The following is a 57,671-nucleotide window of genomic DNA, read 5'->3' as shown; positions in this document are numbered from 1 at the left end:
AGCTGACGAACAAGCTGGCCCGCTCGGCGGTCGAGGGCGTGCTCGCGGGCGAGGGCGAACCGGCTGAGGTCGTGGAGAAGCGCAACCTCAAGGTGGTGTCGGACGAGTCGGCGCTGACCGCCGCGGTCGACGAGGCACTCGCCGCGCAGCCGGACGTGCTCGAGAAGATCCGCAGCGGCAAGGTCGCCGCGGCGGGCGCGATCGTCGGTGCGGTGATGAAGGCGACCAAGGGCCAGGCCGACGCCAAGCGCGTCCGGGAACTGATTCTGGAACGCGCCAACGCCTGACCCAGGTGAACAGACAGATGTGCGGGCCACCCCCCGACAGGTGGCCCGCACGTTCTTTTCCCCGTCAGTCGGCCAGTGCCGGGACCGGCTTGGCCGCACCGTCCTCAGTGGACGACGAGGCGACGGTGAAGTCCCGCAGCGGCTCGGACTTCACGAACCACGAGACCACGAAGCCGATGGCGATGAACACCGTGGCGACCACGAAGATGCTCTGGATCCCGGAGACCATGCCGCCGAGGTAGGCGTCCCGCACCGGCGCGGGCAGTCCCTCGATCATGTCCGGGCTCAGTTGCCCGCCCGCGCTGGTCAGCCGCGATCCCGCGGAGCCGAGCGCGCCGGTCATCGAGTCGGTGATCCGGCTGGTGAAGATCGAGCCGAGCACCGCGACACCCAGCGAACCGCCGATGTTCCGGGCGAACGTCGCCGTGCTCGTCGCGACGCCCAGGTCACGCAGTTCGACGCTGTTCTGCGCGATCAGGTTCGTCGTGCCCATGAGCAGACCGAGGCCCGCGCCGATCACGATGATGTACATGCTCGACGTGAACGAGCTCGTGGTCAGGTCGAGCTGGGTCAGCAACAGCGTTCCGACCGCCATCACGCCCATGCCGATGATCGGGAACGTCCGGTAGTGCCCGGTGCGGCTGGTCAGCTGGCCCGCCAGGGTCGAGCACACCAGCAGGCCCGCCATCATCGGCAGCAGCAACAGTCCGCTGTTCGTCGCCGACGCGCCCTGCACGATCTGCTGGTACTGCGGCAGGAAGCTGACCGCGCCGAACATCGCGAAGCCGGACACGAACGCCAGCGCCGACGCCAGGCTGAAGTTGCGGATCCGGAACAGCCGCAGCGGCAGGATCGGCTCCGCGACGCGGTTCTCCACCCAGGCGAACGCCGCGAGCGCGGTGACCGTCAGCACACCGAGACCGATGATCTGCCACGAATCCCAGGCGTACTCCGTGCCGCCCCAGGTCGCGAGCAGCACGAGCGAGCTGATGCCGACCGTCAGCAGCCCCGCGCCCCAGTAGTCGATCACGGCCTTGCGGGTGCGCTTCGGCATGTGCAGCGTGGCGCCGACGACGAGCAGGGCGGCGATGCCGAGCGGCAGGTTGACGTAGAACGCCCATCGCCAGTCCAGGTAGTCGGTGATGAAGCCGCCGAGGAACGGCCCGCCGACCATGGCGACCGGCATGATGGCCGCGAACATGCCCTGCACCTTGCCGCGTTCCCTGGGCGGGACCATCTCGGCCATGATCGCCATCGCGCCGACCATCAGGCCGCCCGCGCCGAGGCCCTGCACGGCCCGGTACACGATCAGTTCGGTCATCGACCCGGAGGTCCCGGCCAGCGCCGAGCCGATCAGGAACAGCACGATCGACGCCATGAACATGCTTTTGCGGCCGTAGAGGTCGCTCAGCTTGCCCCAGATCGGCGTGGAGACCGCGGAGGCGAGGGTGTACGCGGTGACCACCCAGGCGAAGTGGTTCAGGCCACCCAGGTCCCCGACGATCGTCGGCAGGGCGGTGCCGAGGATCATGTTGTCGAGCATGGCCAGCAGGATGCCGATCATCAGTCCGGCGAAGACTGTGTACTGCTTGCGCTTCGTCAGAGGCGCTGTGGTCGTCGAAGGTGCGCTCATGGTCCCGTCCCAGCTATGCTTACTTGCCGTCCGGCTAGCTACTTGCTAGCCGTACGGTAAGCTAATGGCTAGCCGGTCGTCAAGTAAGTTGGAGTCGAGATGGGCGCACGCTCGGATACGAAGGAAAAAATCCAGGACGTAGCCCTCGAGCTCTTCGGCGAACAGGGCTACGACAAGACGTCACTGCGGGAGATCGCCGAACGCCTCGGTGTGACCAAGGCGGCGCTGTACTACCACTTCAAGACCAAGGAAGAGATCATCACCAGCCTGCTGCAGGCAGCGGGCGAGCGGCTCGACGTGGTCTCCGAGTGGCTGGCCGGCAAGGAACCGACCCCGGAGAACCGCCGCGAACTGCTGGAACGCTACGCCGCCGCGATCAACGAAGGCGGCAGGCACTTCAAACTGATGCGCCTGATGCAGGAGAACCAGCCCGCCCTGCGCGAGCTGGCGGCGGGCATGAAGGGCCACGAACGGATGCAGGCCTTCGTGGACTTCCTGACCGGGCCCGGCGCCTCACTGGCCGACCAGCTCAAGGCCCGCCTCTCGATCATCGTCCTGCACATGGGTCAGTTCACCCTGCAGGAAACGGACTCGACGCCCGAGGAACGCCAGGCGGCGGCCCTGGAAGTCAGCCTGGAACTGAACGGCTGAAGGTCAGTCCTTGCCGCCACCGGCCGCGGAGGACACGATCGCGATCAGCACGGCCCGGTCGTCGCTGGACACCGGCGTGCCGCCGGACTTGTTGACCGTCCCGGCCAGCGCGAAGCTCGGATTCAGCACGGCCATCGCGCCCAGCCGCCCGAAGCCGTCCTTGTCCTGCATGGACGGGGTCGGCTTGGCGGTGATCACGCCTTCCGGGTTCAGCGGCAGGTTCTGCATGTTCCCGGCCACCGACGTCGCGACCATCAGCAGCGCCGGGGTCACCACGCAGCCCGCGACCCCCGGCTTGTCCGGCCAGGTCCACACCGGGTTGCCGAGCGGCTTGCCGGGCTCCACGCGGTAGATCGCGTCCCGCTGGGCCGAGCGGTCGGTCACCCACGGGCGGCTGTCCACGCCGACGCAGATTCCGCCTGGCGTGTGGAAACCGGCTGCGATGATCGCCGAGCTCGGGTCCGGGTTGTCCTTCGCCGGTTTGCCCGCCGTGTCGATCCGCAGCAGCTTGCCCGCCAGCGACTTCGGGTCGGCGGCCAGCGCCGGGTTGCCCGCGTCACCGGTCGCCACGAGCAGGTTGCCGGTGCGGTCGCGCATCATCGCGCCGCGGTTGCCGGACGTGCCCCGTGGGATGCCGGTCAGGACGGGCTTCGGTACGTCGCCTGCGGTGAAACGCACAACGCGGTTGTCGGTCGGCGTCGTGATGTACGCGTAGACGAGCTGGTCTTCGGTGTACGTCGGCGACAGGGCGAGCCCGGTCAGGCCGCCGTCGGTGGTCCCGTCGACGGGCAGCGTGATCACGGCGCGCGGGTCGGTGCCCTGCTGTACCTGCATCACGCGACCGGACTTGCGTTCACCCGCGAGACCGGCGGGCGGGTCGCTGTTGGCGAACGGCGCCACCGCGTCGATCGTGTCCATGCACGTCCCGATCACGGCCGGGTGGAAGTCCTTGCAGCCCTGCGGCGGCGGAACGGGCGTGTTGGGCACGTTGTCGCCACCACCGCCCCCGCCCTGGCCACCGCCGCCGCCACCGGAGCCGCCGCCGTCCGAGCCGGGGCCACTCTCCGGCGCCAGCTGCGGCTGGGTGGTCCAACTGGTCGGCGGGGGTTGCTCGGCGAACGACACGCAGCCGCTGAGCGCGAGGCCAGCGGCGACGCAGCACGCGGCAAGCCGCCATCCGGAACGTGACACGTCACCCAGGCTAGGTGCGCAGCCGTGAACCGTAGGTAAGCGCAGGCGGGATCAACGCGTCGATCGGGTCCCGGCTCGGCGGGCGCGCCAGCTCACGGGCCCGCTCCACCGCGGCGGCACGGCGCATCAGCATCCGCAGCTCGTCGACCACCACGTCCGGTGCTTCCAACGGGAGGAAATGGCTGGTCGGGACGATCCGCACACGTGCCTGCGGCAGCATCGAAACGGGTTTCGACGCCCGCTCCGGTGAGGTCAGGATGTCGTACTGCCCGGCGAGCACGGTGATCGGGCACGTCAGCCCGTGCAGCTCGCGTTGCGGCACGGAACTGATCGCGAGCGCGAGCGTGAAGTACCAACGCCAGTCGTGCTGCACGAACCGCCGCAGCACGTGCACGACGGCCTGCGTGTCCGCGCCCGGCAGCATCAGGCCGCTGTGCTGGGCCAGTGTGGCGGTGAACGTGTTCACCGGAATCCGGTGCAGCACCGCGTCGACCAACGGCGAGATCGCCCGCAGCGCGTGTGTCCCGCCCAGTGCCACCGCGCGACGGACCACCGCCGGGACGCCGAACGAGCCGAACATCGCGCCGAAGAGGTCACCGGGCACGCCCGCGGTGAACATCAGGCCGGACACCCGGTCCGGATGCCTGCGTGCCAGCTCGGCGGCCACCATCACGCCCACTGACCAGCCCATGACCACACAGCGCCGCACTCCGGCCGCGTCCAGCACGGCCAGCGCGTCGGCGACGTGGTCGGCCAGTTCGATCCGGCTCTCGTCCACCGGCCGGTCCGATCCCATCGTGCCGCGGTGGTACCAGGACAGCACCCGTACGCCCGCGTCCGGCAGCAACAACGCCGGCCACACGTCCGGCGGGGTGCCCAGCCCCGGGCACAGCAACACCGGCGGGCCCGGGTTGTCGGTGCGCCAGCCGCGAATCCTCGTCCCGTCCGGCGAGGTCACGTCGTGTTCGTGCATCGACGCAGAGTCTGCCCTAGGCGACCGGACGATTTGATGACGCCTACTGTTGTTCTCGTGCCGATCACTGTCCTGGTGCCTGACGATCACGGAATGTCCGTACTGGCCGGGCTGGACGGTGTGCGAGCCGTCCGGTTCGAGGTCGGCGAGCCCCTGCCACCCGGCGCCGAGCAGGCCGAAGTGCTGATCCCGGGCTTCCAGGCCGGTCGCCGGGCGCTCGGTTACGTGCCCGATCTGCCGAACCTCAAGCTCGTGCAGTTGCTGTCGGCGGGCGCGGAGAGCTGGATCGGCAAGCTGCCCGACGGGATCATGCTGGCCAACTGCCGTGGTGCGCACGGCGGCAGCACGGCCGAGTGGGTCATGGCGGCGCTGCTGACGATCTACCGCGAGATGCGGGAGTTCGCCGACGCACAGCGGGAACGCCGGTGGGACCTGCACAAGACCGACACGCTGCAAGGCAAACGTGTGCTCACGATCGGCGCGGGTGATCTCGGCAGACAGCTCAGGCGCAGGCTGGAGGCGTTCGACGCGCACGTCACGCTGGTCGGAACGACCGCGCGGGAGGGCGTACGCGGGGTGGACGAACTTCCCCGGCTGCTCGGCGACTACGACGCCGTGGTCCTGATGGTGCCGGTCACCGCGAAAACCGTGGGAATGGTCGACGCGGATTTCCTGTCCCGGATGGCGGACGGTGCCGTGCTGGTCAACGCGGCACGCGGTTCGGTGGTGGTGACCGACGCCCTGGTCGCGGAACTGCGGTCGGGCCGGTTGCGGGCCGCGCTCGACGTCACCGAGCCCGAGCCGCTGCCGTCGGATCATCCTTTGTGGACCGCCCCTGGCCTGCTGCTGACCCCGCACGTGGCCGGGACGTGCGAGGGCAACTTCGAGCGCGCGTATGCGGTGGCGGCAAGTCAGATCGCGATGTTCGCGGCGGGCGGGAAACCGTCGAATCTTGTCCGCGGGGAGTATTGAGAATGACTTCGTAGAGCGTTTCGGCGCGGTTTCCCGTACCCTGCCCGCCGTGAGTACCGACGATGACCGCTCGACCTCCGCGGGCGGCTACCCAGGGATGTATTCCACGGGCGGCGAGGACTATTCCGGTGGTGGTGCCCATCGGATGGCTGAGCCGTCGGACGAGGATTACGGCCGGTACGACGATTCCGGCTACAGCAGCTCGTCCACCACCACTGTGCTGTCCAAACCAGGTGCGGAGGAGGAACGCCGCAAGCCGGGCTACGCCTGGCACGGCGGGCTTGATTTCGGCTTGCTGGTGCTGCGTCTCGTGCTCGGCGGCACGTTCGTCGCCCACGGCCTGCAGAAGCTGTTCAGCCTGTTCAACGGGCCGGGCATCGACGGGTTCGCACAGTTCCTCGGCACGCAGGGCTTCAGCCAGACCACGCTGCTGGCCTGGGTGACCGGGGTGTCCGAGCTGGTCGGCGGCGTTCTGCTGGTGCTCGGCCTGTTCACCCCGGTCGGCGCGGCCGCCGTGCTCGGGGTGATGGCCAACGTGATCTTCCTCAAGTGGAGCGGCGGGTTCTTCAGCCCGCGCGGCTTCGAGTGGGAGCTCGCGCTGGGCGCGGCGGCGTTCACGCTGCTGTTCACCGGCCCCGGGCGGATCTCGCTGGACCGGCCGACCCCGTGGGGACGGCGCCCGGTGCCGCTCGGCCTGTTCATGCTGATCGTCGCGGCCGGCCTGTCCGTCGTCACGCTTGTCGTGTTCAGGTAAGGACTTCCGGGTTGACCAAGGCCCGGGGGCGGTGCCCGGCGATGCCGTCGAGCAGGTTACGCACGGCGAACAGCCCCATCGCCGCCCGGGTCTGGACGGTCGCGCTGCCCAGGTGCGGTGCGAGCGTCACGTTGTCCAGGTCGAGCAACGCCGCCTCGACCTGTGGCTCCCGTTCGAACACGTCCAGCCCTGCCGCGAAGATCTCGCCGGCGCGCAACGCTTTCGCCAGCGCCGCCTCGTCCACGAGCGGTCCCCGTGCGGTATTCACCAGGACGGCGGTGGGTTTCATCCGGCGGAATGTGTCCGCGTCGAACAAATGCCGGGTCTCCGGCGTGAGCGGGGCGTGAATCGAGATCACGTCCGACTCGGCGACCAGGGAATCGAACGAAACCCCACCGGACCGTGAATTGTGGATGACGCGCATGCCGAATCCCTCGGCCCGCCGCGCGGTCGCCTTCCCGATCCGGCCGTAGCCGACAATTCCCAGTGTCCTGCCGTACAGATCGTGGCCGAGCATCATCCGCGGTCCCCAGACCCACGGCTTTCCGGTACGCAGGAAGCGATCCGCCTCGGCGATCCGGCGGACACTGGCCAGGATCAACGCCCACGCGAGATCCGCGGTCGACTCGGTCAGCACGTCCGGCGTGTTGGCGACCAGCACACCCCGCCGCGTGCACTCCTCGACGTCGATGTTGTCGTAGCCGACCGCGTGGTTGGCGACGATCTTGAGCCGCGGCCCGGCCGCGTCGAGCAGCTCGGCGTCCACGCGCTCGGACAGCATGGTCAGCAGGCCGTCCTTGTCCTGGGCGCGCTTGAGGAACTCCGCGCGCGGCATGGCCTCCGGCGGGCCGGTGTACAGATCGACCTCGCAGTGGCCGGTCAACGCCTGCATCGCTTCGTCGACCATCTCTCGGGTGACTAGAACCTGGGGCACCCGCCGACGATAGCGCCGCTGATCACCCGGTCAGGCCGGCGCGTACCGCTTTTGTCGCGTCGATGCTCGCGCCGAGGAACCGCGCGATGACTTCCTTGTCCCGGTCGGCGAACTCGTCCCACGCCCTGGTCAGCGCTTCGTTGAGCGGGACGAAGAACGCGCGGCCCAGCTCCAGCGCGCTGTCGTTGACGTGCAGTTCGACCTTGCGGCGGTCGTGGGCGCTGCGTGTGCGGTGGACGTGCCCGGACGCCTCCAGCCGGTCGAGCACGGCGGTGGTGGCGGACGGGCTCATGTGCAGGGCCTCGGCGAGCCTGCCTGGCGACATCGGCTCGCCGGTCCACCGGGCGTCCATGATCAGCGCGAGCGCGTTCAGGTCGGTGCGGTGCATCCGCTGCTTCTCGCCGAAGATCTCGGCGAACCGATCGGTCTCGATCGTGAGTTGCCGCAGCAACCTGACCAAGATCGAGTTGTCGACCATGCGCCCTCCGGTTAGAGTTTCGCCAATCGAATTATTCGACTGTCGAACTATATCGGTGTCGGAGGACATTCTCCCGTGAACGCGACCAGATCACGCATCCGCTGGCTGCTGCCCGCCGTCGTCGCGGTCGCGTGGCTCGCGCTCGGCGGCTTCGCCGGGCCGTTCGCAGGCAAGCTCAGCCAGGTCTCGGTCAACGACAACACCGCGTTCCTGCCCGCTTCGGCAGAGGCCACCGAGGTCGCCGGCCGGCTGCGGGCGTTCGGCGGCGAGCGCGGCCTGCCCGCCGTCGTGGTGGCCGAACGCGCGTCCGGTCTGACGCAGGCCGACCGTGACTGGCTGGGCAGCCGGGACCTGCCGGGCGAGGCGTCCCCGGTCATCCCGTCGCCGCGGGACGACCAAGCGGCCCAGGTCGTCGTGGCGGTCCAGGCCGACGACCCGGCGGCAGGAGTGGAGGAGATCCGGGCCAAGCTCTCCTCGCCGCCCGACGGGCTCACGGTGCTGGTCGCCGGGCCCGCCGCGCAGGTCGCGGACCTCAAGGAGGCGTTCGGCGGTATCGACGGCCTGCTGCTCCTGGTCGCGGGCGCGGTCGTGGCGGTGATCCTGGTGCTGGTCTACCGCAGCCCGCTGCTGCCGTTCGTCGTGTTGTTGTCCGGTGTCTTCGCGCTGGGAGTGGCGAGCCTGGCGGTCTACCTGCTGGCCGACGCGGGCGTGCTCGACCTCAACGGCCAGAGCCAGGGCATCCTGTTCATCCTCGTCTTCGGCGCGGCGACGGACTACGCCCTGCTGCTGGTCTCCCGGTTCCGTGAGGAGTTACGCGACACCGAGGACCGCTACCAGGCCATGCGAGCGGCGTGGCGGGCCACGATCGAGCCCATCGCCGCGTCCGCGGGCACGGTCGTGCTCGGCGTGCTGTGCCTGCTGTTCAGCGACCTGAACTCCAACAAGGGCCTCGGGCCGGTCGCCGCGATCGGTGTGGCGGCGGCGTTCCTGGCCTCGGTGACGTTCCTGCCCGCCATGCTGGCGATGCTCGGCCGGTCCGCGTTCTGGCCGGTACGCCCGAAACTCGGTTCACCACATCCGGAGTCGAGCGGCGTGTGGGCACGTGTCGCGCGCCTGGTCGACTCCCGGCCGCGTGCGACCTGGGTGCTCACCACCTTGGTCCTGCTGGTCGGCGTGGCTTTCGTGCCACAGCTCAAGGCTTCCGGAACCGCGCAGTCCGACGTGTTCCTGACCGATGTGAACTCCGTTGCCGGTCAGGAGGTGTTGTCCCGGCACTTCCCCAGCGGCAGCGGAGCCCCGGCCGTCGTGCTGGCCAACGCCACGCAGGCCGAAGCCGTCACGCGGGCGGCGGCCGTGAACGGAGTCGTGGAGGTCCGGCCTTCGGGACAGGCACAGGGCCTGGTCAAGCTGGACGCGGTGCTCGCCGACCCGGTCGACTCCGACGCGGCACTGGCGACCGTCGAGCGGCTGCGGGAGGCGGTACGGGCCGTGCCGGGTGCCGACGCCAAGGTCGGCGGGCCCACCGCCACGCAACTGGACACGCGGGAAACGTCCGAACGCGACCGCCTGGTGATCATCCCGATCGTCCTGGTGGTGATCTTCCTCGTGCTCGCCTTGCTGTTGCGGGCGTTGCTGGTACCGCTGCTGCTGATCGCGACGGTGGTGTTGTCGTTCGCGGCGACCATGGGCGTGTCGGCGCTGGTGTTCAACGACGTGTTCGGATTCCCGGGTGCCGACCCCGTCGTGCCGCTGTTCGGGTTCGTGTTCCTCGTGGCGCTGGGCATCGACTACAACATCTTCCTGATGACGCGAGTCCGGGAGGAAGCGGCACAACTCGGTACGCGCCAAGGCGTTCTCCGCGGTCTGACGGTGACCGGCGGCGTCATCACCTCCGCCGGAGTGGTGCTCGCCGCGACGTTCTCGGCACTGGCCGTCCTGCCGATCCTGTTCCTCGCGCAGATCGCGTTCATCGTCGCGTTCGGCGTGCTGCTGGACACGTTCGTGGTGCGCTCGCTGCTGGTTCCCGCGCTCTCGGTGGACGTCGGCAAGCGCATCTGGTGGCCGTCACGCCTTTCCCGCGGCTAGCAGACGTACATGCGTGAGCCGGCGCACCTGGGTGCGCCGGCTCACCGTGGACACAGCCGAATTCCGGGCCAGGTCAGGAAGGAATGCGGCGCACGGCCCCGGTCGACGCGTCGGTGGCCATGTGCGCGTACGCCCGCAAAGCCGCGGTGACCGGGCGATCCCGGTCCACGGGCTGCCAAGGCCGTTCCCGTGACTCCATCTTCGCCCGCCGCTCGGCCAGGACCTCGTCCGGCACAAGCAGTTCCAGCGTGCGGGTGGTGACGTCGATCAGGATCTGGTCGCCGTTCTCCACCAGGCCGATCGTCCCGGCGCCCGCGGCTTCGGGGGAGATGTGCCCGACCGACAGGCCCGACGAGCCGCCGGAGAACCGGCCGTCGGTGATCAGCGCGCACTTCTTGCCGAGCCCGGCACCCTTCAGGAAAGCCGTGGGGTGCAACATCTCCTGCATCCCCGGGCCGCCCGCCGGGCCCTCGTAGCGCACGACGAGCACGTCACCCGGCTGGATTTCCTTGTTCAGGATCACCGACACCGCCTGCTCCTGGCTTTCCACGACCCGGGCGGGCCCCTGGAACCGGAACAGCGACGGATCGATCCCGGCGGACTTGATGACGGCGCCGTTCTCGGCGAGGTTGCCCCGCAGCACGGCCAGACCACCGTCGGCGGTGTACGCGTGCTCCTTGTCGCGGATGCAACCCTCGGCCGCGTCGGTGTCCAGAGAGGACCAGCGGTTGGTCGTGGAGAACGCCTCCGTGGTGCGGACGCCGCCCGGCGCCGCGTGGAAGAGCTCGATCGCCGCGTCGGACGCCGTTCCGGACCGGATGTCCCATTCGGACAGCCACGCCGCCAGCGACGGGCTGTGCACCGAGTGCACGTCGCGGTTGAGCAGGCCGGCACGGTCCAGTTCACCGAGGATCGCCGGGATTCCGCCGGCCCGGTGCACGTCCTCCATGTGGTAGTCGGAGTTCGGCGAGACCTTCGACAGGCACGGCACCCGGCGGCTGATCGCGTCGATGTCGGCCAGCGTGAAGCCGACCTCGCCCTCCTGCGCCGCGGCCAGGATGTGCAGCACGGTGTTGGTGGAGCCGCCCATCGCCATGTCCAGCGCCATGGCGTTCTCGAACGCCTTGCGGGACGCGATCGACCGCGGCAGAACGGCAGCGTCGTCCTCGCCGTACCAACGCTTGCACAGTTCGACGACGGTCGTCCCGGCCCGGGAGAACAGCGCGCGCCGGGCCGCGTGCGTGGCCAGCGTGGAACCGTTGCCCGGCAACGCCAGCCCGAGCGCCTCGGTCAGGCAGTTCATCGAGTTCGCGGTGAACATGCCGGAACACGAGCCGCACGTGGGGCACGCCGAGCGTTCGACGATCGACAGCCCGTCCTCGTCGACGGCTGGGTTCGCGGACGCCGCGATCGCCGTGATCAGGTCGGTCGGCGCCTGCGCGACACCGTCGACGATCACCGCCTTGCCCGCCTCCATCGGCCCGCCCGACACGAACACCGTGGGGATGTTCAGCCGCATGGCCGCGTTCAGCATGCCGGGGGTGATCTTGTCGCAGTTGGAGATGCACACCAGCGCGTCCGCCTGGTGCGCGTTGACCATGTACTCCACCGAGTCCGCGATGATCTCGCGGGACGGCAACGAGTACAGCATTCCGCCGTGTCCCATCGCGATTCCGTCGTCCACCGCGATGGTGTGGAACTCCCGTGCGACACCGCCCGCCTCGCGCACCGCTTCGGCGACGATGTCACCGAGGTCGCGGAGGTGGACGTGGCCCGGCACGAACTGCGTGTAGGAGTTCGCGATCGCCACGATCGGCTTGCCGAAGTCGGAATCCGTCATACCGGTCGCCCGCCAGAGCGCGCGGGCTCCCGCCGCGTTGCGGCCGTGAGTGGTCGTGCGGGAACGCAACTGGGGCATCGCCCCTCCAAGAATCAGCTGAGCAGGTGGAATCAGCAGCGAGGTTACTCCGCCGAGGTGTCCGGTGTGGCCGGGCTTTCCTCGTCGGCGGTGGCAGCGGGGTCGGGGATACGGCCGCCGCTGACCTGGGAGAGCAGTGACACGTGTCGCAACCGGACACCCGGCAACCGGGTCACGGTGCCGTCGGTGCCGACCGCGGACACGTGGCCACGATCGATCTTCAGCGAGGCCAGGTCATCCCAGGCCATGGTCCTGCTGGTGAACATGTCGCGTGCGGTGACGCCGTCGGTGTCAGCGGTCGTGCGATGGCGGCCCACCCAGATGATCATCAAGATCGGGAGCAGGTAGATCACGAAGAAGCCTGGCTCGGCGAAGGCGAACGGCGTCGCGGCGACGGCGAGCAACAGCGCACCCAGGTGTGCGGTCGGTGGAGTCCGGAAGACGACCTTGCTGACGGCGGTCACAAGAAGATGGTGCACGTTTGCCCGCGTGACCCGGCCATCGGGTCCCCCGATCGGGTCCACTATCCGGGATCGGCGTCTCGCAGATTTGACGCGTGCGCACGACGCGCACTACCGTCGCGGTATGTTCAACCCGATTGGTCTCGTACTTCCCAAGCGCGTCGACGCTTAGGGCTACAGACTCGTCGACGCGCGACCCTCGTGCGACCCATCCGGTCGACGGGGGTTTTTTCGTGTCCGGACCCCATAACCCGACCAACTGACTCACGAGGCAGAACCGATGACGAGCGCTACATCGCGACCCGCCGCGAAGCCCGGGGCGCCGAAACCGGGAGCCGAAGCCAAAACAGGTGACGGCTCCGCCCCGGCCAACCGTCCGAAACCAGCGCCTCCCTCGGGCGCGCCGGTGCGTGTCACCGGCGCCCAGTCGCTGGTCCGTTCGCTCGAGGCAGTCGGTTGCGAGGTGGTCTTCGGTATTCCCGGAGGGACCATCCTCCCGGCGTACGACCCGCTGCTCGACTCCACCAAGGTGCGGCACGTCCTGGTCCGGCACGAGCAGGGCGCCGGGCACGCCGCCACCGGCTACGCGCAGGCCACCGGCAAGGTCGGGGTCTGCATGGCGACCTCCGGTCCCGGCGCGACCAACCTGGTCACCCCGCTGGCGGACGCCAACATGGACTCCGTCCCGGTCGTGGCCATCACCGGCCAGCAGACCAGGGCGCTGATCGGCACCGACGCCTTCCAGGAGGCGGACATCTGCGGCATCACGCTGCCGATCACCAAGCACAACTTCCTCGTCACCGATCCGGCGGAGATCCCGCGGACCATCGCCGAGGCGTTCCACCTGGCATCGACGGGCCGACCCGGCCCCGTGCTGGTGGACATCCCCAAGGACGTCCTTCAGGAGACCACATCCTTCTCCTGGCCGCCCGAAATACACCTGCCCGGCTACCGGCCGACGACCCGGCCGCACGGCAAGCAGGTGCGTGAGGCCGCGAAGCTGATCGCCTCGGCGCGGCGCCCGGTGCTCTACGTCGGCGGCGGCGTGATCAAGGCGCAGGCCGCCGCGGAGCTGCGCAAGCTCGCCGAGCTGACCAACATCCCGGTGGTCACCACGCTGATGGCGCGGGGCGCGTTCCCCGACTCGCACCCGCAGCACCTCGGGATGCCCGGCATGCACGGATCGGTGGCGGCGGTGGGCTGCCTCCAGCGGTCCGACCTGATCATCGCGCTGGGTGCCCGGTTCGACGACCGGGTGACCGGCAAGCTCTCCTCGTTCGCGCCGGACGCACAGGTCGTGCACGCGGACATCGACCCGGCGGAGATCTCCAAGAACCGCAAGGCCGACGTGCCGATCGTGGGCGACTGCAAGGAGATCATCACCGAGCTGATCACCGCGGTGCAGGCCGAGCACGAGCGCGGCGGCGCCAACGGCGGGGCCGACCTCACCGCGTGGTGGGCGCAGATCAACAGCTGGCGTGAGACGTTCCCGGCCGGGTACGAGTGGCCGTCGGACGGCACGCTGTCGCCGCAGTACGTGATCGAGCGGATCGGCCAGCTCGTCGGCCCGGACGCGATCTACACGGCGGGCGTCGGCCAGCACCAGATGTGGGCGGCGCAGTTCGTCAAGTACGAGAAGCCGATGACGTGGATCAACTCCGGCGGCCTCGGCACGATGGGCTTCGCCGTGCCCGCCGCGATGGGCGCCAAGTTCGGCATGCCGGACAAGCAGGTCTGGGCGATCGACGGCGACGGCTGCTTCCAGATGACCAACCAGGAGCTGGCCACGTGCGCCATCGAGGGCGCGCCGATCAAGGTCGCCGTGATCAACAACGGCAACCTGGGCATGGTCCGCCAGTGGCAGAACCTCTTCTACTCCGAGCGCTACTCCAACACCGATCTCGGCACGCACAAGCACCGGATCCCGGACTTCACGCTGCTGGCCGAGGCACTGGGCTGCGCGGGCCTGCGGTGTGAGACCCGCGACCAGGTCGACACCGTGATCAAGCGGGCGCTGGAGATCAACGACCGGCCGGTCGTGATCGACTTCGTGGTCGGCAAGGACGCGCAGGTGTGGCCGATGGTCGCGGCGGGCACCGGCAACGACGAGATCATGGCGGCCCGGGGAATCCGGCCGTTGTTCGACGAGGATGAGATCTGATGTCCACCCACACACTGAGCGTCCTTGTCGAGAACAAGCCAGGTGTGCTTGCTCGCGTCGCCGGACTGTTCTCCCGGCGCGGCTTTAACATCGAGTCGCTCGCCGTCGGACCGACCGAGCACCCGGACGTGTCCAGGATGACCATCGTGGTCGCGGTTGACGAACTGCCACTCGAACAGGTGACAAAACAGCTGAACAAGCTGGTGAACGTGATCAAGATCGTCGAGCTCGAACCGAGCTCGGCGGTCCAGCGCGAACTGCTTCTGGTGAAGGTGCGGGCCGACGCCACCGTGCGCAGCCAGGTGCTGGAGACCGTCCAGCTCTTCCGTGCCAAGGTGGTGGACGTCTCGCCGGAGGCGCTGACCATCGAGGCCACCGGGACGGCCGACAAGATCGAGGCGCTGCGCCGGATGCTCGAGCCGTACGGGGTCCGTGAGATGGTGCAGTCCGGAATGGTCGCCATCGGCCGCGGTCCCCGCTCCATCACCGCGACGGCTGTTCGCTAGCCGACGCACCCCAGATTTCCCACAGGTCGACTAAGGAAACAACTAGATGAGTGTCGAGATCTTTTACGACGATGACGCCGACCTCGGCGTACTGAGCGGCAAGAAGGTCGCGGTCATCGGCTACGGCAGCCAGGGCCACGCGCACGCGCTGAGCCTGCGTGACTCGGGCGTCGACGTGCGGATCGGCCTGCAGCCGGGCTCGAAGTCCCGCGCCAAGGCCGAGGAGCAGGGCCTGCGCGTGCTGACCCCGGCGGAGGCGTCGGCCGAGGCGGACATCGTGATGCTGCTGGCGCCGGACACCAAGCAGAAGAAGATCTACGACGAGGAGATCGCGCCGAACCTGCAGCCGGGCAACGCGATCGCGTTCGGGCACGGCTTCAACATCCGCTACGGCCTGATCCAGCCGTCGAAGGACATCGACGTCTTCATGATCGCGCCGAAGGGCCCCGGCCACCTGGTCCGCCGCCAGTTCGTCGACGGCAAGGGCGTGCCCTGCCTGATCGCGATCGAGCAGGACGCCTCCGGCAACGCGCAGGCGCTCGCGCTCGCGTACGCCAAGGGCATCGGCGGCAGCCGGGCCGGCGTCATCAAGACGACCTTCAAGGAAGAGACCGAGACGGACCTCTTCGGCGAGCAGGCCGTGCTGTGCGGTGGCACGGCCGCGCTGGTGCAGACCGGTTTCGAGGTGCTCACCGAGGCGGGTTACGCCCCGGAGATCGCCTACTTCGAGGTTCTGCACGAGCTCAAGCTGATCGTCGACCTGATGTACGAGGGCGGCATCGCCCGGATGCGTTACTCGATCTCCGACACCGCCGAGTACGGCGACGTCACCCGGGGCCCGCGCGTGGTCAACGCCGCGGTCAAGGAGGAGATGCGCAAGATCCTGGGCGAGATCCAGGACGGCTCGTTCGCCCAGGAGTGGGTGGCCGAGGACGCCGCCGGCCGGCCCAACTTCCAGAAGCTGCGCCAGGAGGGCGAACAGCACCCGATCGAGGAGGTCGGCCGCAAGCTGCGTGGCCTGATGTCCTGGGTCGACCGCCCGATCACCGAGACCGCCTGACGCGAAACCCCAGGTAAACCCTCGTGAGTGTTTGGCCGGGTTAGAACCCGGATAAACACTCACGAGGGTTTTTGCTATACCTAGCGCTTATGACTGGTGACAGCGCGCCGATCTATGACGACAAGGCGCACGTTCGCGGGAATCTCGACCTAACGAAAGCAGAGTGGCAGCGCGCCGCGGAACCGGGTGCCGATCCCGACGGGGAGTACGTTGAGATCGCGTTCGTTGAGCACACCGACGGAGTCACCTACACGGCGATGCGCAACTCGAAGTACCCGGATGGCACGATTCTGGTCTTCACTCCCAGTGAGTGGGACGCGTTCGTCCAAGGTGTTCGCGCTGGTGAATTCGACGAGCCGTGGTAGTGCTGGATAACTCACTCGTAACCTGGCTGTGAGGCTTTAGACTTCTGTCCGTCCGGGCCCGGCGTCGTTCCCGGCCTGTCTCCCACATCATGAAATGATCAATTGGAGTGCGTTGCCGTGACTGCAACCAGCCGACCTGTCGTTCTGATCGCCGAGAAGCTGGCGCCGTCCGTGCTGGACGTGTTCGGCGAGGAGGTCGAGGTCCGTCACGTCGACGGCACTGACCGGCCCGCGCTGCTCACCGAGGTCGCCAACGCCGACGCGTTGCTTGTCCGTTCGGCGACCAAAGTGGACGCGGAGGTCCTCGGCGCCACCTCGCGGCTGAAGGTCGTCGCGCGGGCCGGGGTTGGACTGGACAACGTGGAGGTCCCGGCCGCGACCGAGCGCGGTGTGCTCGTGGTGAACGCGCCGACCTCGAACATCGTCTCGGCCGCCGAGCACGCCGTCGGCCTGCTGCTCGCGGTCGCCCGCCGGATCCCGGCCGCCGACCAGAGCCTGCAGGGCGGCGCGTGGAAGCGCAGCGCGTACTCCGGCGTCGAGATCAACGGCAAGACCGTCGGGGTCGTCGGCCTCGGCAAGATCGGTCAGCTGTTCGCCGCCCGCCTGGCCGCGTTCGGCACCACTCTGATCGCGTACGACCCGTACGTGTCGCCCGCGCGCGCCGCGCAGCTGGGCATCGAGCTCGTCGAGCTGGACGAGCTGCTGGCCAGGGCCGACTTCATCTCGGTGCACCTGCCCAAGACCCCGGAGACCAAGGGCCTGATCGGCGCCGACCAGCTGGCCAAGACCAAGAAGGGCGTGCTGATCGTCAACGCCGCCCGCGGTGGCCTGATCGACGAGCAGGCACTGGCCGACGCCATCAGCTCGGGCCAGGTCGGCGGCGCGGGCATCGACGTGTTCGCGACCGAGCCCACCACCGAGAGCCCGCTGTTCGGCCTGCCGAACGTCGTGGTCACCCCGCACCTGGGCGCGTCGACCGCGGAGGCGCAGGACCGCGCCGGGACGGACGTGGCCAGGAGCGTGCTGCTGGCGCTGCGCGGCGACTTCGTACCCGATGGTGTGAACGTCGCAGGCGGCGCGGTCGGCGAGGAGGTCCGGCCGTACCTGTCGCTGACCCAGAAGCTCGGCCTCGTCCTCGCGGCGACCGGCAACGGCACGCCGACGTCGATCAGCGTCGAGGTCCGCGGCGAGCTGTCCAATGAGGACGTCTCGATCCTGCCGCTGGCCGCGCTGCGCGGTGCCTTCCACGGCGTCGTCGAGTCCCAGGTGACGTTCGTGAACGCGCCTCGGCTGGCCGAGGAGCTCGGCGTCGAGGTCGACATCGTCAAGGAGCCGGAGAGCGCCGCCCACCGCAGCCTGGTGACCCTGCGCGCGGTCTACGCGGACGGCGCGACGATCACGGTGTCGGGCACGGTCTCCGGCCTCGCCCAGGTCGAGAAGCTGGTCGGGTTCAACGGCCGCAGCTTCGACCTGCGCGCCGAGGGAACGGTGCTGCTGGCCGCGTACCCGGACCGCCCCGGCGTGATGGGAACGGTCGGCACCCTGCTGGGTGAGGCGGGCATCAACATCGAGGCCGCCCAGATCAGCCAGACCAAGACCGGCAACGACGCGATCATGATCCTGCGTGTCGACCGGCAGGTGGACGCCTCGGTGCTCGACTCGATCGGCCTGAGCATCTCGGCCACGAACATCCGGGCGGTCCAGTTCGACGGCTGAGTCAGTCACGAACACACAGCGTGAGGGCCACTTTCAGGGCGTTCTATGCCCTGAAGGTGGCCTTCATGGCACAACGCGGCCGAATGTCCTAGGCGATGCATTCGTCCCCGGTTAGGTTGCTTTCCGGCACCGAGTATGCGCGGAGAGTGAGGCGTTCCAGTGGCCCGTCCGACCGGGTGGAAACGACGTTCGATGATCGCCATGGTGATGTTCGCGCTGGTCGCGAGCGTGACCAGCGCGGGAACCGCGATCAGTGAGCCGCGTGACTTCCCGCTCGCGATGAGCGTGCCGGTCAGACAGTTGCCCGAGTCCGTCACCGACGAGGTGGCCGCACCCCTCCTCGACGACGAAGGCCCGGTGACGGCGTTCGTCGCGCTGGACCGGCGGCCGGCCGTGGACGTCTACAACGAACTGTCCAACCGGGCCGGCGCGAACCGGGAAGAGGCCGCGCAGGCGGCCCGTGACGCGGCCGAGGACACCACTCGTACCGCGGATGTGCTGGCCGAGACGTTGCGGGCGCGTGACGCGACCGCCGAGTTCCTCTACACCACGGTCAACGCCGTCGCGGGCATGGTCGTCAACGCGGACGCGTCGGCGATTCGCGACCTGGCGGCACGGCCCGAGGTCCAGTCCGTTCGCCGGGTCGTGCCGAAGTCCCGTACGAACTCCAGCGCCGTGCAGGTCACCAAGACGCTCAACGCCTGGCAGAACACCGGGAAACTCGGCGACGGAATCCGGATCGGCATCATCGACGACGGCGTCGACTACACCCACGCCACGTTCGGCGGTCCCGGCACGCCGGAGGCGTACACGGCGATCGACCGGACCACAGTGGATCCGTCGTTCTTCCCGACCGCCAAGGTCGTCGGCGGCGCGGATCTGGCGGGCGACCAGTACGACTCGTCGGGCCGCCACGGGTCCAAGACGCCGACGCCGGACCCGAACCCCATCGCCTGCGGCCAGCACGGCACGCACGTCGCCGGGACGGCCGCCGGGTTCGGCGTGAACGCCGACGGCACGACCTTCCGCGGCGACTACACCAAGCTCACCCCGCAGCAGGCCGACGACATGCTGATCGGCCCCGGCACCGCGCCGAAGGCGGTGGTTTACGCGATCAAGATCTTCGGCTGCAAGGGGTCGACGGACCTGACCGCGCAGGCTCTCGACCGGGCACTGGACCCGAACGGCGACGGCGACTTCACCGACCGCCTCGACCTGGTGAACATGTCGCTGGGCAGCGACTTCGGCGCGCCGGACGACCCGGACAGCCTGTTCGTCCGCAAGCTGGCCCGCAACAACGTGTTGTCGGTGGTCGCCGGCGGCAACGGCGGCGACGTCTACGACATCGGCGGCGCGCCGGGCAACACCCCTGAGGCGCTGACGGTCGCCAGCACGCGTGATCCGTACGTGCTGCGGGACGCGGTCGAGGTGACCGCGCCCGCGGACGTGGCCGGGCAGGCGGGCGGCCAGTACGGCTTGGCGTACACCGGTTTCGACCAGTTGGACCTGACCAAACCGGTCGCCGCCGTGTCCGATTCGTCCAATGCGGACGGTTGTGATCCGTTCTCCGAGCAGGACAAGGCGGCGGTGGCGGGCAAGTTCGTCTGGCTGGAGTGGGACGACTCCGATGCGCGGCGCTGTGGCTCGGCTCCCCGGGCGGCCAACGCGAAGGACGCCGGTGCGGCCGGGGTGCTGCTGCCGTCGGGCACCGACGTGTTCCAGGCGGCCATCGCCGGGCTGGACAGCCTGCCGATGTTCCAGTTCACCGCGACCGCGACCGAACCGCTGCGGCCCGCGCTGCGGGCCGGCACGTTGAGCGTCCGGATGCTCGGTTCGAAACGGGCGTCGCTGAAGACCAAGCTGCCGCGGATCAACGACACGCCAAGCGATTTCACCTCCCGCGGGGTGCGCAGCCCGGTGGTGAAGCCGGATGTCGCCGCGCCCGGTGACACGATCGCGTCGGCACTGACCGGCAGCGGCAACCGGACCCTGATGATCAGCGGGACCTCGATGGCCGCGCCGCACGTCGCCGGGATCGCCGCACTGGTCAGGCAGACGCGCCCGGACTGGACCCCCGAGGAGATCAAGGCCGCGGTGATGAACACCGCGGGCGACGACGTGCGCACCGAGCCCGGCGGGACTGTGCTCGCGCCGCAACGGGTCGGCGTGGGCCGGGTGAACGCGCAGTCCGCTGTGGACAATCAGGTGCTGGCGATGGTGGTCGAGGCACAAGGTGCGGTGAGCGTCTCCTTCGGCACGGTGGAGGCTGTCACCCGGACTTCGGTGTCGCGGACGGTGAAGCTGGTCAACAAGAGCGACGCGCCGGCCGAGTTCGACGTCGCCTACCAGGAGGCGACCAAGGTTCCCGGTGTCCGGTACGACCTGTCGCGCGGCGCGGTCCGGGTCCCCGCGCGTGGTGCGGAGGTCGTGCGGGTCACGCTGCGCATCGACGATCCGCTGGCGTTGCGCAAGACGATCGATCCGACCGTCGCACCGTTGCAGAGCAAGCTGGCCCGTCAGTTCGTCGCCGACGCCTCCGGCAGGCTCGTGCTCACCCCGAAGAGCGGTTCGGCGCTGCGGGTGCCGGTGTACGCGGCGCCGCGGCCGGTCGCCAAGCTCAGCACCGAGCCACAGGTCAAGTTCGACACCGGCAACCAGGGGATACTGCCGCTGCACGGCAAAGGGCTCGACCAAGGTGAGGGCCGGGAGGCGTACCGGTCGTTGATCAGCGTGCTGCAGTTGCAGTCGAGTTCACCGCAGCTGCCGTCCTGTCGTCGCAACCGGACGACGGGGTGCACCGTCAACGACACCGCCAAGGGCGGGGACATCCGGTACGTCGGCGTTGCGTCCACCGCACCGCATGCGGTCGCACAGGGTGAACCCGAGAAAGCGGTCGTCGCGTTCGGCATAGCCACCTGGGGCAACTGGTACAACCTCGGCAGCAACACGGTTCCGGTCGTGGGGATCGACACGGACGGGGACACCAAACCCGACTTCGAGGCGTCCGTGAGAAAACTCACCCGTACGGATGTCTGGGTGGTGAACACAGTGGACCTGACCAAACCGAACAAGCCGTCAGTGGCCCGCATGCCGCTGAACGGCCAGCTCGGCGACGTGGACACCGGTGTGTTCGACACGAACGTCGCCGTGCTGCCGGTCCCGCTCAAGGCGCTGGGCATCGACCCGGCCAAGGAATCGGCACGGTTCAGCTACACAGTCGGAGTGGCGGGCTTCTACAGTGCGCCTGGTGACGGGACCAGCTTGATCGACAGCGTCGGGTCGATGACGTTCGACCCGCTCAACCCGGATGTGCGGGTGACCGGGCAAGGCGAGGACGCACTCGTGTTCTTCGCCAAGCCCGGCACGGCGCTGTCCGTCATCCGGGACAAGGCGGTGCACGCGACGGAGCGGACCACCGGGCTGCTGGTCCTGAACCACCACAATGCGACTGGTGATCGTGCCGCGGTGGTGCGGATTCCCGCACGCTGAGATTTCGTGATCCGAAAGGGGGACCCCGTAAGCGTGGTCGAGGTACGGATGAGCGGGTGGGTGCGGGTAGCCTTCCCTGAACTGTGTGGCCCGGACGCTGGGCCTGTATCCACGGAGGTGTCTGCATGCGGCTCGCGGTGATCCCCGGTGACGGGATCGGGCCGGAAGTGATCGCCGAGGCCCTCAAGGTGCTCGGCGAGGTCGTTCCGAGTGCTGAGATCACCCGGTACGACCTGGGGGCCGCTCGATGGCACGCGACGGGGGAGTTGCTGCCAGAGTCGGTTCTCGGCGAACTCCGGGAACATGACGCGATATTGCTCGGCGCGGTGGGTGATCCGTCGGTGCCGAGCGGCATTCTCGAACGCGGCCTGCTGCTGCGGCTGCGGTTCGAGCTCGACCACCACGTCAACCTGCGCCCGGCGCGGCTCTACCCGGGCGTGCGCAGCCCGATCGCCGATCCGGGTGACATCGACATGATCGTCGTCCGGGAGGGCACGGAAGGCCTCTACGCCGGCAACGGCGGCCTGTTGCGCAAGGACACGCCGCACGAGATCGCGACCGAGGTCAGCGTCAACACGTCGTTCGGCGTGGAGCGCGTGGTCCGGGACGCGTTCGCCCGTGCTTCGTCCCGTCCGCGCAAGCACCTGACCCTCGTGCACAAGACCAACGTGCTCGCGCACGCCGGGTCCCTGTGGTCACGGGTGGTCGAAGAGGTGTCGTTGCAGCACCCGGACGTGACCGTGGCGTACCAGCATGTGGACGCGACGACCATTCACATGGTCACCGATCCCGGCCGGTTCGACGTGATCGTCACCGACAACCTGTTCGGCGACATCCTCACGGACCTGGCGGCCGCGGTGACCGGAGGCATCGGCCTGGCGGCGTCCGGAAACCTCGACATCACCCGCCGCAACCCGAGCATGTTCGAACCGGTGCACGGCAGCGCCCCGGACATCGCGGGTCAGGGTGTGGCCGACCCGACGGCCGCCGTGCTGTCGGTGGCGCTGCTGCTCGACCACCTGGGTGAGCGGGAGGCGGCCCGCCGGATCGAGGCCTCGGTGGCCTTCGACCTGGCGACCCGCGACCACTCCTCGCCCGGTGGCACGTACGCGATCGGCGACCGTCTCGCCGCGTTGGTCTCGTCCAACTCCTCGCGCACGACTGCTTAGGACTTCCGGCCGTCGTGAGGGTGCCGGCCCGGCACCCTCACGACGGCCGTTGGTTTTCCTTTGTGGATCGAGCGACTGTGGATCGAGCGACGCCGTTGGCAGCCGCGGTGGCCAGCACGCTGGCGGCGACCTGGGGCAGCGCCAGGACGGCCGCGGACACCAGGCCCGGTGTGAGGGTGCGCCGACGTAGCCAGGCCCGGTAGACGAACTCGTACGGCACCACCGAATCACGCTCCGCTCGGCGCAGCATTCCCAGTACTACCTCGACCATCTCGTCGAGGACCCTTGCCGACATTCCACGGCCCACAGGCAGCATCCGGGTGAGGGTGGTGATGACCGTGTCCTTGGCCGCGCCGGTCATCGCGTCGAGCGGCGGCTGGGTGTGGATTTCGATGATGTCGGTCCACCGGATCGGTCCGGTGCTGTCGATCCCGATCGCCCGTGCGCTGAAGCGGACCGCGCCGAACCCGTCGAGTTTCCCGGCCAGCCAACGGGTTCCGGGTGGCAGTCGCGGCTTGAGCAGGGCGGCGGCGGAGAAGTCCCACAGCTCGGTCGCGGGTATGTCCGGCATCGGCATCCGCTCCAACGCGGCGGTCAGCCACGCCGGCGTCTGGTCAGTAGCTGACACGGCGGTTCCACATCGGGAGCCTGGCGGCCTCCAGCCATGACTTGGCGGCCAGCACCGCACCGAGGAGCTTGGCCAGGTCGAACTCGAACCACCAGCCGCCCTGGTAGATCACGAACGGCGAGACCAGGCAGACAAGCGCGGCGGTGACAGCCGTCCACTGCCTGCGGTAGCAGAGCGCGATCAGGCCGACCAGCGGCGCGACCTCGTCGCCGACCGCCCACATCACCACGACCGCAAGCCACAGCTGGATCGTCATGATCCGTGCGGCGGCCGGTTCGTCGACGCCGATCTCCTCGTCGGGATACCGCGCCTGCCAGTACCGGTGGTTGAACCTGGTCAGCATCGGCGGGTAGGCGGCGATCCACACGACGAACGAGGCCAGCCCGAGCAGTGGCAGCAGGGGGATCTCTTTCTCGTTGCGCTGTCCCAGGCCCAGGAAGAACGCGGGGAACATCGCTGCCACACCGGTCAGCAACACGATGATCGTCGGCACGCGCATCACCCCGAAGTAGCGGGTGAGCGCCGCGAACAGCAGGGGAACGCCGACCATCAGCGACCCGCTCACCGGGTCGTACGGGATGAGGAGCAGTGACATGAAGACCGTGGCGGGCCAGAAGAACCACGGGATGAGTTTCTTGGCCGCGCCACTGTTGATGAACTCGGGCACGTAGTCGATCAGTTTGCGCAGGAACTCCAACACCGGACCCCCTCTGTGCAAAACTTGCAGAATGTCTGCACCGTACTCGTCACGCTGGGTAGCTGCAAGTTTTGCATTCGAGTCGATTTTGCAGGGTGAGTCCCGCTGATGCCCACGGCCCGCCTTTCCCAGGACGACCGCCGTCGAATCGGCGCGGAGCTGCGCGAACTGCGTGATCTCGCGGGCCGGACGCTGGAGGACGCCGCCGCCCGGCTGGGCTGCTCGCCCGCGAAAGTGAGCCGGATCGAGACCGGTCAGGTCGCAGTCCGGCCGCTTGACCTGCGTGAACTCCTGGACATGTACGAGGTGAGCGGCGCGCGGCGGACAGCGTTGCTGTCTGTCGGCCAGCACGGTCGGCAACGGTGGTGGAAGGAGTACGCAGACCTGATCTATGGCGGCTACGACCTGTACATCGGTTACGAGGACGAGGCCACCGAGATCTGGGAGTACCAGCCGCAGTGGATCCCCGGCCTGCTGCAGACACACGCCTACGCGCAGGCGCTGGGAGAGGCGTTCGGCCGTCCCGCCGAGGTCGCGGCTCGATGGGCCGACCTGCGTCAGGCGCGGCAGGCGATGTTGCTGCGCGAGAACCCGCCGGCAGTGTCGGTGGTGGTCGACGATTCGGCCTTGCTCCGCGCGTCCGCGCCGGGAGTGATGCGTGACCAGTTGCGCCAGCTTGTGGCGGCGGGCGGCAACCCACACGTGTCCGTTCAGGTCCTGCCCGCGTCCGCCGGGATGCATCCCGGTCAGGCAGGCGGTTTCATCGTGCTCGGCTTCGCCGATCCCAACGACCCTCGGGTGGCGTACACGAACAACCTCACCGAGGGGCACTTGATCCGCGAACCGGAGCACGTCGCCGAGTACGTCTCGGTGTTCGGCAGGCTCCGGGAACTCGCCCTCACGCCTGCCGAGTCCCTCGACTTCATCCGACGAATCGTCTGAACAGCCGCCAGCAGGCGGGCCGGACGACAAGAACCGGCCGGGGGTTCTTGGCGTCCCGGATGCCGATCCGGCGATCGAGCAAAGCCACTTCGACACACGTCGGGCCCTCGCCGCAGCGGCTGCTCTTGAACCAGGTCGCGTTCCGCATGCCACCAGCGAACTGCCTGGTTATGCTGGAAAACCCTGATCCTGGACGACATCGGACGAACCTGGACGACCAGGGAGGCCACGTGCTCGGTCCCGATCCGGCCGCCGTCTCCGACCTCGCCGATCTGGCCGCCCAGCTCGATCTGCTGCGGACCCGGGCCGCGCACGGCACCGGACGGCCAAGGATCAGCCTTGCCGAGCTGACCAGAAGACTGGGACTGCCCGCCACCAGCAAGTCGACTGTGCACAGTTACGTCACCGGCCGGACTCTGGTGCCGGCGGAACTGCTCGACCGGATCGTGATCGCGCTGGGCGCCGGGCCAGCCGAACAACGGCAGTGGGCCGAGGCCTGGTACCGGATCTCGGCGGGCCCCAGGCGAAAGCCGGTGCCGACGGGACTGCCCAGCGCGCCGGATCACCTCGGCGCCGACTTCGACGGCCGCGACTGGGCGTTCGACCGCATCGGCTACTGGCTGGCGGGCCGCGAGTCCGCGCTGGTCATCACGGGCGAGCCGGGCGCCGGGAAGACCGCCCTGGTCAGCAGGCTGATCGCGGGCAACGCGGCTGTGTCGGCAGCACACTACTGCCGTCAACAGGACACGGAGTCGCTCGACGCGGTCAGTGTCATCCTTTCCCTCGCCGGGCAACTACAGGCGAATGTGCCCGGGTACACGGTCGGCGCGGACGTCCTGCGCACCGAGGCGGACCCACGTCAGTTGTACGACAAGGTGATCCGCCAGCCGATCCGAAAGCTCGGAACGACCGCGGTCATCGTGGTCGACGCGCTCGACGAAGCGGTGGAAGGCGGTGGCGGGCACGCGCTGGTGGCCTTGCTGGCACGGGAAACGCGGATGCCGACAGCGAACCTCCGGTTGCTGCTCACCAGCAGGCCCGGCCGTGCACTGCGGCACGTCACCGCGTCGGCCCAGTTCGATCTGATCGAGGACGAGACGGACGCGGGCGGGGACGTCCGCGGTTACGCCGAACGCAGGTTGCACGCGGGCGACGTCCCGGCCGCGGCCGTGCTCGCCCGGCGAATTGCCAGCCGTGGCAAGGGAAACTTCCTCTACGCCAGGTTCGTGCTCGATGACCTGCTCAGCCGGGCACGGCCGATCACCACCGCGGACATCCGGTTGCCGGACGGTCTCGCGGAGCTGTACCGGGAGTTCCTCAACCGGGAGATCGCCGAGGTCGAGCAGGACTGGCGGCTGCGGTACCGGCCAGTGCTCGGACTGTTGACGCAGGCACGTGGGGACGGGTTCACCGTCGGCCAGTTGATGTCGCTGACCGGGTTGCCCAGGTCCGTGATCGAGGACACCCTGACGGTCTGCGCTCCGTACCTGCGTTCCGGCGCGGCGTACCGGATCTTCCACCAGTCCTTCCGGGACTATCTGCGCGCGGCGGGGGAACACCATGTCTACCCGGCCGAAGCAGCGACCACGATCCTGCACTGGCTCAGTGAGAACACGCTCGATCCGTACGCGGTGCGGCACCTGTTCCACCACATCGTCGACACCGCGCGGCTGGGTGTCGCCGAGGAACCGAGGGCGTTGCTCGAACGCGTGCTCCAGGACTTGGACTTCCTGTCGGCGAAGGCAACAGTGGACAGTGCCGCGCTGGTCACCGAGATCGACGACGCGACGGTCAACGCCGGAGACCCACGCGGCCCGGCCGCCCGGATGGCCGCGATCCTCAAATACCAGGCCCACAACCTGCGGCGTTGGCGCGGAAGCGTGGCACAACCGGACTTCCTCCTGCAACAGATGCACTATGAGGCCACGAAGGCCGGATTTCCCGAGCTGCTCGCCGAGATCGACCGCCGGCCGGTCCGGCGCCTGCGGGTCGCGTGGTCCCATGCCAATGCCGGTGCGGGACACGCCGACACGGTGATCGCCGTCGTGGTCACCCCGGACGGATCGTTCATGGCGACAGGCTCGTTCGACCACACCGTCCAGGTATGGGACGCCCAGGGCACAGTGGTGTGGACCATCCGGCATCCCGGCCCGGTGCAACAGGTTGTGCTCCTGCCACGGCTGCGCGTCGCGAGCACGTGCGAGGACCACGTCGTGCACATCTGTTCGCTCACCGACAGAACCCATCGCGAGTTTCCTCATCCGGACACGGTCGGGCCGATGGCAGTCCTGCCGGATGGCGGGCTGGTTGTGGGATGCGGTGATGGCATCGCCCGGATCTGGGATGTCGACGAAGTGGCTGTCCGGCGGGAACTGATCCACGACGACCGCGTGACTTGTCTTGCCGTCGCCGGGAACCGTCTGCTGACCGGATCGGACGACCACACGGCATACCTGTGGGACTTGGCCGACGGCAGCCTGCTCCGGCACTTCGAGCACGACGGACCCGTGACCTTTGTCCTGCCGGCAGGCGATTTGGTGATCACCGTCACCGCGGACCGCGGGATCACGGTGTGGAACGGCGTGACCGGCGTCCGCGCCCGCGAGTTCACCGCGCCTGCCGACGTCCGGTCGATCGGTCTCCGGGACGGCCTCGTCGTGGCGTGTGGCAACCACGTGTGGCGTTGGGATCTCGGCCGTGCCGGGCCGCCGGAGGAACTGGTCCGGCACGGGGATCTGGTCAACGGGTTCCTGCTCGCGGGGACCGACATGATCAGTTTCAGCCGGGACAACACCGCATGCCTGACGACGGACGACGGTGTCCGGCACGTGTTCCGGCATGATGACTGGGTCCGTGATGCCGCCGTGTCGGGCCGCCACATCGTGACTGTGTCGGACGACCGTTCGGCCCGGTGGTGGGACCGCGACACCGGAACGCTGGTGCGGACGCTGGCGGGCAACGCGGATTCGGTGCGTGCCATCACGATCGCCCCGCACGGCGGCTGGGTGGTGTCCGGTTCCGACGATGGCACGGTTCGTGTGCGGGACACTGAAACAGGAGAGTTGCTTCGTGTCTTCCGGCACGGTGGGTGGGTGCGTGCCGTCGGTGCGACAGCCGATCTCGTCGTCTCCGGTTCGGACGACCGGACGGCGCGGATTTGGAACGTCCGCACGGGCGAGTGCGTTGGCACATTGGAACACGACGGACCGGTGCGGGCTCTCGAAGTCGGCGGCAACGGCGTGGTCACGGTGTGCGATGACCATCTTGTCCGTGTGTGGTCCGGTGACTGTGTCGTCCTGCGTGGCCACACGGACATCGTTCGTGCCGTGGCGGTGAGTGAGAGCTATGTCGTGACCGGATCACGTGACGGGACCGCGATCGTCTGGTCGGACTCTGAAATGGCTCACCGGCTAAGGCATCCCGACTGGGTCCGGGGCGTCGCTGTCGCCCCGGACGAGCGGCATGTGGTGACGAGCTGCGTCGACGGTGTCGTCCGGTTGTGGGATCTCGCTGGCGGGACTCTGGTGCGCGAACTGACCGGTCACCGCAAGGCCGTCCGAGACGTACGAATCAGCGCGGACGGCACGCGGATCGTGACTGCGTCAGGAGACCGGACCGCTCGTGTCTGGGATTTCGCGACCGGCGTGGAGGTTCACCGCTTCGAGCACGGGTCCTGGGTGCGTGCTGTTCACCTGGTCGGCCGATATGTCGTGAGTACGTCCGATGATCGAACCGCTCGGGTCTGGGACATCGTGTCCGGCCGGCAGTCGCACTGCATCGCCGCGAGTCACCGGATCGCCTGCTGCGCGATCGGCCGCCGGCATCTGGCGTTCGGCACGTCCTGCGGTGAGGTCCTGTGCGTCTCGTTCGATCCGGCTGTGTGACGGCGCCCGCGCGAGTATTTTGCGGGGAATGTCGCGGATCTTGTGTCTTGTCGTGTTGCTGGTGGCCGGTTGTGGCGTCGTGCCACGGGAAACACCGGTGCAGGCGCCGGCGGGTTCGGTCGAGGAGTGGATCGAGCGGATGCGCGCGGCGGAGTCCGTCCGGTTCGAGGTCGAGTTCACATCGGACGGCAGGCCGTCGTGGTGGTGGCACCGCAAGGGCGAGATGAGTCCGTTGTCCAAGGGGTGGCACCAGCAGGGCACACCGGAGCCGACGCAGCGCATGGTGGAACGGCGCAAGTCCTACCACACCGACGAGGTCGTCGAGTCGGTGGTGATCGAGCGGTTCTCCCGGGAGTTCTACCTGCAGGACCAGCGGGCCAAGCTGCCGCAGGGCAAGCGCTGGGTCCTGCTCGACCACAAGGCGCCGTGGACGTGGAACGTCGAGCGCGACGTGAGCATGACCCTGAGCGATCTGGCGCCCAGCGGCGTTTTCCTCGACCTCGACCGCAAGACACTCGTCGTGTCACCGGGCACGGACGACCAGGGTTTGTGGCGGTACGAGCTCACTGCGGCCGCGAACATCGAGTCCAACCCGAACACCGCTCGCAGGAAACCGGTCGAGGCGACGGTATGGGTCAACCACGACGGCCTTCCGGTGCAGGTGGAACAGCGGTCCACCGGCGACAGCGGCCACAGGAACACCAAGGTCAGCAAGTACTCCGACTGGAACGCCACGCCTCCGGTCGAGCTCCCGCCGGACGCGGAGGTCGCGCCCGCCGAGACGGTCACCTGGACCGAACGCCGATGATCGTTCCCACGACTTGGGAGCAGCCGACCGTGGAGTGGTCATCCGATTCACGATGTGGTTTCATGCTCACCATGACCGCGTATGCCGTGATCATTATCGACCAGCGCGCTGGGTAGCTCGTTCCATCACCCGGCGCGCCGACCTCTCGCATCCTGCGGGAGGTTTTTTGTTTGTCCGGCATAGTCGACCACCACCAGGAGAGACCGTGACCCGCACGACCCCGGCCGGCACACCGCTCGGCGACGACTTCCACGTGTACGACACGACGTTGCGGGACGGGGCGCAGCGTGAGGGCATCTCCTACTCGGCGGCGGACAAGCTGGCCGTCGCCAGGCTGTTGGACGAACTGGGCGTCGGGTTCATCGAAGGCGGCTGGCCGGGCGCTTTGCCCAAGGACACGGAGTTCTTCGCGCGGGCCGCGGCAGGCGAGCTGGAACTCAAGCACGCCGCACTGGTCGCGTTCGGGTCGACCCGCAGGGCCGGGACGACGGCCGCGCGGGACCCGCAGGTACGGGCCCTGCTGGACGCGCAGGCGCCGGTGGTCACGCTGGTCGCCAAGTCCGACCGGCGGCACATCGAGCTCGCCCTGAAGACCGATGTGGACGAAGCGTGCGAGATGGTCCGCGACACGGTCGCGTTCCTCGTCGGCGAAGGACGCCGGGTCTTCCTCGACGCTGAGCACTTCTTCGACGGCTACGCCTTCGACTCCGACACCGCGTTGCGCGTGCTGACCGCCGGGGTGGACGGCGGCGCGGACGTGGTCGTGTTGTGCGACACCAACGGTGGCCAGTTGCCGTTGCAACTGGCCGACACCGTCCGGCAGGTGATCGACCGGACCGGGTTCCGGGTCGGCATCCACTGCCAGGACGACACTTCATGCGCCGTCGCGAACTCCGTCGCGGCGGTCCAGGCGGGTGCCAGTCACGTGCAGTGCACCGCCAACGGATACGGCGAACGAGCGGGCAACGCCGACTTGTTCGCCGTAGTCGGGAACCTCGTGACCAAGCTCGGCATGCCGGTGCTACCCACCGAATGCGTGCCGGAGCTCACCCGGGTCTCCCATGCCCTTGCCGAGATCGCGAATCTCGCACCCGACACCCACCAGGCCTACGTCGGGTTGTCAGCGTTCGCCCACAAGGCGGGCCTGCACGCGAGCGCGATCAAAGTCGATCCGGAGCTGTACAACCACATCGATCCGGGCGTCGTCGGCAACGACATGCGGGTACTGGTCACCGAGATGGCCGGCCGGGCCAGCCTGGAGCTCAAGGGACGTGAGCTCGGGGTTGACCTGGCCGGCCGGCCCGCCGCGCTGACCGGCGCGGTCCGCAAGGTCAAGGAGATGGAAGCGCGCGGCTGGTCCTTCGAGGCCGCCGACGCCTCACTGGAACTGCTGCTGCGTGCCCAGGTCGCCGAGGCCGATCAGTCCCCAGTGGACACGCCACCGTTCGTGCTCGAGTCGTACCGCGTCATCCTGGACCACCACGTCGACGGAACGGTCGTTTCCGAGGCAACGGTGAAGGTGCACGTGGCGGGCGAGCGCATGATCGCCACGGCGGAAGGCAACGGTCCGGTGCACGCGCTGGACGCCGCGCTGCGCAAGGCGCTCCTGCCGCACCTGTCGTGGTTGGACCAGGTCGAACTGGCCGACTACAAGGTCCGCATCCTCACCGAGGACCCGGGCACCGACGCGGTCACCCGGGTCCTCGTGGAATCCACCGACGGTCAGCGGGAATGGACCACGGTCGGCGTGCACGGCAACATCGTCGAGGCGAGCTGGCTGGCACTGTGCGACGCGTTGGTCCACAAGGCACTGCGCGTCAGCATGGCGGTGTCCTGACCCAGGCTTCGAGCAGCCGTCGGGCCGAACCGCCGATCGGCCCGACGGAATCGGCCAGGACCTCCGGGGAAGGCAGACGGGCGTTGTCCACTGCGGACACCGCGTCGGCGGCGTTCTCGATGGTCGACGAACAGACGGCTCGCAGGTAGTCCGGCACGGTGAGCCGGGGATCGGTACATCCGACGACCGGCGTGCCGACCGCCGTGACGAGCGGGAACACCGTTCCAGGAATCCCGATGGCCGCCTCGGCACGTGCGGACGCCTGCACCGACGGCACATCGCTGATCTCGTAGCGTTCCCACAGCTTGCGGTTCTCCCGTGGATGCAGGCCGACCAGGATCCGTTTGCCCGCCGCGGCCAGGTTCCCGGCGGCGGCGAGGAGCAGTTCCGTTCCCGGGGCGGCGTTGCCGGTGCTGTCCGGGTGCGTGACGCTCGTGAGCACCAACACGAGATCTTGCTCCGGTGCACGTTTCGGCAGGTCGTCGATCTGCGGTGAACCCACTACTTCGATCGGCCGCCGGGTGCCGAGGTACTTGCCGAAGGACCGGGCCTCGGCCGGGGAGGACGCGGTGATCAGCCGTAGCCGGCGCCGCACCTCCTTGGCCCGCGCAGCCTCGATCGGGTTCAAGTAGGCGAGCGAACTGGCCGCCAACGGCAGCTTGCGGAAGTGCGCGGCACAGTCCGCGGGCCACGGCTCGGCGCCGGTCACCACGAGCAGATCCGCGGCAGGAGCGTCGGCCCATGTCGCCACCGGGACCGGATCGTCCGGTTTGACCTGTGAGTAGTCCGGAACGAGGTGGGTGATCAGGACACCGCGCCGCGCGGCCTCGGCCAGCAGCGGTTTGACGTGGTAGGTCCCCCACGGTTCGTTGGTCGCGATCAGCACCCGCCGAACGCCTGGTGGTCGATGCGATGCGGCGGCCGTGCCGGTGCCGAGTGTGAGGAACGCGGCAACGGCTCCGCCCAGGACAGCACGCCGGGAAGTCTGCATGAGGCGAAACGTACTGTTCCAAGGTGAACTAACCTTGCCCCGTGCGTATCGCTCGTATTGCTCATTCCGAAGGGTTCGCCTACGCCGCGCTGGGCGACGCCGACGGCCAGGAAGTCGCGCTGGAGATCGCCGAGCAGCCGTTCGTCAAGCCCACGTTCAGCGGGCGGAAGTGGCCGCTGGCCGACGTCCGGCTGCTAGCCCCGGTCCTGCCGACCAAGGTCGTCTGCATCGGCAAGAACTACGCCGACCACGCCCGTGAGATGGGCGGCGAGCCACCGGCGGACCCGGTGATCTTCATCAAGCCGTCCACCAGCGTGATCGGCCCGAACGCGGCCATCAGACTGCCGGCCGACTCGTCCAGAGTGGACTACGAGGCCGAGCTGGCCGTGGTGATCGGCCAGCCGTGCAAGGACGTCCCGGCCGAGAAGGCGTCCTCGGTGATCTTCGGCTACACCGTCGGCAACGACGTCACCGCCCGTGACCAGCAGAAGGCCGACGGGCAGTGGACGCGTGGCAAGAGCCACGACACCTTCTGCCCGCTCGGCCCGTGGGTGGAGACCCAGCTGGACGCGTCCGACCTGGCCATCCGCGCCGAACTGGACGGCGAGGTCAAACAGGACTCCCGGACTTCGTTGCTGCTGCACGACGTGCCCGAGCTGATCGAGTGGGTGTCACGCGTGATGACACTGCTGCCCGGTGACGTGATCCTGACCGGGACCCCGGCGGGCGTCGGCCCGATGACCGACGGCCAGACCGTCTCGGTGACCGTCGAAGGCATCGGCACCCTGACGAACCCGGTAGTGGCGAAGTAAGCCCGGACGATCAGGCTCGGCGGGCGAAGTCCGGAGCGTGCTCCGGACGGATGCCGATCGCGATGATGTACGCGGGAACCGCCCGCAGCGGCGGGAAGAGCCGCGTCAGCATGGTCGGCGCCTTCGGGTACGACGTGCGTTCGCCCGTCAGCACCGGGGCGAGCACCTTGGCGTGCAGGAACCGTTGCAGTCCCTGGGCCACGGCCATCGGCAGCCAGCGGCGCTTGCGGACCTTGGCCAGGTCGTCGGTGGTGACCTGGCCTCGCCGCAACGGTTCCGCCAGCAACGCGGCGGCCGCGGCGGCGTCCTGGACGGCCAGGTTGATGCCGATCCCGCCGACCGGCGACATGGCGTGCGCCGCGTCGCCGATGAACAGCAGGCCGTCGCGGTGCCACTGGTGCAGCCGGTTCAGTTTCACGTCGAGCACCTTCACGTCGTCCATGCTCTCGATGGTGTCGACGCGGTCGGCGAGTTTCGGGTTGATCCGCGCCACTCGGTCGCGGAACGCCTGCAGGCCCTCGGCCCGCAGCCGCGGATCGGAGCCTTTCCCCGCGAGGTAGGCGATCTGGTAGTAGCCCTCGCGGTTGATCATCAGCAGCAGTTCGCGATCGCCGAAGTGCAGCCGGATGCCGCCGACCTCGCCGGTCTCCTCCTCGTGCCGGGGCAGCCGGAACCACCAGGCGTCCAGCGGCACCGGGAACTCCTCCGGCACCAGGCCGGCTTCCTTGCGCAGCAACGACGTCCGCCCGTCGCACGCGACGGTGAGGTCCGCACGGAGTTCGCCCTCCCCGCCCTCGGCCGTGCGGTAGCGGACACCGGTGATCCTGTCGCCGTCCTTCAGCAGCCCGGTGACCTCGGTGTTCATCCGCAACGTGTACGTGGGCTCCTGCTTGCCCGCGTCGGCCAGCAGATCGAGGAAATCCCACTGCGGCACCATCGCGATGAAGTTGTACGGCGCCCGCAGCCTGCTGATGTCACCGAGAACGGTGACACCGTCGCCGGCGGGAAAGCCCACGGTCCGCAGTTGCGACTGCGGCAGCTTGCGGAACTCCTTGCCGAGACCCAGTTCGTCGATCATCCGGACCGTCGAGGCGTGCACGGTGTCGCCGCGGAAGTCCCGCAGGAAGTCCGCGTGCTTCTCCAGCACGGTGACCTCGATCCCGGCGCGTGCCAGCAACAGCCCGAGAAGCATCCCCGCTGGACCACCCCCGACGATCGCGCAGGTCGTGCGCTCCATCCTGACCCCTCCTCGATTTCATCGCCTGTTGAATAACTTGAGGATGCTCCTGTCTGGCCCGCTCGTCAAGCTCGGATAGCCTCTTTGCTGTTATGAACACGACATCGCTCGCGGGCGTCCGAGTCCGCTTCTGCCCGTCCCCGACCGGCACCCCGCACGTCGGTCTGATCCGCACCGCCCTGTTCAACTGGGCGTTCGCCCGGCACCACGGCGGCGAACTGGTCTTCCGGATCGAGGACACGGATGCCTCGCGGGATTCCGAGGAGAGCTACAACGCGATCATCGACGCGTTGAACTGGCTGGGAATCGACTGGGACGAAGGGCCCGAGGTCGGCGGCGACCACGGCCCGTACCGGCAGAGCCAGCGCGGGGAGATCTACACCGATGTCGCCCGCCGCCTGCTCGAAGCGGGCGAGCTGTACGAGTCGTTCTCCACGCCGGAAGAGGTGGACGAACGCCGCAAAGCGGCCGGGCAGGACACCAAGCTCGGGTACGACAACTTCGACCGGGACACCACCGACGAGCAGAAGGCCGCGTTCCGCGCGCAGGGCCGCGAGCCGGTGCTGCGGCTGCGGATGCCCGACGAGGACATCACGTTCGCCGACCACATCCGTGGCGAGGTGACGTTCAAGGCGGGCAGCGTGCCGGACCCGGTGCTGGTCAGGGCGAACGGCGCGCCGCTGTACACGTTGACCAACCCGGTCGACGACGCGTTGATGCGCATCACCCACATCCTGCGCGGCGAGGACCTGCTGCCGTCGACACCGCGGCAGATCGCGCTGTTCCAAGCACTCCGGCGGATCGGCGTCGCCGAGTCCATTCCGGACTACGCACACCTGCCGCTGGTCAGGGGAGAGGGCAACCGCAAGCTGTCCAAGCGGGACCCCGAGTCGAACCTGTTCACCTACCGCGACCGGGGATTCCTGCCGGAAGGAATGCTGAACTACCTGGCGCTGCTCGGCTGGGCGATCGCCGACGACCGGGACATATTCAGCATGTCCGAGATGGTGCAGGCGTTCGACATCGGCAAGGTGAGCTCGAACCCGGCCAGGTTCGACGTGAAAAAGGCCGAGGCCATCAACGCGACACACCTGCGGGCGCTCAGTCAGGACGATTTCGTGGAACGGACACTGCCGTACCTCGCGAACGCCGGACTGGTCGCTGAGAAACCGACGGACGAGCAGCGCGCGCTGTTCACCGCGACCGCTCCGCTGATTCAGGAACGCCTGGTCGTGCTGTCCGACGCGGTCGGAATGGTCAGGTTCCTGTTCGAATCCGAAGAGGACTTCGCGCCCGAACCGGACTCCGCGGCCAAAGCGCTGGGCGAGGACGCCAAACCGGTGCTGGACGCGGCCATCGCGGCACTGGAGCCACTGGCCGGCTGGACCACACCGGCGATCGAGGAGGCGTTGAAGGCCGCGCTGATCGACGGACTGGGCCTCAAGCCCCGTAAGGCCTTCGCCCCGGTACGGGTCGCGGTGACCGGCCGGACGGTGTCCCCGCCGCTGTACGAGTCGATGGAGTTGCTCGGACGGGAGAAGACCCTCACCCGCATGAGGCATGCCCGTAACACCTGAGGGCGGTCAGTCCGATAGAGCGAGTTTGGCCCCCTTGGCGACAAGGGGGGCTTAACCGTGTCAGTGACCGGACAATCACCTCGATAGACGAATCGAAAACAGGTGTGACGCGCCTATCGTGCCTGGATGGCATCAGCGCTGGAGTTGCGGTCCGAGCTCGACGGATCACCTGTCAATCCACCGGAAATCACAGCGGTCTGTCTGGACATCGACGACACACTCGTGGATTTCACCTCGGCGGCGCGATCCGCATTATTCACGCTGATCGGACGCGACGACATGTGGCCGGCATGGCAGCACACGACAGACGAGTACGTGGCCCGCGCGGTGTCGGGCGAACTGGACCCCAGGACGATGCGTTTGCAGCGCACTAAGGCATTCCTTACCGACATGGGCGTACTGCTGGACGACGAGACCGTCCAGGTGCTCGAAGACCGACGGCAGACCCAGATGTGCAGCGGCTGGCGGCTGTTCGCCGACGCGTTGCCGTGCCTGGACTGGATGCGCGCGGCCGGACTGAAACTCGCGGCTGTGACGAACGCCTCGGGCCCGGCCCAACGGGACAAGATGGCCTGCCTCGGGCTGACGAGGTTCTTCGACGCGGTGGTGATCGCCGGCGAGGTGGGGATGGCCAAACCCGACCCCGGCATCTTCCACGCGGCCTGCGAAGACCTGCACGTCAAACCGGCCAACGCGGTCCACATCGGTGATCGCCTCGACCTCGACGCGATCGGCGCGCGGAACGCCGGCCTGCACGCCGTCTGGCTCAACCGTGAGGACGAACCGGCCACCCAAGCCCCCCGCGACGTGCACGTCGTCACGGACCTCGCAGAGCTGCCGTCCCTGCTCGTCAGCGAGTACGTGACCCCCTCGGTGACGGTGCCCGCGCCACGATGACGACCCCGATTTTTGCTCCGTAGGAGGCATCGTCTACTATCTGTCCCGGCGCCAAGGACAGCGATCCGAGACGCCGGTGGGGTATGGTGTAATTGGCAGCACGACTGATTCTGGTTCAGTTAGTCTAGGTTCGAGTCCTGGTACCCCAGCGAGAGAGCCCCTAGGAGCAGGTGCTAGGATTCTCCCAACAAAAGAAAACAAGAAAGTTCCTGGCCCCGTCGTCTAGCGGCCTAGGACGCCGCCCTCTCAAGGCGGTAGCGCGGGTTCAAATCCCGTCGGGGCTACGCGCCTGGCGCCCCCTTGGTCAGTTGCTTCGCAACTTTCCCGGGGGGCGCTTCGCTTTTGTTTTGGGGGGCCGAGCCCCCCAAGCCCCCCACGGTGCGGGCTCCTTACCTTCCAGCGCTGGTTACCTTTCAGCTGAACCAGCTGCGCGGCTTTGCCGCGAGGCGCCTCCGGCGCCTTTTTCTTTTGGGGCGAGTTGGGTGGGTGGGGGTGCCTGAAGCGAGTGCCAGGTGGTGGGCCAGGGCGGAAAGTGCGGAATCCCACAGGGGCGGTGATCCGGCTACGCGGACCGGCCCCGGGCGGTAGTCATACGGATCACCGCCTCAGGTGCGCGGTAGCGCGTGGGTGGTCTTCGTGCTCCCTTCCTCCCGTCTGGCCTGGACGTAGTCCAACCATGGGGGTCAAGGGGTCGGCCCACGCGAAGAACCGGGCTGGAAACCACACCGCCCCCTTGACGGCCATGGTTGCCTTTGGCAGGCCAGGCGGGAGGAAGGGAGTGCGGCCCCCTCTCCTCTTGGTGGCCTGCCCGTCCGGCGAGGACACCCCCTCGTGAGTGTTTATCCGTGTTCTAACACCGATAAACACTCACGAGGGAAGGGAGAGGGGCGGCGTCCCGTGTGGATGTCCACACGCGACGCTGGTGGGTGGTCAGAGACGGTTGTGGAGGGCGTCGGCTGCCGCCAGGAGGTCTGCTGCCCAACGGGAGCCCGGGCGGCGGCCCATCCGGTCGATCGGGCCCGAGACTGACACAGCAGCCACAACGTTCCCAGCACCATCACGAACCGGTGCCGACACACTGGCCACTCCTGGCTCACGTTCGGCCACGCTCTGCGCCCAGCCGCGGCGCCGAACCTCAAGCAGCGCACGCTCTCCGAAGACGGCGTCGTTGAGTAACGCCCGCTGCGTTCCCGGATCCGCCCACGCGGCAAGCACCTTCGCGCCCGACCCCGCCGTCATCGGCAGTCGCGCGCCGACCGGCACCGTGTCGCGCAGGCCGGAAGGCGGCTCTGCGGCACAGATGCAGATCCTGTGCATGCCGTCCCGGCGGTAGAGCTGGACGCTTTCCCCGGTTATGTCGCGAAGACGGGGCAGGACCGCGTTCGCGGCGTCGAGCAACGGGTCTGTCGCGCCGCCCGCCAGTTCCGAGAGCGCCGCGCCGGGACGCCAGCGGCCGTCGGATCCACGGCGTAGCAACCGATGTACTTCCAGGCCCACCGCGAGGCGGTGCGCCGTCGCCCTCGGCAGGCCGGTTTTCGTGCAGAGTTCTGCCAGACCACAGGGTTCCTTGGCAACGGCCTGCAGCACCGCCATTGCCTTGTCCAGAACGCCGATTCCGCTATGCTGTCCCACACAACGATACTAACTTCCCGATATCTGAGATGTCCAGGATCTGGGAACCCACCACGAAATCGCGTTGGAGTTGGAGGAGCGATGGGCCACACGCTCGCTGAGAAAGTGTGGAACTCACATGTCGTACGGCGAGGCGATGGCGATGAGCCTGATCTGCTCTACATCGACTTGCACCTCGTACACGAAGTGACCAGTCCGCAGGCGTTCGACGGGCTGCGTCAGGCCGGCCGCAGGGTCCGCCGCACCGATCTCACTGTGGCGACCGAGGATCACAACGTCCCCACGGTCGACATCCAGTTGCCGATCGCCGATCCGGTGTCCCGTACCCAGGTCGAGACGCTTCGCAAGAACTGTGCCGAGTTCGGCGTCCCGCTCTACCAGATGGGGCACGACGAGCAGGGCATCGTGCACGTGATCGGCCCGCAGCTCGGTCTCACCCAGCCCGGCATGACCGTGGTGTGCGGCGACAGTCACACCTCCACGCACGGCGCGTTCGGCGCGATGGCGTTCGGCATCGGCACTTCCGAGGTCGAGCACGTCCTCGCCACGCAGACGCTTCCGCTCAGGCCCTTCAAGACCATGGCGATCAACGTCTCCGGCTCGTTGCGCCCCGGCGTGACCGCCAAGGACATCATCCTCGCCGTCATCGCGAAGATCGGAACCGGTGGCGGGCAGGGATATGTATTGGAATACCGCGGCAGCGCCATCGAAGCGCTGTCCATGGAAGCGCGGATGACCATCTGCAACATGTCCATCGAAGCGGGCGCCCGCGCCGGTCTCATCGCTCCGGACGAGACGACGTTCGCATACCTGAAGGGGCGCAAGCACGCCCCGCGGGGCGCCGACTGGGACGCCGCGGTGGAGGCGTGGAAGCAACTGCGTACGGACGATGACGCCGTCTTCGACCACGAAGTGCACCTCGACGCGGACCAGCTCACGCCGTACGTGACGTGGGGCACCAACCCCGGCCAGGGCCTGCCGTTGTCTGAAAAGGTTCCTGACCCGGAACAGATCGCCGACGAGAACGAGCGCTCCGCGGCCGAGAAGGCCCTGTCCTACATGGACCTCGAACCGGGTACCCCGCTGCGCGAGATCCATGTCGACACCGTCTTCCTCGGTTCGTGCACCAACGGCCGGATCGAGGACCTGCGGGCCGCCGCGGACGTGCTGCGCGGGCGCAAGGTCGCCAGCGGGGTACGGATGCTCGTCGTCCCCGGTTCGATGCGCGTCCGGGAAGCCGCCGAGTCCGAGGGACTGCACGAGGTCTTCCTGTCCGCCGGCGCCGAGTGGCGGTCCGCCGGGTGCTCGATGTGCCTTGGCATGAACCCGGACCAGCTCAAGCCCGGCGAGCGCAGCGCATCGACATCAAATCGCAACTTTGAGGGCAGGCAGGGCAAGGGCGGGCGCACGCACCTGGTCTCGCCGCTCGTCGCCGCCGCGACCGCCGTCCGCGGAACCCTGTCGTCGCCCGAAGACCTGCCGGCGGGGTCGGGCACCACCGCAGCAGACCTGGACTGAGAGAAGAAGAAGCACGTCATGGAACCTTTCACCAAGCACACCGGGGTCGGCGTACCCCTGCGCAGGTCCAACGTGGACACGGACCAGATCATCCCGGCCGTCTACCTCAAGCGGGTCAGCAAGACCGGTTTCGAGGACGGCCTGTTCGCCGCCTGGCGGCAGGACGAGCAGTTCGTGCTCAACCAGGAGCCGTACCGCCACGGCAGCGTCCTGGTCGCCGGACCGGACTTCGGCACCGGCTCGTCACGCGAGCACGCCGTCTGGGCGCTGTCCAACTACGGCTTCCGCGCCGTCGTCTCGTCCCGGTTCGCCGACATCTTCCGCGGCAACGCGGGCAAGCAGGGACTGCTGGCGGCACAGTGCGAACAGCACGACGTCGAGCAGTTGTGGAAGTTGCTGGAGACCGAGCCGGGCACCGAAGTGACCGTCGACCTGCGGGAAAGGCTTGTCACAGCGAAGGACTTCACCGCGCCGTTCGGCATCGACGACTACACCCGTTGGCGCCTCTTGGAAGGCTTGGACGACATCGCGCTGACTCTTCGACACGCCGACGCGATCGATTCGTTCGAGGCTTCGCGGCCGGTCTGGAAGCCCGCCACAACCCTTGCCTGACGGGCTGTTTCCGGGCCCAAATGTCACCCCGATGGGCGGATCGCAAAACTCATAAGCAAAAATATGGCGTGGCGCGTGGTGGTCGCGCGCTTTTCGGCATATGGTGGCGAGAAGTCGGCCGCGAAAGGCCGTAACCGTCATGTGGTCATAGTGGAGGACAGAAGGGTGAACAAGGCCCAGCTCATCGAGGCGCTCACGGAACGCCTGGGCGACAAGAAGACCGCAGGCGCTGCGGTCGACGGTCTCGTCGACGTGATCGTTCGGACGGTCAACAAGGGCGAGAAGGTCAACATCACCGGCTTCGGTGTTTTCGAGAAGCGCGCCCGCGCGGCCCGCACCGCGCGCAACCCGCGCACCGGTGAGACCGTGAAGGTCAAGAAGACCAACGTGCCCGCGTTCCGCCCGGGCACCGGCTTCAAAGAGGTTGTGAGCGGCGCGAAGAAGCTGCCGAAGGTCGCCGCCAAGTCGGCCGCCTCGCGCAGCACCGGCACCACCACGCGTGCCGCTGCCACTCGCAGCACCGCTTCGACGACCCGGAAGACGGCCGCCGCGTCGACCGGCCGGAAGACGGCCGCCGCCAAGACGACCGCTTCGAAGACGGCCGCGAAGCCGGCGGCAGCGAAGACCACGACCACGCGTCGTGCCGCTGCGAAGCCTGCCGCTGCCAAGACGACCGCGAAGGCCACGGCGAAGAAGACCTCCGCCGCCGCCGCGAAGAAGCCGTCGACTCGCAAGAAGTAAGCAGCAGCTCCAAAGCCGTGAGGGCCGCCCGGGGACGCCTGGGTGGCCCTCACGGCTTTGTTGTGCGCTGGAAGGCGTCCCTGGTCACCTGGTCACACCCGGCGCCTCTACGGCGCTGTCAGCGGCCGTCACGGTGCCATGAGGATCATCAGATGCCGCCGCGGCCACATTGGGGCCGGGCGGCGGTTTGGGACGCCCCAAGGCGACTTCCCGGGGTACCGCTCTCTCTCCGGTTCACCGGACGCCACATTCGCCGCACCGCCGCGTCGCGCGGAAATGCCGGACACTGTTTCAGGGTTTGGGGAGCGGGCTGGGATAGTAATCGGCCGCGACCAGACGAAGTCCCGGGTGGACGAAGGTCAGCACCCACAGACTGCCCTTCTTCGCGCGGACTTCGGGCAGGTCAAGGCCTGATTCCTTGGCGCACGCGGAGATCAGGCCGGGGATCACCCCACCCTGGCTGCTGACCACCGGGACACCCGTTTCGGCGGCGATTTCCCGCAGCCTGCGCATGCCGCGCCCGGGCCGGTCCGAATACTCCTGTTCGCCTAACACGGGCTCGATCCGGACCGTCCTACCGAGATCTTGGGCCAGTCCCGCAATCGTCTGCACACACCGCTCGGGCGGCGCCGAATACATTCGGGCCGCTCCGAACAGGGGCAGGAACTCACGCAACGCCGCCGCCTGCCGCAGACCGGCGGGCGACAGCGGGCGCTGGGAATCCGGGCCCTTCCACGCGCCCCGCTTCCCCGCTTTCGCATGCCGTACGAGCAGCACCGTCGTGGTTGCCGGTGGCAGCCTGGCGAACTCGGCGAGCACGTCGGCATCCTGTGGATAAGTCAGGATTTCCCTGGCCTGCTCCACTGGCAGCCAGCGCAGTTCGTCGACTTCGTCGTTGGGTTCGAAGGCGCCGCCGACCGCCCGCGCGGCGAAGTAGTCGACGCGTTTGGCCGCGCCACGCACCGGATAGCGAACGGTGTTCAGGTGCCGGCCGAGAACCACCCGGAACCCGGTCTCCTCCGCCAGTTCGCGAACCGCCGCGTGCGGCACGGTTTCGCCCGCGTCGACCTTCCCCTTCGGCAGCGTCCAGTCGTCGTAGCGGGGACGGTGCACCACGGCGACCGTCCCGTCGCGCCACGCGACCGCACCGGCCGCCGCGATAGACCTGGGTGACACTTGGCGCTACTCAGCCTTGGGCGCCGTGCAGGACGATCATTTCCCCTTGGTGGTCCCGGACCTGTTCGGTGCCTTCCGGTGCGGGTTCCCATTCGCCGTCCGGCTGCAACACCCAGCACCGGGTGCCCGGGTCGAGTGCCGAGGCGAACATGGCGTCCAATTGTTTTACCAGGCGCGGATTGCGGACCGGGACCTGGACTTCGACGCGGCGGTCGAGATTGCGGTGCATCATGTCCGCGCTGCCGATCCAGTGCTCGCCCAGTCCGGCGAAGTGGAACACCCGGGAGTGCTCGAGGAACCGGCCGAGGATCGAGCGCACCGAGATGTTCTCGCTCAGTCCGGGCACACCCGGCTTGAGCGCGCAGATTCCCCGCACCACCACGTCGACCCGCACCCCGGCCTGGGAAGCCCGGTACAGCGCGTCGATGACCTGCTCGTCCACCAACGAGTTCACCTTGATCCGGATCCCGCCGGGCTTGCCGGTGCGGGCGAATTCGATCTCCTGTTCGATCCGCTCGATGATTCCGCGCCGGATTCCGTACGGTGCCACGAGGATGCTGCGGTACGTGTCCTGTCGTGCGTATCCGGTCAGCACGTTGAACAGGTCGGTGAGGTCCGCGCCGATCGAGGAGTCGGCCGTGAGCAGGCCGATGTCCTCGTACAACCGCGCGGTCTTCGGGTTGTAGTTGCCGGTGCCGATGTGGCAGTAACGGCGGATCGTGGAACCCTCCTGGCGCACCACGAGTGACGTCTTGCAGTGCGTCTTGAGCCCGACGAGGCCGTAGACCACGTGCACGCCCGCCTTCTCCAGCGCCCTGGCCCACTTGATGTTCGCCTGCTCGTCGAACCGGGCCTTGATCTCCACCAACGCGACGACCTGCTTGCCCGCCTCGGCCGCGTCGATCAGCGCGTCCACAATGGGCGAATCACCCGATGTGCGGTACAGGGTCTGTTTGATCGCGAGCACGTGCGGGTCGCTGGCCGCCTGCTCGATGAAACGTTGCACACTCGTGGAGAACGAGTCGTACGGGTGGTGTACCAGCACGTCGCCTTCCCGCAGCGTCGCGAACACGCTCTTGGGCGTCTCGTGTTCGGCGAACGCGGGGTGTGTCGCGGGCACGAACGGCTTGTCCTTGAGGTCCTTGCGGTCCACGGCATGCAACTGCCAGAGGCACGACAAGTCCAGCAGCCCGTTGATGACCACGACGTCGTTGGGCGCCACCTCGAGCTCGCGCAGCAGCAGCTCCTGCATGTGCTCGCTCATGTCGCTGGCGATCTCCAGCCGCACCGGCGGGCCGAACCGGCGCTGCGCCAGCTCGCGTTCCAGCGCGAGCAACAGGTCCTCGTCGCGGTCCTCCTCGACCTCCAGGTCCGCGTTGCGGGTCACCCGGAACTCGTGCACCTCGGTGACTTCCATTCCGGTGAACAACTCACCGAGATGGGCCCCGATCAGGTCCTCCAGTGGCAGGAACGTGGCACTCCATTCGTCTCCATTGGACTGCACCTGCAACAGCCGCGGCACGTTGTCCGGCACCTTGACGCGTGCGAAGCGCTCGGTGCCCGCCTCCGGGTCCCGGACGGTGACCGCCAGGTTCAGCGAGAGCCCGGAGATGTAGGGGAACGGGTGCGCCGGGTCGACCGCGAGCGGCGTCAGCACCGGGAAGACCTGGTCGGTGAAGTAGACGTGCAGCCGGTGCTTGTCCTCTTCGGCGAGCTCGGCCCAGCGCACGATCCGGATGCCGCGCGCGGCCAGCTCCGGGCGGACCCGCTGTTCGAACGCCATCGAGTGCTGCTCGACGAGTTCCTGGTTGCGTTTGGCGATGTAGGCCAGTTGCTCGCGCGGGGTCAGCCCGTCCGCGCTGCGCACCGAAAGGCCGGTCTCCCTGCGGCGTTTCAGCCCGGCGACCCGCACCATGTAGAACTCGTCGAGGTTCGACGCGAAGATGGCCAGGAACTTCGCCCGCTCCAGCAGCGGCTGGGACTCGTCCTCGGCCAGCGCCAGCACCCGGGCATTGAAGTCCAACCAGGACAGTTCCCGGTTGAAGTACCGGTCGTCGGGCAGGCTGTCGGCGGCCGCCGCCGCGGTCGTCGCCGCGGGCGGTGCGGACGGGACACTGCGTTCCGGCCGGGGGGTGGCCGGTTGGGCCGGGGGCGGTGGCGCGGTCGGCTGGTCACTGCTTTCGGTGCTCACAGCGTCATTGTCCAGCACTTATCACCGAAGTGCTTGTCTCTGTATGGACAAGGTGGTTAACAGTCGATCGGGCAGGCGGCCATCGCGCACAGCAGCTCGGCGCTTCGCCGGCCGAGACCCAGATCACGGGCGACGGCGAGGTCTTCGGCGGTGTCGACGTCGCACCGCAGTGACGGCCAGCTCTCGGTGAGCGCGATCGCGCCCGAAGCCGCGTGCGCCCGGGCCGAACCGACGCCGAACCGGGGGTCGAGTGGCCCGCCCGCGGCGGAGAGCAACAGTGTCGTGCCGGTCGTCTGCCGGTCGGCGCAGAAAGCACGCCTGCCGTCAGCGGTTTTCACGGCCTCGGCCAGGTCGGTGGACCGCAGCGCGGGCAGATCCGCCTGGAGTGCGCCTATTTGCCCGGCCCTGTCCGACTGGCGCAACAACGCGGCGCCGTGCCGCAACGCCTCGTTCAGTCCGCGCGAGCGGCCTTCGGGCACGCACTCGAAACCTTCGGCGGCAAGGACGCTCGCGACGGCCGGATCCGAGCTCACCACCAGTACGCGGCGTACGCCGTCGGCCTCGGCGGCCGCCGTGACTGTGTCCACAAGCACGGCGAGCACCAGCTCGGCGTGCTCTTCCGGACGCACCACGCCACGCAGCCGCGACTTGGCGTCCGGCAGGGCTTTCACAGGCACGACGAGATCTGTCTGCACCGTTCGATTCTGCATCAAAACCCGGATGAACCGCCCGGACCCGGGTGAGTCCTAGACTCCGGTGGTCGTTTGTGCAGAGGAGGAGCCTTGGCGCGTCGTGAGAAGGACGGGATCTGGGTCAAGATCACCGCTTCGGTGTTCTACCCGATCACCTGGTTGTCCAGGCAGGTGATCCGTGGCCAGGAGCGTATTCCGCGCACCGGCGGCGCGATCCTGGTGTTCAACCACATCTCCCACCTGGACCCGGTGGTCGACGCGGTGTTCGTGCACCGCAACAAGCGGGTGCCGCGGTTTCTGGCCAAGGACAGCCTGTTCCGCATCCCGGTGGCCGGGAAGATCATCGGCGGCGCGGGCAGCATCCCGGTGTACCGGGGTACGGCCAACGCCGCCGACAGCCTGCGTGACGCGAACAAGGCGCTGCGTGAGGGCAAGCTGATCTGCATCTATCCGGAAGGCACGATCAGCAAGGACCCGGAGGGCTGGCCGATGCGGTCCTTCCCCGGTGTGGCACGGCTCGCACTGGCCAACGACGTACCGGTGCTGCCGGTCGCCAGGTGGGGCACCAACCACATCCTGAACGGGTACACCAAGACGTTCCGGCCCTTCCCGCGCAAGACGGTCACCATCCACGTCGGCGAACCGGTGGACCTTTCGCAGTTCCGCGCCGAGGACCCGCCCGCCAACACCACGCTGATCCGGGTCACCGAGCTGATCATGAACGAGGTGAAGAAGATGCTCGCGGAGATCCGCGGGCAGGAGGCGCCCGCCGGTTTCTTCAACCCCAAGAAGGCGGGGAAGTGAGATGTCGCTGACGCGGATCGCGGTGCTCGGCGCGGGTTCGTGGGGCACGACCTACGCCAAGGTGATGGCCGACGCCGGCCGGGACGTCGTGTTGTGGGCACGTCGCCCGGAAGTCGCCGAGGCCGTGGTCCGGGAGCACGAGAACCCCGACTACCTGCCCGGGGTCCGGCTGCCGGGCAACCTGACGTCCACATCGGACGCGGCCGAGGCGCTGGACGGCGCCGAGGCGGTCGTGCTGGCCGTGCCCAGTCAGAGCCTGCGGTCCAACCTGTCCCAGTGGCGGCTGCCGGCGGGAGCGACGCTGGTCAGCCTGGCCAAGGGGGTGGAACTGGGCACGCTCAAGCGGATGAGCGAGGTGGTCGCGGAAGTCGCGGGCGTGCCGTCGGATCACGTCGCGGTGGTGTCCGGACCGAACCTGGCCATGGAGATCGCGCGGGAACAGCCGACCGCGACCGTGATCGCCTGCGAGGACCACGACCGCGCGGTGGACCTCCAGCACGCGAGCACGACCGGGTACTTCCGGCCGTACACGAACACCGACGTGATCGGCTGTGAACTCGGTGGCGCGTGCAAGAACGTGATCGCCCTGTCCTGCGGGATGGCGTCGGGTCTCGGTTTCGGCAGCAACACCCTGGCCACCCTGATCACCCGGGGCCTGGCCGAGACGTCCCGGCTGGGCATGGCACTGGGCGCGGACCCGCTGACCTTCGCGGGCCTTGCCGGACTGGGAGATCTGGTCGCGACGTGCTCGTCGCCGTTGTCCCGCAACCGGACCTTCGGCGAGCGGCTCGGCCGCGGCCAGACGTTGGCGGAGGCACAGGAAGCCACCCACGGACAGGTCGCGGAAGGCGTGAAGTCCTGTTCGTCCATCCGCGCGCTGGCCCTGCGGCACGGCGTGGACATGCCGATCACCGAAGTGGTGCACCGGGTCTGCCACGACGGACTCGACCCACGGGAAGCGGGCGCGGAGCTGATCGGCCGGAAGGTACGCCCGGAGCGCTGACCGTCCACTCGGACCCCGATGTGCGAGATATCACGGCTAGGGCAACATCTCGCCACGCCGTCGGTTCATCACACCTGTGGCAGCTGTGACACGAGTGACAGCTGAGACGTCCGATGTAGACGGCGACAGGGAGCGGCTTCGTGGAAACGCCACGTCCCGATCTCTGATTCGCCGTCCTGGGGACGTGCCGTCCGGCGAGGACACCCCATCGGGTACAGACCGGTCCACTTCATGGACGTGGGTTGACGGACTTGACTCTCGCTGCTTTCCTGGTCCGCATGATGCGCGCCATGGCTGACGGACGGGGTCACATCGACCTCGGCTTCGTCGCGAGCGCGCTGTGTCTTCCCCGGTGATCGGCCCGTTGTCATCGTTCACGCCGTTTTCCGAGGGAAATCCATGTTCGCCGTACCTGAGAACACCGTCGCGCTTGCCGCCGCCCCCACGCTGAAGACCCCCGCCCGGATCGCGCGGGAGTTCGCGCTCGACCGGGACCGCTGGAAGAGGCACTTGCGCTACGACCCGGTCGAGCGCTTCTTCACGTTGCTGGAGCGCACCGACGACCACGAGGTCTGGTTGATGAGCTGGTTGCCGGGCCAGTCCACCGATCTGCACGACCACGGCAGCGCGACCGGTGCCTTCACGATCGTCTCAGGTGTCCTGACCGAGCTGGTGATGCGGGCGAACACCACGTTGGAGTTGCAGGCGGGACAGTCCCGGGTGTTCGCGCCGCACTACGTGCACCAGGTGTCGAACAACGGTGCCGACCCGGCGGTCAGCATTCACGTGTACCGCACTACCCGCGAGATGCGTACCTATCCATAACGTGCGCGGGGATCTCCCAGCCCGGTGCGAGATCGTCGCTGGGTTGCGGCGCACCCCACTGCTGGGTCAGGGGAAGCACACCGGCCCACGCGAGGTTGTCGGAGATGTCCTCCGGTTCGTCGCCGGGGCCGCCGGTGCGGACCTTCAGGGCCGCTTCGTCCAGGGAGAGCGCCAGGACCGCGGTCTTCGCCAGTTCCTTCGCGTTCGGTTCGCGGCTGTGGTTCCACGAGCCCGGCGCCATGTGCTCGGTCAGCACCTTGAGGCCGTGCAGCCGTTCTTCGGCGGATTCGACCAGGCGGGCATGCCCGTGCACGACCGCCGACCGGTAGTTGGCCGAGAAGTGGAACACCGAACGTGCGTAGACGATCCCGTCGAGCAACGTGACCGCGACGCAGACCTCGTTGTCCAGTGCGGAACGCAGGCTCAGCGCGCCTGTGGAACCGTGGAGGTACAACGTGTCGCCGTCCCGGCCGTATCCGGTCGGCAGAACGACCGGCGACCCGTCGATGACGACGGACAGGTGGCAGATCAGTCCGGCGTCCAGGACGGCGTCCAGTGCGGCCCGATCGGTGACGGCGCGTTTCCTGCCGCGTTTGATCGTGCTGCGGGGTGTGGGCGATAGTGGAGATCGGGTCACGGCTACCAGTGTCTTCGGCAAAGTGGCATCATCAAAGGGCCAAAAAGATCAAAAACTGGAAGGCCATTTGACCATGTCAGCCGACCCACCGGCGCCCCCGGTCACGTTGGACCGTGAGTCCGACACCCCGCTGGCCGTGCAACTCGCCGACGCGCTGCGCTCGGCCGCCGCGGACGGTCGGCTGCGCAGCGGAGACCGGCTGCCGTCGACCCGCGCGCTCGCGACGCGGCTGAACGTCAGCCGTACCGTCACGTCGGCGGCGTACGAACAACTGCACGCCGAAGGCTGGATCGCGGGCAAGCACGGCTCCGGCACATATATAACGACAGCCCCGCCGGGCAGCCTGCCGGAATCGGCGCCCCGGCCGAAACGTGGCGTGGCCGCGCCGACCCTCGTCGACCTCACGCCCGGATCGCCATGGGCGGGCGGAATCGACCGTGCCGCGTGGCGACGGGCCTGGCGCGCCGCGGCCGACGCGTCGCCGCTGATGCGGCCCGAACGGGCCGGCTTGCCCGAGTATCGCGAGGTCATCGCCGAGCACCTGTTGCGCCACCGCGGTTTGCGCGTCGGCGCCGAGGACGAGACCGTGCTGGCGACGAGCGGGACGTCCGCCGCCGTGTCCGAACTCGCCTTCGCCGTCCTCGGCCGCGGTGCCACCGTCGCGATCGAGGAACCGGGATACCAGCGGGCCGCGGCGGCGATGACCGCGGCCGGGCTCGACGTCGTGCAGGCTCCTGTTGACGTGGAAGGGTTCCGGGTCGACTCGGTGCCCGAAGGCGTGAAGGCGGTCTACTGTTCGCCCGCGCACCAATATCCCCTGGGCGGCCGGATGCCCGCGGGCAGGCGGGTGGAACTGGTCGAACGCGCCAGGCGCGACGGATTCCTTGTCATCGAGGACGATTACGACGGCGAGCTGCGCTACGACGTGGCGCCGCTGCCTTTGCTCGCCGCGTTGGCGCCGGATGTCGTGGTGCACCTGGGAACGACGAGCAAGATCCTGACGCCGACCCTGGGCACCGGCTGGATGGTCGCGCCGCCGCCGGTCGTGTCGGCGATCCTCGAACTGCGTGACCGCACCGGAATCGGGCCCGCGGTCGCCGGGCAACGCGTCCTGGTCGAGTACGCCCGCAACGGTGACCTCGGCAGGCACCTGCGACGACTGCGCCGTGAGCTGTCCGAGCGCCGGTCGCTTGTGGTGGATGCCTTGCGGGAAGCCGGTTTCGACGTCCTCGGGGACGACGCGGGCGCGCACGTGGTGGTGCCGCTGAGCTCCGGGCGGGCGGAACGGGACGTCCAGGCCAAGGCACGGGAGTTCGGTGCCCGGATCGACGGCCTGACCAGGCATCACGCCGGCCGGGCCCGGTGGCACGGCATCGCGCTGGGCTACGCGGCATGCTCCCGTGACGAGCTGCTCGGCGTGTTGCCCCAGCTCATAGACCTGCTCAGGGAGGCTGACCGGGACAGGTAAGGTCGGAAGCCATGAGCGAGCCGAAAATCCGAGTCGCCGTCGTGTTCGGCGGCCGCAGCACCGAGCACGCGATCAGCTGCGTCTCGGCAGCGAGCGTGCTCGCCACTGTGGACACTGATCGATTCGACGTCCTGCCGATCGGCATCACGCCGGAAGGCGCCTGGGTACTGGCCCCGGGCGCGTCCACGCTTGCGATCGAGGGGGATGCGCTGCCCAGCGTGACGTCGGGCACCGAGCTGGTCCTGGCCGGTGCCCACGTCGTCATGCTGGAGAAGACCCGGGCAGGGGAAGTGCTCGGCGACGTCGACGTGGTCCTTCCGATGCTGCACGGCGCCTTCGGCGAGGACGGCACCATCCAGGGCCTGCTCGAACTGGCCGGCATCCCGTACGTCGGCTCCGGCGTGCTGGCCAGTGCGGTCGCCATGGACAAGGCGTTCGCCAAGCGTGTCCTGGCCGCCGAGGGTCTGCCGATCGCACCGTACGAACTGGTCGCGCGTGACGAAACCACGCTGTCGCAGGAGCAGCGCGACCGGCTCGGCCTGCCTGTGTTCGTCAAGCCGTGCCGTGCCGGTTCGTCGCACGGCATCAGCAAGGTCACCGACTGGTCGCAGCTGCACGACGCGATCGAGGTGGCCCGGACGATCGACCCGAAGGTGATCGTCGAGGCCGAGGTGATCGGCCGTGAGATCGAATGCGGTGTGCTGCAGTTCCCGGACGGCCGCATCGAGGCGTCACTGCCCGCGGAGGTCCGCACCAGCGGCGACTGGTACGACTTCGAGACCAAGTACCTCGACGACTCGCTCGCGGTGGACATCCCGGCCAAGATGGACGACACGCTCACCGAGAAGATCCGCGCGATGTCGATCAGGGTTTTCCGCGCGGTGGACTGCGAGGGCCTCGCCCGCGTCGACTTCTTCGTCCGCGACAACGGGGATGTGCTGGTCAACGAGCTGAACACGATGCCGGGTTTCACCCCCAGCTCGGCCTACCCGAAGATGTGGTCGGTCACCGGCCTCGACATGAAGACCCTGGTGAGCACGTTGATCGACACCGCGCTCGGCCGCGGCACAGGTCTCCGCTGATCAGCCCTCGTGAGTGTTTGTCAGGGTTCTAACCCGGATAAACACTCACGAGGTTTTCTTGGGGAGGGTCCGGGTTATCAGGGTGGAGATATCCTGCAGCGGGCCGGTCCCGGTGCTCGCCGGCACGGTGAGCGCGACGTAGACTGACCGGTCCGCCAGGTACCAGGTGGTGGCCAGCTCGTTTTCCACTGGAAGCCAGGACACGCCGTCGATCGCACGGAGGGGCGTTGTCGCCGTCAGCTCAGCCGGCTTGTCCAGGCCACAGCGCAGGACCACCGGGTCGGAGCGCTGGTCGGTCCACGCGACAGACGCAGGCGGCGCCGGCTCGGCCAGCGCCGCCTTGGTCAGGACGGTCGAACCCGACTTCAGCGTCGCGGGGACGTTCTGGATCAGGGTGGCGCAGTCGGCCGATCCGGCCGCGGGCGCGGGCACCGGAACCAGTGCGACCGGCCCGGTTCGCAACGGCGACGACGGCGGCGGCGCCTGCTGGGCTGTCCGGTCGTCCGTGGAGCCGAACAGGAGGCCGGCGATGATCACCCCGGCGACCAGCAGCACGGCCAGTCCGGCCGCTACGACAACCCTTGGCCCTTCCACATCCCCACTACACCACGGGTCAAAGATGAACCACCGGGCAGGTCAACGTTCGTGTGATCCCGTCCACGTTCTGGATACGGGCCACGACCAGCTGGCCGAGCAGGTCCACGCTGTCGGCCTCGGCACGCACGATCACGTCGTAAGGGCCCGTGACGTCCTCGGCGGTGGTGACTCCCTGTATGCCGGCGATCTCCGCGGCCACCGCGGCCGCCTTGCCGACCTCGGTCTGGATCAGGATGTAAGCGTGGACCACCGGCGTGCCCCTTCGTCTGGACAAGAATGCTCAAGGTAGGAACGTGGTCAGCAACGTACCCCAACCGGGGAATGTTTGGTGATCCGAACATTCGGTATCGGAGGCTTTTGTGCGATCGGACACGCCGGACCAGGCGGGCACCGTCGCCGAGTTGGGTGAGTTCAGCCTGATTCAGCGGCTGACGGGCGGGCGCGCCCAGCCGCCGGGCACGCTGCTCGGACCCGGTGACGACGCGGCCATCGTGGTCGCGTCCGACGGACGCGTCGTGGCCAGCACGGACGTGCTCGTCGAAGGCGTGCACTTCCGGTTGGACTGGTCCACACCGGAACAGGTCGGGCACAAGGCGGTCGCGGTGAACCTCGCGGACGTGGCCGCGATGGGGGCGACCCCCACCGCGGTGCTTGTCGGGCTGGCCTGCCCGCCACAGACCACAGTGGAGTTGCTCGACGGGATCACCGCGGGCATGTGGAAGGAAGCCACGCGGGCCAGGGCCGGGGTGGTCGGCGGGGACGTGGTCAGCTCGGACACGCTGGTGATTTCCGTCACCGCACTCGGGGATCTGCAAGGACGGCAGCCGGTGACACGCGCCGGGGCGCTGGTCGGAGACGTCGTCGCGGTGTGCGGCAGGCTGGGCTGGTCGGCGGCCGGGCTCGCCGTGCTGGGCCGCGGGTTCCGTTCACCGGTAACGGTTGTCAGTGCGCATCGCGCGCCGGAACCGCCGTACGAAGCAGGCGCGCAGGCGGCGCTGGGCGGGGCGACAGCGATGATCGACGTGTCGGACGGACTGCTGTCGGATCTCGGCCACATCGCCAAGGCATCCGACGTGGCCATCGACGTCCGCACGGATCTGCTGGAAGTGCACCAGCGGCTGGTGGACGTCGGCACCGCGCTCGGCGCCGATCCCCGGCACTGGGTGCTCACCGGCGGCGAGGACCACGCGCTCGCCGCGACTTTCCCCGGGCCGTCCGAGGTCCCGGAGGGCTGGGTCACCATCGGCACGGTCAGGCGCGGCGAAGGGGTTACCGTTGACGGCCGTCCCTACGAGGGGCCCGGCGGCTGGCAACACTGGCGTTGATCTAGTCCACTGTGGAGGAAATGTGCCGATCTATGCGTTGGGCGACAAGGAACCGATCATCCATCCGGACGCATACGTTCATCCGGATGCGACAGTCATCGGCGACGTGACGCTGCACGCGTTCGCCTCGGTGTGGCCGCAGGCCGTGCTGCGCGGTGATTCCGGCAGCATCCAGGTCGGCGAACGGACCAGCGTGCAGGACGGGACCATCGTGCACTGCACGGAGTTCCACCCGACCGTGATCGGCGCCAACTGCGTGGTCGGGCACAACGTGCACATCGAAGGCGCGACGGTCGCCGACCACTGCCTGATCGCCTCGGGTTCGGTGCTGCTCAACGGATCGGTGGTGGAGGAGGGCGCCGTGCTCGGCGCGGGCGCGGTGATGTCCTTCAACGGCCACATCCCCGCCCGCCGGATGGCGCTGGGCGTGCCCGCCCGCATCCGGGAGAACCACGAGGTGCCCGCGCTGGCGTTCGCGATGATCGTCGACGGCTACGTCGAGAAGATCAAGACCTACAAGGCGGGCCTCCGACGCCTGGACTAGGCCCATTTTCCGGTGGGCTATCCTCCGGCGGCATGGCACGCCCTTTGAACGAAGTCATGGAGGCCGGGTGGGCGAAAGCCCTCGAGCCGGTCGCGGACAGGATCGCCGCGATGGGCGAGTTCCTGCGCGCCGAGATCGCCGCGGGCCGCACCTACCTGCCCGCCGGGGAGAACGTCCTCCGTGCGTTCAAGCAGCCGTTCGACGACGTCCGTGTGCTGATCGTCGGGCAGGACCCGTATCCGACGCCGGGGCACGCCGTCGGCCTGTCCTTCTCGGTGGCGCCCGACGTGCGGCCGATTCCCAAGAGCCTGATCAACATCTACAAGGAGTACTGCGAGGACCTGGGGCACCCCAAGCCGTCCACCGGTGACCTGACGCCGTGGACCGAGAACGGGGTCCTGCTGCTCAACAGGGCGCTGACGGTGATGCCCGGCAAACCCAACTCGCACCAGGGCAAGGGCTGGGAAGAGGTGACCGAGCAGGCGATCAGGGCGCTGGCAGGCCGGGGCAAGCCGCTGGTGTCGATCCTGTGGGGCCGCAACGCCCGCAACCTCCGGCCGTTGCTGGACCCGTTGCCGTGCATCGAGTCCGCGCACCCGAGCCCGATGTCCGCGGCCGGTGGCTTCTTCGGGTCGCGGCCGTTCAGCCGGGCCAACGAACTGCTCGTCCAGCAAGGCGGCGAGCCGGTCGACTGGAAGCTGCCCTGACGGCAGGGCCGGCCGGCGCGACCAGGCTCGCGCTGATCTTCGACTTCGACGGCCTGCTGATGGACACCGAGTCCACTCAGTTGCTGAGCTGGCAGTACGAATGGCGGCAGCACGGCCTCGAACTGGACGTCACGAAGTTCTTCGCCGACCACGGCGGCGACGTCAGCGACCTGCGGTACGCCGCGCTGGCCGCTGCCGTGGGGCCCGCCTATGACCGGATGTCCAGCCATGCGCGGCGGGTGGCCTATCGCGACTCGCTGAACGCCGTTCTGGAGTTCCGGCCAGGAATCAGGGAATGGCTGGATTCGGCGGACGGCTTCCGGCTGGCCGTGGCGAGCAGTTCGCCTGCCGCCTGGGTGCTGCCGTTTCTGGAGCAGTCCGGCTACCGGTCCCGGTTCGACGTCGTGGCCTGCGGTGACGAGGTCCCCGCGCACAAACCGGATCCGGCGGTGTACCAGCTCGCGTTGCGCCGCCTGGGAGCCGTCCCCGCACAGGCCATCGCCTTCGAGGACACGCCACACGGCGTGGCCGCGGCGAAAGCGGCTGGACTGCGGTGTGTGGCCATCCCCAACCCGCACGCGGACCCGGCCCGGTTCGCTGCCGCCGACACGGTGCTGGTCAGCGCCAAGGACATGACGCTGGCGGAAGTCGTCAGCCTGTGGTGAAGGCTGCCCGGGAACGCGAACCGGCCCGGGTGGTCGGAAACCACCCGGGCCGGTTGGAAGAGCTTGAGCGTCAGCCCCGGACGACCTTGCCCGCCTTCAGGCAGGAGGTGCACACGTTCAGCCGCTTGCGCTGCGAAACGCCCAGCTTGGCGTGCACGGTCTGGATGTTCGGGTTCCACCGCCGGTTGGTGCGCCGGTGGGAGTGTGAGACCGACTTGCCGAAGCCCGGCCCCTTACCGCAGACGTCGCACACAGCAGCCACGTCAGTGTCCTTTCCTCTGGGTTGCCGGCGGATCAAGCCGACGACGTACAGCCCGGGCCTGCCAGGCAACTACGACAGGGTAACGGGTCGCCGCCAGCGGTTACAAACCGGCCCCGTTCTCCGCGCCGCCGGTGTGTTCGCGGTTACTCTCGCGCGAACCGTCACGAAAGCTGGAGGACACGACCGTGCTGCAGGTCCTGGACGCCGCCGCGATTCGCCGCTGGGCCGCGGTGAGCGTACAGACGCTCAGCGCGCAGCGGGAGGCGATCGACCGGATCAACGTGTTCCCGGTGGCCGACGGCGACACGGGCTCCAACCTGCTCGGCACGATGCGCGCCGCACTGGAAGCGCTGCTCAGGGCCCCGGTGGACGAGCGATCCGAGACCGGAGCCGCGCTGACGGTCCTGGCCAAAGGTGCCCTGGCGGGCGCGCGGGGCAACTCCGGCGTGATCGTGTCGCAGATGCTGCGCGGCCTCGCCGAGTCACTGCGTGACGTCGATCAGGCCGGGGCCGACGACCTGGCGAAGGCGCTGGTCAGGGCGGCTGAACTGGCGTCGGAGGCGGTCGCCGAGCCGCGGGCGGGAACGATGCTGACCGTCCTCACGGCGTGCGCGGCGGGGGCCCGGCGGAACCGCTCGGGGGTGTTGCACGAGGTCACGGCCGCTGCGGCACGGGCCGCGTCGGAGGCGTTGGCGTTGACGCCGCAGCAGCTCGACGTGCTGGCAGAGGCAGGTGTGGTGGACGCTGGAGGGCGTGGCGTACTGGTCCTCCTGGAATCGCTGGTCACGGTCGTGAACGAACGTGACGAGCCGGTTGTGCCGTACTCGACCTCGCAGCCGTCGCCCGTGGCGGCTCGTGAGGCAGGGTCGACCGAGTTCGGCTACGAGGTCATGTACCTGCTCGACTCCACGACTGGTGAGAAGGCGGGCCATCTCCGCGAGACGCTGACGACGCTCGGCGACTGTGTGTCCGTCGTCGGCGATGGCGACGGACTGTGGACCGTCCATGTGCACTGCAACGACGTGGGTGCGGCGATCGAGGCCGGTATCGAGACGGGCCGGCCGCACCGGATCATGGTCGCCCGGTTCGCTGACGCCGAGGGCGTGCCGTCACGGTTCGGACGCGCGCGGGTTGTGGTGATCCCGGCTCGTGGCGCGGGCATCGCGGCGCTGTTCCGTACCGAGGGCGCTTTGGTACTCGAGATCGGACCCAACGACGAGCCTGACGTATGGGACCTGCTCAACCTGATCACCTCGACCGGCGCCTCCCACGTGACCGTTCTGCCTGGTGACGAGGGCCTGATGGGGATCGCCGACGAGGCCGCGGCCCGGGCCGTCGCCGGTGGCCAGGACGTGATCGTGGTCCCCTGCGCCTCGCCCGTGCAAGCGCTTGCGGCCCTGGCCGTGCACGACCCGGCCCGGCGCGCGGGCGACGACGTGGTGGCGATGGCCGAAGCGTCCGCCGGGACCCGCCGGGGCGAGCTGGTGGTGGCCAGCGAGGACGCGATCACCTGGATCGGGCCGTGCCGTGCCGGTGACCTGCTGGGTTTCGCCGACGGTGACGTCATGCGGATCGAACACGGGCCGGTGGACGCCTCGAAGATCGTCAGGGGAGCGTGCGCCATCGTCGACCGGATGCTCGCGGCCGGCGGTGAACTGGTCACGGCGCTGCTGGGCGCCGACGCGCCGGACAGCCTGAGCGACGACCTGGAGAGGTACCTCAGACGGGAGTACCCGGCGGCGGAGTTCGTCGCGTACCGCGGTGGGCAACGCGACAACGTGGTCATGCTCGGCGTCGAGTAGCTGGCTTGGTTGCGCCGATCATTTACGCCACGCAACACGCCCGGCATCGTCCCGGCCACAGTGTTGATCTGCCATCAGCGGAGATGTCGGCTGCGTGGGGCGGGGCGGAAATGGTTGGCTCTGGCGACCAGGCCGGTCCGAGCGGAGCGAGGGCAATCCGGGTTCGGGGCGGGTCGTTTGGCGGGTGGTTGGCTTGGTTGCGCCGATCATTTACGCCACGCAACACGCCCGGCATCGTCCCGGCCACAGTGTTGATCTGCCATCAGCGGAGATGT

General features: G+C 68.5%; 52 protein-coding genes and 2 tRNA genes (1 of these 54 running past the window's edge). 34 read left to right on the top strand and 20 right to left on the bottom strand.

From position 1 onward, the window contains the following. A protein-coding gene (gene gatB, locus GC106_RS29215) for an Asp-tRNA(Asn)/Glu-tRNA(Gln) amidotransferase subunit GatB (RefSeq protein WP_173137265.1) crosses the window boundary here: on the top strand, positions 1-287 show its final stretch. 1,219 nt of this gene lie to the left of the window's left edge; only the last 287 of its 1,506 coding nucleotides appear in the window; its start codon lies off the left edge, out of view; it ends in the stop codon at positions 285-287. Positions 288-351: 64 nt separating this feature from the next. Here gatB and GC106_RS29210 read toward each other — a convergent pair whose 3' ends face one another. Continuing rightward, positions 352-1,920: an MDR family MFS transporter gene (locus tag GC106_RS29210; RefSeq protein ID WP_173137263.1), complete on the bottom strand. Its 1,569-nt coding sequence runs from the start codon at positions 1,918-1,920 to the stop codon at positions 352-354. A gap of 99 nt (positions 1,921-2,019) precedes the next feature. Here GC106_RS29210 and GC106_RS29205 point away from each other — a divergent pair, with 99 nt between their 5' ends. Then, the gene (locus GC106_RS29205) at positions 2,020-2,571 is read left to right on the top strand and encodes a TetR/AcrR family transcriptional regulator (protein WP_173137261.1); all 552 of its coding nucleotides are present in this window, start codon (positions 2,020-2,022) and stop codon (positions 2,569-2,571) included. Between the two features lie 3 nt (positions 2,572-2,574). Here GC106_RS29205 and GC106_RS29200 read toward each other — a convergent pair whose 3' ends face one another. Further along, positions 2,575-3,762: a PQQ-dependent sugar dehydrogenase gene (locus GC106_RS29200; RefSeq protein WP_173137259.1), complete on the bottom strand. Its 1,188-nt coding sequence runs from the start codon at positions 3,760-3,762 to the stop codon at positions 2,575-2,577. A 10-nt stretch (positions 3,763-3,772) separates the two neighbouring features. Then, positions 3,773-4,735 carry an alpha/beta fold hydrolase gene (locus GC106_RS29195; protein ID WP_173137257.1) on the bottom strand — a complete coding sequence of 321 codons (963 nt, stop codon included), beginning with the start codon at positions 4,733-4,735 and terminating at the stop codon, positions 3,773-3,775. 57 nt (positions 4,736-4,792) lie between these two features. Between GC106_RS29195 and GC106_RS29190 the strand changes: the two genes are divergently transcribed. Together GC106_RS29190 and GC106_RS29185 are read left to right on the top strand one after the other, a co-directional pair. Further along, a complete protein-coding gene (locus tag GC106_RS29190; protein ID WP_312872929.1) occupies positions 4,793-5,707 on the top strand; it encodes a 2-hydroxyacid dehydrogenase in 915 nt (304 codons plus the stop codon). 49 nt (positions 5,708-5,756) lie between these two features. After that, positions 5,757-6,461: a DoxX family protein gene (locus GC106_RS29185; RefSeq protein ID WP_312872928.1), complete on the top strand. Its 705-nt coding sequence runs from the start codon at positions 5,757-5,759 to the stop codon at positions 6,459-6,461. Here GC106_RS29185 and GC106_RS29180 read toward each other — a convergent pair. Both GC106_RS29180 and GC106_RS29175 read right to left on the bottom strand, forming a co-directional pair. After that, positions 6,454-7,395, bottom strand: coding sequence for a 2-hydroxyacid dehydrogenase (locus GC106_RS29180; protein ID WP_173137253.1), 942 nt, complete (start codon positions 7,393-7,395; stop codon positions 6,454-6,456). The genes GC106_RS29185 and GC106_RS29180 overlap by 8 nt on opposite strands. Before the next feature lie 22 nt (positions 7,396-7,417). Beyond that, positions 7,418-7,873 (bottom strand): MarR family winged helix-turn-helix transcriptional regulator, encoded by a 456-nt coding sequence (locus GC106_RS29175; protein ID WP_173137251.1) that lies wholly within the window; start codon positions 7,871-7,873, stop codon positions 7,418-7,420. A gap of 75 nt (positions 7,874-7,948) precedes the next feature. On the opposite strand from GC106_RS29175, the gene GC106_RS29170 reads away from it, so the two are divergent. Next, a complete protein-coding gene (locus GC106_RS29170) occupies positions 7,949-9,958 on the top strand; it encodes an MMPL family transporter (RefSeq protein ID WP_173137249.1) in 2,010 nt (669 codons plus the stop codon). 73 nt (positions 9,959-10,031) lie between these two features. Here GC106_RS29170 and ilvD read toward each other — a convergent pair whose 3' ends face one another. Together ilvD and GC106_RS48140 are read right to left on the bottom strand one after the other, a co-directional pair. Next, entirely contained in the window at positions 10,032-11,876 is a 1,845-nt protein-coding gene (gene ilvD / locus GC106_RS29165; protein ID WP_173137248.1) for a dihydroxy-acid dehydratase, read from the bottom strand. Positions 11,877-11,920: 44 nt separating this feature from the next. Then, a complete protein-coding gene (locus GC106_RS48140; RefSeq protein WP_173137246.1) occupies positions 11,921-12,340 on the bottom strand; it encodes a PH domain-containing protein in 420 nt (139 codons plus the stop codon). 277 nt (positions 12,341-12,617) lie between these two features. Between GC106_RS48140 and GC106_RS29155 the strand changes: the two genes are divergently transcribed. From GC106_RS29155 to GC106_RS29125, 7 genes are all read left to right on the top strand, one after another. Beyond that, positions 12,618-14,498: an acetolactate synthase large subunit gene (locus GC106_RS29155; protein WP_173137244.1), complete on the top strand. Its 1,881-nt coding sequence runs from the start codon at positions 12,618-12,620 to the stop codon at positions 14,496-14,498. Beyond that, positions 14,498-15,004: an acetolactate synthase small subunit gene (gene ilvN / locus GC106_RS29150; protein WP_033380362.1), complete on the top strand. Its 507-nt coding sequence runs from the start codon at positions 14,498-14,500 to the stop codon at positions 15,002-15,004. The genes GC106_RS29155 and ilvN overlap by 1 nt, the downstream gene beginning before the upstream one ends. 46 nt (positions 15,005-15,050) lie before the next feature. Beyond that, the gene (gene ilvC, locus GC106_RS29145; RefSeq protein WP_173137242.1) at positions 15,051-16,064 is read left to right on the top strand and encodes a ketol-acid reductoisomerase; all 1,014 of its coding nucleotides are present in this window, start codon (positions 15,051-15,053) and stop codon (positions 16,062-16,064) included. A gap of 89 nt (positions 16,065-16,153) precedes the next feature. Next, positions 16,154-16,429 (top strand): DUF397 domain-containing protein, encoded by a 276-nt coding sequence (locus GC106_RS29140; protein WP_173137240.1) that lies wholly within the window; start codon positions 16,154-16,156, stop codon positions 16,427-16,429. A 117-nt stretch (positions 16,430-16,546) separates the two neighbouring features. Further along, positions 16,547-18,145, top strand: coding sequence for a phosphoglycerate dehydrogenase (serA, locus tag GC106_RS29135; protein WP_173137238.1), 1,599 nt, complete (start codon positions 16,547-16,549; stop codon positions 18,143-18,145). Between the two features lie 201 nt (positions 18,146-18,346). After that, on the top strand, positions 18,347-21,634 hold the full coding sequence (locus tag GC106_RS29130) for a S8 family serine peptidase (RefSeq protein WP_173137496.1): 3,288 nt from the start codon (positions 18,347-18,349) through the stop codon (positions 21,632-21,634). Positions 21,635-21,759: 125 nt separating this feature from the next. Then, positions 21,760-22,803 carry a 3-isopropylmalate dehydrogenase gene (locus GC106_RS29125; RefSeq protein WP_173137236.1) on the top strand — a complete coding sequence of 348 codons (1,044 nt, stop codon included), beginning with the start codon at positions 21,760-21,762 and terminating at the stop codon, positions 22,801-22,803. Between the two features lie 37 nt (positions 22,804-22,840). On the opposite strand, the gene GC106_RS29120 is transcribed toward GC106_RS29125, so the two are convergent. After that, positions 22,841-23,431 carry a hypothetical protein gene (locus GC106_RS29120; protein WP_173137234.1) on the bottom strand — a complete coding sequence of 197 codons (591 nt, stop codon included), beginning with the start codon at positions 23,429-23,431 and terminating at the stop codon, positions 22,841-22,843. Then, positions 23,418-24,131 carry a hypothetical protein gene (locus GC106_RS29115; protein ID WP_173137232.1) on the bottom strand — a complete coding sequence of 238 codons (714 nt, stop codon included), beginning with the start codon at positions 24,129-24,131 and terminating at the stop codon, positions 23,418-23,420. Before GC106_RS29115 ends, GC106_RS29120 begins: the two co-directional genes overlap by 14 nt. A gap of 105 nt (positions 24,132-24,236) precedes the next feature. Between GC106_RS29115 and GC106_RS29110 the strand changes: the two genes are divergently transcribed. Next, positions 24,237-25,070 (top strand): helix-turn-helix domain-containing protein, encoded by an 834-nt coding sequence (locus GC106_RS29110; protein ID WP_173137230.1) that lies wholly within the window; start codon positions 24,237-24,239, stop codon positions 25,068-25,070. Here GC106_RS29110 and GC106_RS29105 read toward each other — a convergent pair. Continuing rightward, positions 25,051-25,218, bottom strand: coding sequence for a DUF397 domain-containing protein (locus GC106_RS29105; protein ID WP_173137228.1), 168 nt, complete (start codon positions 25,216-25,218; stop codon positions 25,051-25,053). The genes GC106_RS29110 and GC106_RS29105 overlap by 20 nt on opposite strands. Positions 25,219-25,300: 82 nt before the next feature. Between GC106_RS29105 and GC106_RS29100 the strand changes: the two genes are divergently transcribed. From GC106_RS29100 to cimA, 3 genes are all read left to right on the top strand, one after another. Further along, positions 25,301-28,954 carry a P-loop domain-containing protein gene (locus tag GC106_RS29100; RefSeq protein WP_173137226.1) on the top strand — a complete coding sequence of 1,218 codons (3,654 nt, stop codon included), beginning with the start codon at positions 25,301-25,303 and terminating at the stop codon, positions 28,952-28,954. 28 nt (positions 28,955-28,982) lie between these two features. Beyond that, positions 28,983-29,762 carry a hypothetical protein gene (locus tag GC106_RS29095; RefSeq protein ID WP_173137224.1) on the top strand — a complete coding sequence of 260 codons (780 nt, stop codon included), beginning with the start codon at positions 28,983-28,985 and terminating at the stop codon, positions 29,760-29,762. A gap of 205 nt (positions 29,763-29,967) precedes the next feature. Beyond that, entirely contained in the window at positions 29,968-31,599 is a 1,632-nt protein-coding gene (cimA, locus tag GC106_RS29090) for a citramalate synthase (protein ID WP_173137222.1), read from the top strand. Here the strand turns inward: cimA and GC106_RS29085 are convergent. Then, positions 31,580-32,590: a hypothetical protein gene (locus GC106_RS29085; protein WP_173137220.1), complete on the bottom strand. Its 1,011-nt coding sequence runs from the start codon at positions 32,588-32,590 to the stop codon at positions 31,580-31,582. The two genes, cimA and GC106_RS29085, sit on opposite strands and share 20 nt — an antisense overlap. A 41-nt stretch (positions 32,591-32,631) precedes the next feature. Here GC106_RS29085 and GC106_RS29080 point away from each other — a divergent pair, with 41 nt between their 5' ends. Then, positions 32,632-33,402 (top strand): fumarylacetoacetate hydrolase family protein, encoded by a 771-nt coding sequence (locus GC106_RS29080; RefSeq protein WP_173137218.1) that lies wholly within the window; start codon positions 32,632-32,634, stop codon positions 33,400-33,402. A gap of 10 nt (positions 33,403-33,412) precedes the next feature. Here GC106_RS29080 and GC106_RS29075 read toward each other — a convergent pair whose 3' ends face one another. After that, positions 33,413-34,639, bottom strand: coding sequence for an FAD-dependent oxidoreductase (locus GC106_RS29075; protein WP_173137216.1), 1,227 nt, complete (start codon positions 34,637-34,639; stop codon positions 33,413-33,415). A gap of 92 nt (positions 34,640-34,731) precedes the next feature. On the opposite strand from GC106_RS29075, the gene gltX reads away from it, so the two are divergent. From gltX to GC106_RS29055, 4 genes are all read left to right on the top strand, one after another. Then, positions 34,732-36,216, top strand: coding sequence for a glutamate--tRNA ligase (gene gltX, locus GC106_RS29070; protein ID WP_173137214.1), 1,485 nt, complete (start codon positions 34,732-34,734; stop codon positions 36,214-36,216). A 126-nt stretch (positions 36,217-36,342) separates the two neighbouring features. Then, positions 36,343-37,113 carry an HAD family hydrolase gene (locus GC106_RS29065; protein WP_173137212.1) on the top strand — a complete coding sequence of 257 codons (771 nt, stop codon included), beginning with the start codon at positions 36,343-36,345 and terminating at the stop codon, positions 37,111-37,113. Between the two features lie 77 nt (positions 37,114-37,190). Next, positions 37,191-37,262, top strand: a tRNA-Gln gene (locus tag GC106_RS29060). Between the two features lie 62 nt (positions 37,263-37,324). After that, positions 37,325-37,397 (top strand) — tRNA-Glu (locus tag GC106_RS29055). A gap of 646 nt (positions 37,398-38,043) precedes the next feature. Here the strand turns inward: GC106_RS29055 and GC106_RS29050 are convergent. After that, positions 38,044-38,745: an IclR family transcriptional regulator gene (locus GC106_RS29050; protein WP_185845626.1), complete on the bottom strand. Its 702-nt coding sequence runs from the start codon at positions 38,743-38,745 to the stop codon at positions 38,044-38,046. A gap of 81 nt (positions 38,746-38,826) precedes the next feature. Between GC106_RS29050 and leuC the strand changes: the two genes are divergently transcribed. From leuC to GC106_RS29035, 3 genes are all read left to right on the top strand, one after another. Further along, positions 38,827-40,263 carry a 3-isopropylmalate dehydratase large subunit gene (gene leuC, locus GC106_RS29045; protein WP_173137210.1) on the top strand — a complete coding sequence of 479 codons (1,437 nt, stop codon included), beginning with the start codon at positions 38,827-38,829 and terminating at the stop codon, positions 40,261-40,263. Between the two features lie 18 nt (positions 40,264-40,281). Beyond that, positions 40,282-40,875: a 3-isopropylmalate dehydratase small subunit gene (gene leuD / locus GC106_RS29040; RefSeq protein ID WP_173137208.1), complete on the top strand. Its 594-nt coding sequence runs from the start codon at positions 40,282-40,284 to the stop codon at positions 40,873-40,875. Between the two features lie 165 nt (positions 40,876-41,040). Next, positions 41,041-41,616, top strand: a complete 576-nt coding sequence (locus GC106_RS29035) for an HU family DNA-binding protein (protein WP_512698685.1) — start codon at positions 41,041-41,043, stop codon at positions 41,614-41,616. A gap of 291 nt (positions 41,617-41,907) precedes the next feature. On the opposite strand, the gene GC106_RS29030 is transcribed toward GC106_RS29035, so the two are convergent. From GC106_RS29030 to cofC, 3 genes are read right to left on the bottom strand one after another with little or no spacing between them, the layout of a single operon-like run. Beyond that, positions 41,908-42,792, bottom strand: coding sequence for an NUDIX hydrolase (locus GC106_RS29030; RefSeq protein ID WP_312872927.1), 885 nt, complete (start codon positions 42,790-42,792; stop codon positions 41,908-41,910). A gap of 10 nt (positions 42,793-42,802) precedes the next feature. After that, the gene (locus tag GC106_RS29025; RefSeq protein WP_312872926.1) at positions 42,803-44,983 is read right to left on the bottom strand and encodes an RNA degradosome polyphosphate kinase; all 2,181 of its coding nucleotides are present in this window, start codon (positions 44,981-44,983) and stop codon (positions 42,803-42,805) included. Positions 44,984-45,039: 56 nt separating this feature from the next. Further along, entirely contained in the window at positions 45,040-45,678 is a 639-nt protein-coding gene (gene cofC, locus GC106_RS29020; RefSeq protein WP_173137202.1) for a 2-phospho-L-lactate guanylyltransferase, read from the bottom strand. A gap of 87 nt (positions 45,679-45,765) precedes the next feature. Between cofC and GC106_RS29015 the strand changes: the two genes are divergently transcribed. From GC106_RS29015 to GC106_RS29005, 3 genes are all read left to right on the top strand, one after another. Then, positions 45,766-46,479 carry a lysophospholipid acyltransferase family protein gene (locus tag GC106_RS29015; RefSeq protein ID WP_173137200.1) on the top strand — a complete coding sequence of 238 codons (714 nt, stop codon included), beginning with the start codon at positions 45,766-45,768 and terminating at the stop codon, positions 46,477-46,479. A gap of 1 nt (position 46,480) precedes the next feature. Next, a complete protein-coding gene (locus tag GC106_RS29010; RefSeq protein ID WP_173137198.1) occupies positions 46,481-47,482 on the top strand; it encodes an NAD(P)H-dependent glycerol-3-phosphate dehydrogenase in 1,002 nt (333 codons plus the stop codon). Positions 47,483-47,881: 399 nt separating this feature from the next. Beyond that, positions 47,882-48,307, top strand: coding sequence for a cysteine dioxygenase (locus GC106_RS29005; RefSeq protein ID WP_173137196.1), 426 nt, complete (start codon positions 47,882-47,884; stop codon positions 48,305-48,307). Here the strand turns inward: GC106_RS29005 and GC106_RS29000 are convergent. Continuing rightward, positions 48,279-48,944: a pyridoxamine 5'-phosphate oxidase family protein gene (locus tag GC106_RS29000; protein ID WP_173137194.1), complete on the bottom strand. Its 666-nt coding sequence runs from the start codon at positions 48,942-48,944 to the stop codon at positions 48,279-48,281. The two genes, GC106_RS29005 and GC106_RS29000, sit on opposite strands and share 29 nt — an antisense overlap. Before the next feature lie 73 nt (positions 48,945-49,017). On the opposite strand from GC106_RS29000, the gene pdxR reads away from it, so the two are divergent. Together pdxR and GC106_RS28990 are read left to right on the top strand one after the other, a co-directional pair. After that, on the top strand, positions 49,018-50,412 hold the full coding sequence (gene pdxR / locus GC106_RS28995; protein ID WP_173137192.1) for a MocR-like pyridoxine biosynthesis transcription factor PdxR: 1,395 nt from the start codon (positions 49,018-49,020) through the stop codon (positions 50,410-50,412). 11 nt (positions 50,413-50,423) lie between these two features. Continuing rightward, complete coding sequence (locus GC106_RS28990) at positions 50,424-51,494, top strand: D-alanine--D-alanine ligase family protein (protein ID WP_173137191.1); 1,071 nt, start codon at positions 50,424-50,426, stop codon at positions 51,492-51,494. Between the two features lie 45 nt (positions 51,495-51,539). On the opposite strand, the gene GC106_RS28985 is transcribed toward GC106_RS28990, so the two are convergent. Both GC106_RS28985 and GC106_RS28980 read right to left on the bottom strand, forming a co-directional pair. Next, positions 51,540-52,088, bottom strand: coding sequence for a DUF3515 domain-containing protein (locus GC106_RS28985; RefSeq protein ID WP_173137189.1), 549 nt, complete (start codon positions 52,086-52,088; stop codon positions 51,540-51,542). Between the two features lie 19 nt (positions 52,089-52,107). Beyond that, the gene (locus tag GC106_RS28980; RefSeq protein WP_033380331.1) at positions 52,108-52,341 is read right to left on the bottom strand and encodes an Lrp/AsnC ligand binding domain-containing protein; all 234 of its coding nucleotides are present in this window, start codon (positions 52,339-52,341) and stop codon (positions 52,108-52,110) included. 109 nt (positions 52,342-52,450) lie between these two features. Between GC106_RS28980 and GC106_RS28975 the strand changes: the two genes are divergently transcribed. The 4 genes from GC106_RS28975 to GC106_RS28960 are packed head-to-tail and all read left to right on the top strand — an operon-like array spanning position 52,451 to position 55,332. Continuing rightward, positions 52,451-53,416 (top strand): thiamine-phosphate kinase, encoded by a 966-nt coding sequence (locus tag GC106_RS28975; protein WP_173137187.1) that lies wholly within the window; start codon positions 52,451-52,453, stop codon positions 53,414-53,416. A gap of 22 nt (positions 53,417-53,438) precedes the next feature. Continuing rightward, positions 53,439-53,960, top strand: coding sequence for a gamma carbonic anhydrase family protein (locus GC106_RS28970; RefSeq protein WP_173137185.1), 522 nt, complete (start codon positions 53,439-53,441; stop codon positions 53,958-53,960). A gap of 32 nt (positions 53,961-53,992) precedes the next feature. Beyond that, entirely contained in the window at positions 53,993-54,667 is a 675-nt protein-coding gene (locus tag GC106_RS28965) for a uracil-DNA glycosylase (protein WP_173137183.1), read from the top strand. Continuing rightward, a complete protein-coding gene (locus tag GC106_RS28960; protein WP_312872952.1) occupies positions 54,652-55,332 on the top strand; it encodes an HAD-IA family hydrolase in 681 nt (226 codons plus the stop codon). The genes GC106_RS28965 and GC106_RS28960 overlap by 16 nt, the downstream gene beginning before the upstream one ends. Positions 55,333-55,402: 70 nt before the next feature. On the opposite strand, the gene rpmB is transcribed toward GC106_RS28960, so the two are convergent. Then, positions 55,403-55,594 (bottom strand): 50S ribosomal protein L28, encoded by a 192-nt coding sequence (gene rpmB, locus GC106_RS28955; protein WP_033380326.1) that lies wholly within the window; start codon positions 55,592-55,594, stop codon positions 55,403-55,405. Positions 55,595-55,779: 185 nt separating this feature from the next. Here rpmB and GC106_RS28950 point away from each other — a divergent pair, with 185 nt between their 5' ends. Continuing rightward, positions 55,780-57,396, top strand: a complete 1,617-nt coding sequence (locus GC106_RS28950; protein ID WP_312872922.1) for a fatty acid kinase ATP-binding subunit FakA — start codon at positions 55,780-55,782, stop codon at positions 57,394-57,396. Positions 57,397-57,671 lie beyond the last annotated feature (275 nt).

The organism is Kibdelosporangium persicum (assembly GCF_013280595.1).
Taxonomy (GTDB): Bacteria; Actinomycetota; Actinomycetes; order Mycobacteriales; family Pseudonocardiaceae; genus Kibdelosporangium; species Kibdelosporangium persicum.
The sequence above is the reverse complement of the archived record's forward strand: the minus strand, read 5'-3'. Positions and strand labels throughout refer to the sequence as shown.

Excerpts from the sequence above, each read along its gene's own strand:
- GC106_RS29210 (WP_173137263.1), bottom strand. The coding sequence starts at position 1,920 with ATGAGCGCACCTTCGACGACCACAGCGCCTCTGACGAAGCGCAAGCAG.
- GC106_RS29205 (WP_173137261.1), top strand. The coding sequence starts at position 2,020 with ATGGGCGCACGCTCGGATACGAAGGAAAAAATCCAGGACGTAGCCCTC.
- GC106_RS29195 (WP_173137257.1), bottom strand. The coding sequence starts at position 4,735 with ATGCACGAACACGACGTGACCTCGCCGGACGGGACGAGGATTCGCGGC.
- GC106_RS29175 (WP_173137251.1), bottom strand. The coding sequence starts at position 7,873 with ATGGTCGACAACTCGATCTTGGTCAGGTTGCTGCGGCAACTCACGATC.
- ilvD (WP_173137248.1), bottom strand. The coding sequence starts at position 11,876 with ATGCCCCAGTTGCGTTCCCGCACGACCACTCACGGCCGCAACGCGGCG.
- GC106_RS29155 (WP_173137244.1), top strand. The coding sequence starts at position 12,618 with ATGACGAGCGCTACATCGCGACCCGCCGCGAAGCCCGGGGCGCCGAAA.
- ilvN (WP_033380362.1), top strand. The coding sequence starts at position 14,498 with ATGTCCACCCACACACTGAGCGTCCTTGTCGAGAACAAGCCAGGTGTG.
- ilvC (WP_173137242.1), top strand. The coding sequence starts at position 15,051 with ATGAGTGTCGAGATCTTTTACGACGATGACGCCGACCTCGGCGTACTG.
- GC106_RS29140 (WP_173137240.1), top strand. The coding sequence starts at position 16,154 with ATGACTGGTGACAGCGCGCCGATCTATGACGACAAGGCGCACGTTCGC.
- GC106_RS29130 (WP_173137496.1), top strand. The coding sequence starts at position 18,347 with ATGGTGATGTTCGCGCTGGTCGCGAGCGTGACCAGCGCGGGAACCGCG.
- GC106_RS29125 (WP_173137236.1), top strand. The coding sequence starts at position 21,760 with ATGCGGCTCGCGGTGATCCCCGGTGACGGGATCGGGCCGGAAGTGATC.
- GC106_RS29110 (WP_173137230.1), top strand. The coding sequence starts at position 24,237 with ATGCCCACGGCCCGCCTTTCCCAGGACGACCGCCGTCGAATCGGCGCG.
- GC106_RS29105 (WP_173137228.1), bottom strand. The coding sequence starts at position 25,218 with ATGCGGAACGCGACCTGGTTCAAGAGCAGCCGCTGCGGCGAGGGCCCG.
- GC106_RS29095 (WP_173137224.1), top strand. The coding sequence starts at position 28,983 with ATGTCGCGGATCTTGTGTCTTGTCGTGTTGCTGGTGGCCGGTTGTGGC.
- GC106_RS29085 (WP_173137220.1), bottom strand. The coding sequence starts at position 32,590 with ATGCAGACTTCCCGGCGTGCTGTCCTGGGCGGAGCCGTTGCCGCGTTC.
- GC106_RS29075 (WP_173137216.1), bottom strand. The coding sequence starts at position 34,639 with ATGGAGCGCACGACCTGCGCGATCGTCGGGGGTGGTCCAGCGGGGATG.
- gltX (WP_173137214.1), top strand. The coding sequence starts at position 34,732 with ATGAACACGACATCGCTCGCGGGCGTCCGAGTCCGCTTCTGCCCGTCC.
- GC106_RS29065 (WP_173137212.1), top strand. The coding sequence starts at position 36,343 with ATGGCATCAGCGCTGGAGTTGCGGTCCGAGCTCGACGGATCACCTGTC.
- leuC (WP_173137210.1), top strand. The coding sequence starts at position 38,827 with ATGGGCCACACGCTCGCTGAGAAAGTGTGGAACTCACATGTCGTACGG.
- leuD (WP_173137208.1), top strand. The coding sequence starts at position 40,282 with ATGGAACCTTTCACCAAGCACACCGGGGTCGGCGTACCCCTGCGCAGG.
- GC106_RS29010 (WP_173137198.1), top strand. The coding sequence starts at position 46,481 with ATGTCGCTGACGCGGATCGCGGTGCTCGGCGCGGGTTCGTGGGGCACG.
- GC106_RS29005 (WP_173137196.1), top strand. The coding sequence starts at position 47,882 with ATGTTCGCCGTACCTGAGAACACCGTCGCGCTTGCCGCCGCCCCCACG.
- pdxR (WP_173137192.1), top strand. The coding sequence starts at position 49,018 with ATGTCAGCCGACCCACCGGCGCCCCCGGTCACGTTGGACCGTGAGTCC.
- GC106_RS28990 (WP_173137191.1), top strand. The coding sequence starts at position 50,424 with ATGAGCGAGCCGAAAATCCGAGTCGCCGTCGTGTTCGGCGGCCGCAGC.
- GC106_RS28965 (WP_173137183.1), top strand. The coding sequence starts at position 53,993 with ATGGCACGCCCTTTGAACGAAGTCATGGAGGCCGGGTGGGCGAAAGCC.